The sequence below is a fragment of the Mycoplasmoides pirum ATCC 25960 genome, from assembly GCF_000685905.1.
Taxonomy (GTDB): Bacteria; Bacillota_I; Bacilli_A; order Mycoplasmatales; family Mycoplasmoidaceae; genus Mycoplasmoides; species Mycoplasmoides pirum.
Genome location: NZ_JMKZ01000001.1, coordinates 403,699 through 461,369 on the forward strand (window position 1 = coordinate 403,699; position 57,671 = coordinate 461,369).

At 23.3% G+C, this 57,671-nt stretch carries 49 protein-coding genes, 1 tRNA gene, 1 other RNA gene and 1 riboswitch (2 of these 52 only partly in view); of the genes, 34 read left to right on the plus strand and 17 right to left on the minus strand.

Annotation, left to right across the window (positions count from 1 at the left end):
- Together hemW and T397_RS0101765 are read left to right on the plus strand one after the other, a co-directional pair.
- On the plus strand, positions 1-138 hold the final stretch of the coding sequence (gene hemW, locus T397_RS0101760) for a radical SAM family heme chaperone HemW (RefSeq protein ID WP_027123966.1). The gene continues 903 nt to the left of window position 1, outside the view; only the last 138 of its 1,041 coding nucleotides appear in the window; the start codon falls outside the window, past its left edge; it ends in the stop codon at positions 136-138.
- A gap of 30 nt (positions 139-168) precedes the next feature.
- Positions 169-540 carry a desulfoferrodoxin family protein gene (locus tag T397_RS0101765; RefSeq protein WP_027123967.1) on the plus strand — a complete coding sequence of 124 codons (372 nt, stop codon included), beginning with the start codon at positions 169-171 and terminating at the stop codon, positions 538-540.
- Between the two features lie 2 nt (positions 541-542).
- On the opposite strand, the gene T397_RS0101770 is transcribed toward T397_RS0101765, so the two are convergent.
- From T397_RS0101770 to T397_RS03890, 7 genes are read right to left on the minus strand one after another with little or no spacing between them, the layout of a single operon-like run.
- A complete protein-coding gene (locus tag T397_RS0101770; RefSeq protein WP_027123968.1) occupies positions 543-1,742 on the minus strand; it encodes a peptidase U32 family protein in 1,200 nt (399 codons plus the stop codon).
- The gene (locus T397_RS0101775) at positions 1,729-2,655 is read right to left on the minus strand and encodes a U32 family peptidase (RefSeq protein ID WP_027123969.1); all 927 of its coding nucleotides are present in this window, start codon (positions 2,653-2,655) and stop codon (positions 1,729-1,731) included. Before T397_RS0101775 ends, T397_RS0101770 begins: the two co-directional genes overlap by 14 nt.
- An 18-nt stretch (positions 2,656-2,673) precedes the next feature.
- Positions 2,674-3,267, minus strand: a complete 594-nt coding sequence (locus tag T397_RS0101780) for an O-methyltransferase (RefSeq protein WP_027123970.1) — start codon at positions 3,265-3,267, stop codon at positions 2,674-2,676.
- Positions 3,254-3,679 (minus strand): Holliday junction resolvase RuvX, encoded by a 426-nt coding sequence (gene ruvX, locus T397_RS0101785; RefSeq protein WP_027123971.1) that lies wholly within the window; start codon positions 3,677-3,679, stop codon positions 3,254-3,256. The genes T397_RS0101780 and ruvX overlap by 14 nt, the downstream gene beginning before the upstream one ends.
- Before the next feature lie 2 nt (positions 3,680-3,681).
- Positions 3,682-6,405, minus strand: coding sequence for an alanine--tRNA ligase (gene alaS / locus T397_RS0101790; RefSeq protein WP_027123972.1), 2,724 nt, complete (start codon positions 6,403-6,405; stop codon positions 3,682-3,684).
- 24 nt (positions 6,406-6,429) lie between these two features.
- Positions 6,430-7,575: a tRNA 2-thiouridine(34) synthase MnmA gene (mnmA, locus tag T397_RS0101795; protein ID WP_036448610.1), complete on the minus strand. Its 1,146-nt coding sequence runs from the start codon at positions 7,573-7,575 to the stop codon at positions 6,430-6,432.
- A gap of 6 nt (positions 7,576-7,581) precedes the next feature.
- Positions 7,582-8,109: a hypothetical protein gene (locus tag T397_RS03890; RefSeq protein WP_036448613.1), complete on the minus strand. Its 528-nt coding sequence runs from the start codon at positions 8,107-8,109 to the stop codon at positions 7,582-7,584.
- A 253-nt stretch (positions 8,110-8,362) separates the two neighbouring features.
- Between T397_RS03890 and leuS the strand changes: the two genes are divergently transcribed.
- The 8 genes from leuS (at position 8,363) to pheT (ending at position 17,618) form a co-directional block, all read left to right on the plus strand.
- Positions 8,363-10,792, plus strand: a complete 2,430-nt coding sequence (gene leuS, locus T397_RS0101805; protein ID WP_027123974.1) for a leucine--tRNA ligase — start codon at positions 8,363-8,365, stop codon at positions 10,790-10,792.
- 24 nt (positions 10,793-10,816) lie between these two features.
- Positions 10,817-10,922, plus strand: a riboswitch (TPP riboswitch).
- Positions 10,923-10,965: 43 nt separating this feature from the next.
- Complete coding sequence (locus T397_RS0101810) at positions 10,966-12,069, plus strand: energy-coupled thiamine transporter ThiT (RefSeq protein WP_027123975.1); 1,104 nt, start codon at positions 10,966-10,968, stop codon at positions 12,067-12,069.
- 284 nt (positions 12,070-12,353) lie between these two features.
- Entirely contained in the window at positions 12,354-12,935 is a 582-nt protein-coding gene (infC, locus tag T397_RS0101815) for a translation initiation factor IF-3 (protein WP_027123976.1), read from the plus strand.
- Positions 12,936-12,965: 30 nt separating this feature from the next.
- Positions 12,966-13,157 carry a 50S ribosomal protein L35 gene (gene rpmI, locus T397_RS0101820; RefSeq protein ID WP_027123977.1) on the plus strand — a complete coding sequence of 64 codons (192 nt, stop codon included), beginning with the start codon at positions 12,966-12,968 and terminating at the stop codon, positions 13,155-13,157.
- A 22-nt stretch (positions 13,158-13,179) separates the two neighbouring features.
- Positions 13,180-13,527: a 50S ribosomal protein L20 gene (gene rplT, locus T397_RS0101825; protein WP_027123978.1), complete on the plus strand. Its 348-nt coding sequence runs from the start codon at positions 13,180-13,182 to the stop codon at positions 13,525-13,527.
- 2 nt (positions 13,528-13,529) lie between these two features.
- Positions 13,530-14,030: a dUTP diphosphatase gene (locus T397_RS0101830; protein WP_027123979.1), complete on the plus strand. Its 501-nt coding sequence runs from the start codon at positions 13,530-13,532 to the stop codon at positions 14,028-14,030.
- Between the two features lie 49 nt (positions 14,031-14,079).
- Positions 14,080-15,090: a phenylalanine--tRNA ligase subunit alpha gene (gene pheS / locus T397_RS0101835; RefSeq protein WP_027123980.1), complete on the plus strand. Its 1,011-nt coding sequence runs from the start codon at positions 14,080-14,082 to the stop codon at positions 15,088-15,090.
- 5 nt (positions 15,091-15,095) lie between these two features.
- Positions 15,096-17,618, plus strand: coding sequence for a phenylalanine--tRNA ligase subunit beta (gene pheT, locus T397_RS0101840; RefSeq protein WP_027123981.1), 2,523 nt, complete (start codon positions 15,096-15,098; stop codon positions 17,616-17,618).
- Positions 17,619-17,639: 21 nt separating this feature from the next.
- On the opposite strand, the gene rnhC is transcribed toward pheT, so the two are convergent.
- Positions 17,640-18,563 (minus strand): ribonuclease HIII, encoded by a 924-nt coding sequence (rnhC, locus tag T397_RS0101845; protein WP_027123982.1) that lies wholly within the window; start codon positions 18,561-18,563, stop codon positions 17,640-17,642.
- 120 nt (positions 18,564-18,683) lie between these two features.
- Here rnhC and T397_RS03895 point away from each other — a divergent pair, with 120 nt between their 5' ends.
- From T397_RS03895 to scpB, 6 genes are read left to right on the plus strand one after another with little or no spacing between them, the layout of a single operon-like run.
- Positions 18,684-19,094 carry a DivIVA domain-containing protein gene (locus T397_RS03895; protein ID WP_036448616.1) on the plus strand — a complete coding sequence of 137 codons (411 nt, stop codon included), beginning with the start codon at positions 18,684-18,686 and terminating at the stop codon, positions 19,092-19,094.
- Between the two features lie 20 nt (positions 19,095-19,114).
- A complete protein-coding gene (locus T397_RS0101855; protein WP_027123983.1) occupies positions 19,115-19,465 on the plus strand; it encodes a holo-ACP synthase in 351 nt (116 codons plus the stop codon).
- Entirely contained in the window at positions 19,465-20,259 is a 795-nt protein-coding gene (locus tag T397_RS0101860; RefSeq protein ID WP_036448621.1) for a lysophospholipid acyltransferase family protein, read from the plus strand. Before T397_RS0101855 ends, T397_RS0101860 begins: the two co-directional genes overlap by 1 nt.
- A 5-nt stretch (positions 20,260-20,264) precedes the next feature.
- Positions 20,265-21,134, plus strand: a complete 870-nt coding sequence (thyA, locus tag T397_RS0101865) for a thymidylate synthase (protein ID WP_027123985.1) — start codon at positions 20,265-20,267, stop codon at positions 21,132-21,134.
- A 5-nt stretch (positions 21,135-21,139) separates the two neighbouring features.
- Positions 21,140-22,675 carry a segregation/condensation protein A gene (scpA, locus tag T397_RS04220; RefSeq protein WP_052663072.1) on the plus strand — a complete coding sequence of 512 codons (1,536 nt, stop codon included), beginning with the start codon at positions 21,140-21,142 and terminating at the stop codon, positions 22,673-22,675.
- A gap of 5 nt (positions 22,676-22,680) precedes the next feature.
- Entirely contained in the window at positions 22,681-23,388 is a 708-nt protein-coding gene (gene scpB, locus T397_RS0101875; protein WP_081794307.1) for an SMC-Scp complex subunit ScpB, read from the plus strand.
- Between the two features lie 53 nt (positions 23,389-23,441).
- Here scpB and rnpB read toward each other — a convergent pair.
- Positions 23,442-23,801, minus strand: an RNA gene (gene rnpB, locus T397_RS04295) — RNase P RNA component class B.
- 148 nt (positions 23,802-23,949) lie between these two features.
- Between rnpB and T397_RS0101880 the strand changes: the two genes are divergently transcribed.
- The gene (locus T397_RS0101880) at positions 23,950-24,603 is read left to right on the plus strand and encodes a thiamine diphosphokinase (protein ID WP_027123987.1); all 654 of its coding nucleotides are present in this window, start codon (positions 23,950-23,952) and stop codon (positions 24,601-24,603) included.
- A gap of 119 nt (positions 24,604-24,722) precedes the next feature.
- Here T397_RS0101880 and T397_RS0101885 read toward each other — a convergent pair.
- The 4 genes from T397_RS0101885 to T397_RS0101900 form a co-directional block, all read right to left on the minus strand.
- Positions 24,723-24,798, minus strand: a tRNA-His gene (locus T397_RS0101885).
- A gap of 59 nt (positions 24,799-24,857) precedes the next feature.
- Positions 24,858-25,520, minus strand: a complete 663-nt coding sequence (gene trmB / locus T397_RS0101890) for a tRNA (guanosine(46)-N7)-methyltransferase TrmB (protein ID WP_027123988.1) — start codon at positions 25,518-25,520, stop codon at positions 24,858-24,860.
- Positions 25,504-26,016 (minus strand): tRNA (uridine(34)/cytosine(34)/5-carboxymethylaminomethyluridine(34)-2'-O)-methyltransferase TrmL, encoded by a 513-nt coding sequence (gene trmL / locus T397_RS0101895; protein ID WP_036448816.1) that lies wholly within the window; start codon positions 26,014-26,016, stop codon positions 25,504-25,506. The genes trmB and trmL overlap by 17 nt, the downstream gene beginning before the upstream one ends.
- 109 nt (positions 26,017-26,125) lie before the next feature.
- A complete protein-coding gene (locus T397_RS0101900) occupies positions 26,126-26,656 on the minus strand; it encodes an ADP-ribosyltransferase family protein (protein WP_027123990.1) in 531 nt (176 codons plus the stop codon).
- Between the two features lie 568 nt (positions 26,657-27,224).
- On the opposite strand from T397_RS0101900, the gene ispH reads away from it, so the two are divergent.
- The gene (ispH, locus tag T397_RS0101915) at positions 27,225-28,115 is read left to right on the plus strand and encodes a 4-hydroxy-3-methylbut-2-enyl diphosphate reductase (protein ID WP_027123991.1); all 891 of its coding nucleotides are present in this window, start codon (positions 27,225-27,227) and stop codon (positions 28,113-28,115) included.
- A gap of 17 nt (positions 28,116-28,132) precedes the next feature.
- The gene (ileS, locus tag T397_RS0101920) at positions 28,133-30,844 is read left to right on the plus strand and encodes an isoleucine--tRNA ligase (protein WP_155947924.1); all 2,712 of its coding nucleotides are present in this window, start codon (positions 28,133-28,135) and stop codon (positions 30,842-30,844) included.
- Here ileS and T397_RS0101925 read toward each other — a convergent pair.
- Entirely contained in the window at positions 30,833-31,246 is a 414-nt protein-coding gene (locus tag T397_RS0101925) for a hypothetical protein (protein ID WP_027123993.1), read from the minus strand. The genes ileS and T397_RS0101925 overlap by 12 nt on opposite strands.
- 204 nt (positions 31,247-31,450) lie before the next feature.
- Between T397_RS0101925 and T397_RS0101930 the strand changes: the two genes are divergently transcribed.
- The 4 genes from T397_RS0101930 (at position 31,451) to T397_RS0101945 (ending at position 42,378) form a co-directional block, all read left to right on the plus strand.
- The gene (locus T397_RS0101930; RefSeq protein WP_027123994.1) at positions 31,451-38,185 is read left to right on the plus strand and encodes a hypothetical protein; all 6,735 of its coding nucleotides are present in this window, start codon (positions 31,451-31,453) and stop codon (positions 38,183-38,185) included.
- Positions 38,186-38,217: 32 nt separating this feature from the next.
- Positions 38,218-40,155, plus strand: a complete 1,938-nt coding sequence (locus tag T397_RS0101935) for a hypothetical protein (protein ID WP_027123995.1) — start codon at positions 38,218-38,220, stop codon at positions 40,153-40,155.
- Between the two features lie 2 nt (positions 40,156-40,157).
- On the plus strand, positions 40,158-41,390 hold the full coding sequence (locus T397_RS0101940; RefSeq protein ID WP_027123996.1) for a hypothetical protein: 1,233 nt from the start codon (positions 40,158-40,160) through the stop codon (positions 41,388-41,390).
- 67 nt (positions 41,391-41,457) lie between these two features.
- Positions 41,458-42,378 carry a hypothetical protein gene (locus T397_RS0101945; protein WP_027123997.1) on the plus strand — a complete coding sequence of 307 codons (921 nt, stop codon included), beginning with the start codon at positions 41,458-41,460 and terminating at the stop codon, positions 42,376-42,378.
- 75 nt (positions 42,379-42,453) lie between these two features.
- Here T397_RS0101945 and T397_RS0101950 read toward each other — a convergent pair whose 3' ends face one another.
- Positions 42,454-42,714: an MPN313 family protein gene (locus tag T397_RS0101950; RefSeq protein WP_027124281.1), complete on the minus strand. Its 261-nt coding sequence runs from the start codon at positions 42,712-42,714 to the stop codon at positions 42,454-42,456.
- 134 nt (positions 42,715-42,848) lie between these two features.
- Here T397_RS0101950 and cdaM point away from each other — a divergent pair, with 134 nt between their 5' ends.
- The 3 genes from cdaM to T397_RS0101965 are packed head-to-tail and all read left to right on the plus strand — an operon-like array spanning position 42,849 to position 46,716.
- Positions 42,849-43,466 (plus strand): diadenylate cyclase CdaM, encoded by a 618-nt coding sequence (gene cdaM / locus T397_RS0101955; RefSeq protein WP_027123999.1) that lies wholly within the window; start codon positions 42,849-42,851, stop codon positions 43,464-43,466.
- Between the two features lie 5 nt (positions 43,467-43,471).
- Positions 43,472-45,274 (plus strand): translation elongation factor 4, encoded by a 1,803-nt coding sequence (gene lepA, locus T397_RS0101960; protein WP_027124000.1) that lies wholly within the window; start codon positions 43,472-43,474, stop codon positions 45,272-45,274.
- A gap of 2 nt (positions 45,275-45,276) precedes the next feature.
- On the plus strand, positions 45,277-46,716 hold the full coding sequence (locus T397_RS0101965; protein ID WP_027124001.1) for an MFS transporter: 1,440 nt from the start codon (positions 45,277-45,279) through the stop codon (positions 46,714-46,716).
- Here T397_RS0101965 and T397_RS0101970 read toward each other — a convergent pair.
- On the minus strand, positions 46,706-47,527 hold the full coding sequence (locus T397_RS0101970; protein WP_027124002.1) for a hypothetical protein: 822 nt from the start codon (positions 47,525-47,527) through the stop codon (positions 46,706-46,708). The genes T397_RS0101965 and T397_RS0101970 overlap by 11 nt on opposite strands.
- Before the next feature lie 177 nt (positions 47,528-47,704).
- Between T397_RS0101970 and T397_RS0101975 the strand changes: the two genes are divergently transcribed.
- The 5 genes from T397_RS0101975 (at position 47,705) to T397_RS0101995 (ending at position 54,443) form a co-directional block, all read left to right on the plus strand.
- Positions 47,705-48,025, plus strand: a complete 321-nt coding sequence (locus T397_RS0101975; protein WP_027124003.1) for an MPN207a family PTS transporter accessory protein — start codon at positions 47,705-47,707, stop codon at positions 48,023-48,025.
- Positions 48,026-48,095: 70 nt separating this feature from the next.
- A complete protein-coding gene (locus T397_RS0101980; RefSeq protein WP_027124004.1) occupies positions 48,096-50,753 on the plus strand; it encodes a PTS transporter subunit IIABC in 2,658 nt (885 codons plus the stop codon).
- Between the two features lie 522 nt (positions 50,754-51,275).
- The gene (locus tag T397_RS0101985) at positions 51,276-51,812 is read left to right on the plus strand and encodes a hypothetical protein (RefSeq protein ID WP_027124005.1); all 537 of its coding nucleotides are present in this window, start codon (positions 51,276-51,278) and stop codon (positions 51,810-51,812) included.
- Positions 51,813-51,916: 104 nt separating this feature from the next.
- Positions 51,917-54,097, plus strand: a complete 2,181-nt coding sequence (locus T397_RS03905; RefSeq protein WP_244874355.1) for a PTS fructose transporter subunit IIABC — start codon at positions 51,917-51,919, stop codon at positions 54,095-54,097.
- The gene (locus T397_RS0101995; protein WP_027124006.1) at positions 54,066-54,443 is read left to right on the plus strand and encodes a hypothetical protein; all 378 of its coding nucleotides are present in this window, start codon (positions 54,066-54,068) and stop codon (positions 54,441-54,443) included. Before T397_RS03905 ends, T397_RS0101995 begins: the two co-directional genes overlap by 32 nt.
- 1 nt (position 54,444) lies before the next feature.
- Here the strand turns inward: T397_RS0101995 and T397_RS0102000 are convergent, their stop codons facing one another.
- Positions 54,445-55,359, minus strand: coding sequence for a type I phosphomannose isomerase catalytic subunit (locus T397_RS0102000; RefSeq protein WP_036448634.1), 915 nt, complete (start codon positions 55,357-55,359; stop codon positions 54,445-54,447).
- Positions 55,360-55,450: 91 nt separating this feature from the next.
- Here T397_RS0102000 and T397_RS0102005 point away from each other — a divergent pair, with 91 nt between their 5' ends.
- The 3 genes in view from T397_RS0102005 to nadE are tightly spaced (at most 12 nt apart) and all read left to right on the plus strand, a layout consistent with a single transcriptional unit that may run on beyond the window.
- A complete protein-coding gene (locus tag T397_RS0102005) occupies positions 55,451-56,089 on the plus strand; it encodes a hypothetical protein (RefSeq protein WP_027124008.1) in 639 nt (212 codons plus the stop codon).
- An 8-nt stretch (positions 56,090-56,097) separates the two neighbouring features.
- Positions 56,098-57,396, plus strand: coding sequence for a GTPase ObgE (obgE, locus tag T397_RS0102010; protein WP_027124009.1), 1,299 nt, complete (start codon positions 56,098-56,100; stop codon positions 57,394-57,396).
- A 12-nt stretch (positions 57,397-57,408) separates the two neighbouring features.
- On the plus strand, positions 57,409-57,671 hold the beginning of the coding sequence (gene nadE / locus T397_RS0102015) for an NAD(+) synthase (RefSeq protein WP_027124010.1). It continues 478 nt past the right edge of the window; 263 of the gene's 741 nt are visible here — the first part of the coding sequence; it begins with the start codon at positions 57,409-57,411; its stop codon lies beyond the right edge, outside the window.

The following is a 57,671-nucleotide window of genomic DNA, read 5'->3' on the forward strand; positions in this document are numbered from 1 at the left end:
ATTAATATTGATATTGAACCATATAAATCTGCATTTAATTTTTACAAATCTAAATTAAAATTTTTTAAATTGAAAAATAATATTTTAAAATGTGAAAACATAAATTTATTAAACAATACTTTATTAGATATTATTTAATTTGTATAAATTAAATTGAAAGACAAAAAAATGAAATTTTTTAGAAAAGATTGAATTTTATATGATGAAATAGCAAAGGATGGCGGTCAACGACCCGACACATTAATTGAATTGCAAGTTAAAGATTCTGATACTCATAATATGAGTCATATTCCATTAATTGAAAAACAAAATGATGGTTATTTTGTTAGACATGATTATAATAATGTTCATCCAATGAATATTAAACATCATTTAGTTACAACTGTTCTAAAAATTGATGATCAATGAATTCATCGATATGATTTCAATTATAAAACTGATAATGAACCTAATGTAAAATTTAAAGTTTCGCATGGTAAAAAAGTAGAAGCATATACTTTTTGCAACTTACACGGTTTATATTATTCATCTATAAAATAAATTTATTGAATTCTTCCTATAAAACCTTTACTTATTTTTAAAAATCTTTTGTTATTAAACTTTAAAAAATATGTTTGCATAGGTTTATTTGCAAATTCAATTTTGTTTTTATTTTTGTCCAAAATTGAAATTAAAGTTAAATTTTTATATTTGTTTTTTGGTCCAAAAATTGTAAATTTTTGATTTAATTTAAAATAGTTTCTACTGTTAACTTGAATAAAATTTTTATCTATTTTATCAACTACAAAAGCAAATCTTTGTTTTAATTCTCGCTCTTCATCATGATAAAGCATTTCTTTTGTTGTTGGTTGTCCTTTGCTAAAAGCAATACTACTTGGTCTATTTTCTGCATATTTAAGATCATTTTTAATTTTAGAAAATGATTTATCATTATTGGTATCAATTAATTGACGATATGCTTTTGTTACAGTTGCAATATAATTTAAAGATTTCATTCTTCCTTCAATTTTTAATGATGCTACTTTTAACTCCATCAATGTCTTAATATATTTTAATAGCATCATATCTTTTGGCGACATGGTAAATAAATTTGTATGTTTTATTTCTTTTTCTTTATCGATTAAATCAAATTTTCATCTACATGATTGTGCGCACCCGCCAACATTTGCATCTCTTAATGATCAATTATTTGACATCATACATCTCCCGGAATAAGAAATGCACACAGCGCCATGAATAAAATACTCTATTTCTACTTCATTTTTTAAATTTTTCATTAATTCTTTTAACTCGTTAATACTAACTTCTCTTGCTAATACAACTCGAGAAATATTATTTTTTTTTCAGAATTTTGCGGCAGCAGAATTAGTTACTGATTGTTGGGTTGACAAATGCAATTCTCATTTAGGGTATTTTTTAGTTAAATAATCAATAATATAAGGATCAGCAACAATTAAAGCATCTACACCCGTTTTGTATAAATTTTGAATGAATTTAGGAAAACCTTTTATTAAACTATTGTGACAAATTACATTTAATGCAACATAAACTTTTTTATTTTTTTTGTGTGCATATGCACAAGTTTTTTTTATATCTTTCATAAAAAAATTTGATGCTTGGGAACGTAAAGAATACGCCTTTCCACCTAAAAATATTGCATCAGCACCATAATCTAATGCAATTGTGGCTTTTTCAAAATCACCTGCTGGAGATAGCAATTCAATTTTTTTATTTTTTTTCATTTTTAATTAAATGTAAGTTATCTTTTATTGAACCTAAAAAACCTAAAGATATTTCATTTGGTTTTGAAATATCTTTTGCTTTATTTCAAAATAAATTAATAGTCCTTTCATCTACTTTGTTTTCTTTTATTAATTTTAATAATTCATCATACAAATAAGTTATTTTAAAACATCATTCCTTGTTTTGCATAATGTTATCGATTCTTATAAAATCAATATTCATATTTTTTAATTCATTAATTATTTTAATAATGCATAATTCATAACCACTAAACATATGTGTTCCAAATTTATCTTCAAAAATAGCATTTGGATATTTTCTTAATGTTTCTTTTATTCAATAAAATTTTTTTGAATCAATTCTTAAATTTGCGTAATTATTGAAATTTGAAATCATCTTTCATCTAGAGTGCATAATAAACAAAAAACCATGAGCTTGAATTTCAAGTTTCATTTTTTTGGGTTTATTTTTACAAATTGTTAATAATTCAGATTTAAATAATTCTCTTGATAAAACTAAATGATTAATATTATTTTTCAAGAAAAATGGAAATTGTCCATAACTTGTTACCATTGTTTCTGGATGATATATTAAATTAAATTTAAGATTATTTTCTTTGCATAATTGCGGAATAGCATAATCTTGAAAATATATTCCATCAATTGGTAATTCATTTAGTTTTTTTAAATTGTTTAGTAATTTTTTTAAATCTGGTTCAAAGAAAAATTGATTAACTAAAATAAAAACTTTAGTTTTTAGTTTGTTAAGAGTAATTTTTTTTATTTCATTTCATGTAAAATAATTTGCACATCGCAAACTTATTTCTTTGTTTCCTATTAAAATACAATCTATTTTATTTTCAATAAAATTAATAGCTTGTTCATAATCAAAAGGCATTGTTATTAATTTCATAAATTTAACTTAAGATATTTATAGTAATTGAATTATGACTAAACCATCACCTGATTCATCAACAAAAATATTGTATCTTTTTTTATCTAATAAATTTATGTAATTTTGTAATTCATTGTTTTTAATAATTAATTTTTCATAACGCTTTTGAAATTTTTCATTTTGTTTTTTACGAATGTCTTTTAAAAATAAATTATCTACAACACATATTCCATTTTTGTTTAAAAAATTGAAACTTCTTTCGATATATCAAATTAATTTATTTTTTGGACCATCTAAAATGATGACATCATATTTATTAATATTTGTGCTATTAAAAAAAACATTCGCATCTTTATTCAAAATATTTATTTTTGATTCATTTTTTAATAATTTTTTCGCTATTTCATATCGTTTAATGTTTTTTTCAATAGTTGTTATTTTTTTTACTGAAGTAATTTCACTTAAACAATATGAACTATATCCGCAACCTGTTCCAATTTCTAAAATCGTGTTTAAATAATTGTTATTTTCTAAAAAATTTATCAAAAAATCTAAATTAGATTTTCGCATATTTGCGACATTATTTAATTGACTTTCTTTTAAAATAGATTCTTTTTTATCTTTGTTCATTTAAAAAAAATTCCAAAATTAAAACAGCACTAATTTTATCAATATTTTTTGATCTTAAAGATGCTTTTAATTCCATATCAAAAAGCATTTCATTTGCAATTTTAGTTGTATATCTTTCGTTTTGTAATTTATATTTGCAATTTGGAAATTGTTTAATTAATTCATTTACAAATTTTTCCACTCGTTCAGTAGCTTTATTTAAAGTTCCATTTTCATTAATTGGTCAACCAATAATAAATTCTTTAATTTCATAGTTAAAACTTTTAATCTTTGATTTTAATAAATTAACAGCTTGATTAAAATTATTTTCATTAAATCGTATAGTTGTTAATGGACTTGGAATTTGTGTGTCAACATGACATATAGCTACACCTAATGTTTTTGATCCAACATCTAAACCTAAAAAATACATCGTTAAATTTTTAATAACTCTTTTATATCGTTAATAGATAAAGTTTTTAGGCATCCGCCCTGAGCGTATTCTTTTTTGCCGCCACCTTTACCATCATATTTTTGATTTAATAATTTGATTATGTTGTTGGCAACTAAAATTTCATTAATTGGTTTTTTAATTGATGCAAAATACTGCGTTTTATTATTTGTTTTATTAAGAATTAAAAATAATATATTTTGATATTCGTTGCTAGCATTAGATAAAGCAATGCTTATTTTTTTGCTATCAATATCATTAGTTTCCAAAATACTTATGTTGTCATTTATATTTTGAATTAAGTTTAATTTAATTTCGTTAGCTTCATTTTCTTGATTTTGTTTATCGTACTCTATCTTTATTTTTCGATAATCATTTATCAATTCATTAAATTCATTGTTTTTTTTGCGAAGTTCTTCGATATTTTTTGGAAGAACAAAAGAATTTATTTTATTAATTAAATTTTGATTATTAATTTTTATAGATTCTATTTTTATGCTTTCAATTTCATTGTGCATTTTTTGTATTTGTTTTTTTAAATAATTTTCAATAGTTTGATGACTACTAATGATTTCAATACGTCAAGAACCAACACCATTAGATATTATATTTGTAATAAAACAATTCTCAATTTCATATGTGTTGTTAACATGTGTTCCGCCACAAAGTTCTACACTATAATCAGATATTTTTATAACCCTTAATTTGTCATGTTTTTTATATTCATCATCAAAATAAGCAATAGCATTTAATTTTTTAGAACCTTCTAGATCAGTATAAATGATTTCAACAGGTATTTTTGCAGCAATAACCTTACGAATTTCTTTTTCTATTAATTCTAGTTGATCATCTGTTAATTTTGAAGGGTGTGTGAAATCTAATGTAGCTTTTTGGGCATTTTTAAATGCGCCTTCTTGTTTAATAGATTCACTTATAACTTTTTTTAATGTTGAATGTAATATATGCTCTAGTGAATGATTTTTTCTTGATTGTTTTCTTCACAATTCATCATGTCACAATATTCATTTTTCATTTAATTTAAAAGAAGCATTTTTAAAATGATGTAAATGTTGTAAATTTGGTGCTTTTATAATATTATCAAAATGAACTTTTTTAAATGCTTTTTTGGCATAACCATCATCGTGTTGTTGACCACCTGAAGTTGCATAAATTACTGTTTTATCAAAAATTACATATCCATTGCCGTTTTTAATTTTATTTTGTGGTTTAAATTCATCATCAAATAATGCAACAACTTTTGCTTTTATGTAATTTAATTCATAATCAAATTTGGATAAAACATTGCATTTTAGTAAATTTTCATTTTGTTTTTCTATTGCGGCAACCTGATTATTATTTTTAGAAATTAATTGGTGATTTTTAAATAATTCATCAAATTTATCTCAATCCACATTAACATTATTTATTTTTAAATTTAACGAATTTTCAGCTTTAATTTTGGCATCATCTAAAAACTCTTTTGCAAATTCAATTGGTAATCCATATGTTTCTACCAATTTAAAAAAATTTTCAGTGTTTAAAGTATTTTCGCTAATTTGATTTTTAAACAAAACAAACGCTTTATCAATTGTTTTAGAATAACTATTTATTTCACTTAACAAAGTTGTTTTAATTTCATCTTGCTTATCATTTAGTTCTTTAAAAAAATCTTTGTATAAATCAATTACAGATTTAATAACCGGCTCAGCTCAATTATCTTTTATATTAAGTTTTTTTGTATACAACACAATTCTTCTTATTAATTTTCTAATTGTGTAATTTCTTCCTTTTGGTCCTGGAATAACTCCGTCTGACACTGCAAAAACAACAGCTTTTATGTGATCAGCTATTACACGAAAATATGTTTGCTTCTTTTTGCTATTCACATCATTTGAAAAATAATCTTCAACATTGTATTTTTCTGTAGTAAATTTTTCTATTTCTCTAATTATTGGTAAAAATAAATCTGTATCAAAATTTGTTGGAACATCTTGAATAATAGAAGCTAACCTTTCTAATCCTGAACCTGTATCAATATTTTTTCTTGCTAATTCTGAATAGTTATCATTGCCATCATTGTTAAATTGACTGAAAACTATATTTCATATTTCAATATATCGATCATTTTCTATATCTTCATCAAATAATTTTATTCCAATATTTTCTGGATCATATTTAATACCACGATCATAATAGATTTCAGTACAAGGACCGCAAGGACCTTGCTTTAAATCTCAAAAATTTCGATCACGATTACAACGAATTATATGAGTTGGATCAATTCCGACATTAACTCAATATTTATATGCATCATCATCGTTTTCATATATAGTTATATATAGTTTATTTTTATCTATTTCATATTCATTTATTAATAATTCATATGCAAATTTAATTGCATCTTCTTTGAAGTAATCACCAATAGAAAAATTACCCAGCATTTCAAATAAAGTTTGGTGTCTACTTGTGACGCCAACATTTTCAATATCATTTGTTCTTAAACAGCGTTGAGAATTAGTTAATCTTGGTGCTGGTGGATTGCTTTTACCTGAAAAATAATTTTTTAATGTTGCAATACCTGCATTAATTCATAATAAGGAATTATCATTTACAGGAACCAAAGATTTTGATTCAACAATATAGTGATTTTTACTTTTAAAAAAATCTAATCATTTTTGTCTAATTTCATTCCCTGATAGTTTTTTCATATTTGAAAGATATTCCTATATTTTTTAATGGTTTTTTGCTTCTAATATTTTACCACCACCTATGCAAATATTTTTTTGGGTATAAATTGCAGCATATTGGCCAGGAGTAACAGATTTAGATTTTTCTGGATAAAAAATCTTTACATTAGTTTTATCAATACTTTTTATAAAACATTTTATTAATTGTTGTCGATGTCTAAATCTCACATAAAAAAATTCATTTTCTCAATTTATTGATTTAGGTTCTATAATTCAATTAAATTCAATTAAATTAGCAATATTTGATTCTAAATATTGATCACTATTTGACTTTAGTGCCACATACAAAATATTTTTTTCTTTATCTTTTCCAACAACAAAAGTTTTTTCCTTCATCCCCCCAATATTTAAACCTTGTCTTTGACCTATCGTATAAAAAAGTGTTCCATCATGTTTTCCAATAATTTTATTGTCTGGCAATAAAATAATATCTCCTGAATTTTTATCAAAATAATTTTCAAGAAATAATTTGAAATTTCTTTCACCAATAAAACAAATTCCAGTTGAATCTTTTTTATTTGCCACTATTAAGTTATTGTCGTTGGCAATTTTTCTAACTTCAGATTTTAAATAATTAGCTAAAGGAAAAATAACATTATTTAATTGTTCTGATTTTAAATAACATAAAAAGTAAGTTTGATCTTTATTTAAATCTTTAGATATTTGCAAATAATTTTGGTTATTTTCATTGATTAATTTTGCATAATGACCTGTTGCTAAAAACGCATTTGGATAATTTTTATTTATGTATTCTTTTAATACACCAAATTTTATAAAATGATTACAAAGTATATCAGGATTAGGTGTTAGATTATTCTTATAATCATTCAACATTTTACTGAAAACTAAATCTCAATATTCTTTAACAAAATTAATTTTTATTAATTCAATTTTTAGTTGATCAGCAATTTTTTTTGCATCGTTAAAATCCGTTTCTGATGAACAACCTATTTCAAGATCTTTTAAATTGTTTCCTAAAAAATCTCCATTTAACTCCTTATCCCAGTTAACCATGTAAATTCCAATAACATGATAACCTTGTTCTTTTAGTAATAATGCACTAACTGAAGAGTCTACGCCGCCCGACAAACCAACAATTACTGTTTTTTTATTATTTTCTATGTTATTCATACTAATCTAAATATTTTGTTGTTTACTTTGTTTTTTTTCGTAATATGATATGTATGCTTTGTAATATTTATGTTGCAAAAACAATTGACATTTTTGCTGTAATGGTACCATAAATATTAAATATCCAAATATTGAACAAATAAAAGGTATAAAAATACCAATAATAGATAAAATCAGTCCAATTTTACTTTTCTTTTGTAACATTTCTATATTAAAAAAAAATTTAATTGGTTCATCTGTATATTGTTTTTGTTTAATTTCATTCGATTGATATCATATTTGAAAAATTGTAGTTAATATAAAAATAAGTTTAAAAATTATGTAAAGTGGCAAAGCTATATACAAATTTATAGTATTAATTTGAATAATAATTGTTGCCAATATTAATGCTGCTAAAATGTTAAATAAAATACCAATAACAAAACCAGTATGAAAAATTCAAATTTTAATTAAATTTTTTTTAATTTTATTTCAAAATTCAGTGTAACTAAAATTATATAAAGATTCTATTTTAATTGATTTAAATTTATTCATTGTTCTATTTACCTTAATTTTATTATGCTTTAAAAAATATTTTATTTCTTTAAAAAGATATCAAAATTTTGTAAAAAAATAAATTTCTTTTTTCAAAGAAAATACATTTATAAATTTTTAAAAAATAAAACATTTATTTTTTTAATTTAAAAAAATTAATAAAATTTATAATTTGGAAAGTAATTTGTTTTAAGATTTTTTTACTTCACTCAAATTTTAAGCAGATTGTAAGTATTTAATATAGGTCATGTAAATGCAATATAATCATAATTTAGTTGAAAAAAAATGAATTGATTTTTGGGATAAAAATCAAACATATAATTTTAAAGATGATTTAAACAAACCTAAATTTTATGTTTTAGATATGTTTCCATATCCATCAGGAAAAGGATTACATGTTGGTCACATCAAAGGATATACAGCAACAGATATAATTAGTCGTTACAAAAAAGCTTGTGGTTATAGTGTAATTCATCCTATAGGTTATGATGCGTTTGGATTACCTGCTGAACAATTTGCAATAAAAACAAATAAACATCCAGGAACTTTCACAGAAGAAAATATTAATAATTTTAGACGACAATTAAAAATGATGGGATTTAACTACAGTCCTAATTTAGAAATTAATACAACTGACCCAAAGTATTATAAATGAACTCAGTGAATATTTAATGAACTTTATAAAAATGGTTTGGCAGAAATATCAGATATCGAAGTAAATTGATGCGAAAAATTAGGAACTGTTTTAGCTAACGAAGAAATTTTAACTGATGAAAACGGTAACAAAATTAGTGAAAGAGGTTCTTATCCTGTAACTAAAAAAATTATGCGTCAGTGAATTTTAAAAATAACTAAATATGCTGACAAATTATTAGATGGATTAAATGTAATTAATTGAAATGAATCTATTAAAAAAATGCAACGGGATTGAATTGGTCGAAGTGATGGAGCTTTAATAGATTTTAATTTAGAAAATAATAACAAATTAACTGTTTTTACAACTAGACCAGATACCATTTTTGGAGTAACTTTTTTATTGATTTCTCCTGAAAATTCTTTTTTAGAAAAAATAATTAATCCGAGTTATAAAAATGATGTTGAAAAATATTTAATTGAAGTTAAAAACAAATCCGAAATTGAAAGAAAAGATAAAGCAAATAAATCTGGAGTTTTTACAGGTTCTTATGCTATCAATCCAGTAAACAAAAAGAAAATTCCTATTTGAATAGCTGATTATGTATTAAATAATTATGGTACAGGTGTAGTAATGGCTACTCCGGCACATGACAATAGAGATTATCAATTTGCAAAATTACATAATTTAGAAATTATTAAAGTGATAGACAATTCTTTGGAAAATGAACCTTATTTAGGTGATGGAATTCATATTAATTCTGATTTTTTAAATGGTTTAAATAATCAAGAAGCAATTCAAAAATCAATAGAATATGTTGAAAAAAATTTTATTGGAAAAAAGACAACCACATATAAATTAAGAGATTGAATATTTTCGCGTCAAAGATATTGAGGTGAACCATTTCCAATAATATTTAATGAAAAAAATGAAATTTTTTTAATAGAAGATTTGCCAGTAGTTTTACCACCTATGGAAACTTTTGAACCTAATCCAGACGGTTTACCACCACTTGCTAATGCTACAAAATGAATTAATGTATTTATTGAAAATAAATTGTATCGAAGAGAAACAAATACTATGCCTCAATGAGCAGGCTCTTGTTGATATTATTTGGCTTATTTGATGAAAATTCATAATGATGCATCTTTAGAATATTTGCCATTAAATAGTAATGAAGCAAAGAAAAATTTTGATCGTTTTTTGCCTGTAGATATTTATGTTGGTGGTCAAGAACATGCGGTTTTGCATTTATTGTATGCAAGATTTTGGCATCGATTTTTGTATGATATTGGAATTGTTTCAACTCCTGAACCATTCATGAATTTAATAAATCAAGGAATGATTTTAAATTCTGATGGGACTAAAATGTCTAAATCTAAAGGAAATATTATAAATCCTGATGATATTTGTAATTCACATGGTGCTGATGCTTTAAGATTATATGAAATGTTTATGGGTCCTATTACAGCATCCTTAGCATGAAATGATAGCGGTTTAGATGCGATGCGTAAATGATTAGATCGTGTTTGAAATTTATTCCATAAAATTAATATAGAAAATTTGGATGAAAGTTCAAACGAAGAATTATTGCATTCATATCATGAATTTTTAGAACAAGCTAATAAACATTTAGATAAAAATGAATTTAATTTGTTAATAAGTAAAATGATGGTATTTATAAATAGTTGTTATAAAGTTGATAAAATTCCTAAAAAATATTTACAAAATTTTGTTATTATTTTAAGTTTCGTTTGTCCATTTATAGGTGAAGAGTTGAATTTATTTTTAAATATGGATAAAAACACAAGTGTTTATGATTTGCCAATGCCGCAACATAATCCAAAATACATTGTTGTTAATGAAATAACTATTTCTTGTATGATTAATGGAAAATTTAGAGAAAGTTTAAAATTTAAAATAGATGCTTCAGAAGAAGAAGTAAAAAATGCTTTTATAAATAATAAAAAAATTAAACAATACATTGACAATAAAGAAATTAAAAAAATTATTTTCGTGCCAAACAAAACAATTAGTTTTGTTGTTTAATTTTTATAGTGCTAAAATCAAACTATTAAAAGGCAGAGGTACTATTTTCATTTCTTGTCGAAAATGGTTGAGAAATACTCTTGAACTTGATCTAGTTAATACTAGCGTAAGTAGCCTAATTTCTTTTTATCTAACCTTTTAATATTTAAATGATTTGGATTTTTTAAAAGGTTATGCAAGTAAATAATGTCAAAAAAGAATTAGGTACACAAGATTTTGAATTATTAAAAAAACAAGATATTGATTTTATTAATTTTCAAATCAAACAAAAAAATTATCAAATTAGTAAATTTTTGTTTTTTCAAAAACAACAAAAATTATTAATAAAAGAAATGTTTTGATTATTTACAAATGCATTGTTAAATATAGCAACAATAATTTTCATTTTCTTAGAATCATTTCAAATTCATTTAAAAATAGGTGTAAATTCTGCAACTAATGAAAATATTTTTATAAGTTCGTGAGTTTTTATAATAATTTTTTTCATATTTAATTTTTTAATATCATTGATATGATCATTAACTATAAAACTAAATTTCAACAAAAAGATAAGTTATTTTTTCATTAGTTTTTTTAGCATTTTTTTTATTTTTTTAAAATTTCCTAAATTAATTAATGAATTTACATTAAATAAAAAAGAAATTAAATTTTTTAAAAAAAATTTCATAAGTTTTTTTGAAAACTCTGAAACTTTTTATTTTGTTTTATTAGGTTTATTATTGTCAATTTTTTTGCTAGTCAAATTTTTATTCAGTTTTTGAAAAATTTTTGGCGGATGAAGCATAGAAGTTGATGTTATGTTTTATGTTTTAGTTTTAATCATTATTGATAAATTAAAATTTGTTCTTTTGTTTGCTTTTATTTCACCAATTTTAGCACTACCATTTTCATCAGGATTAATATATCCATTGCAAGTGTTTATAGAATATTTGCTGTCTTATTGAATATTATTACCTATTTGTTTTTTTGCTAATATAAATTTTTTTTTCATCAAAAAGATGCACATTAATTCCAAAAAAAATAAAAATCTTGCAACATTATTATTTTTTTCTTTTTTAACTTTTATTTTATTTTCAATAAAAATGTTTATTCACATTTTAGCAGGAGTTATTTGATGAACTAATAATGATTGATTTTTTTCTTTTGTTTTAAATGCTCAAATTATTTTGGGTTCATTTGCTATTTGTTTACCATTTGCATTAATGAGTATATTACCGATTTTAAAAATTAGAGAAATTCATCAAAATAAAAAAATTCATTTAATAAAAAACATTTAAAAATATATTTTTAAATCTTATTTATTTACATAAAAAATAAAATATGTATAATTAGATTAATTCAAATATAAATTATTTGAATAACAAAAGTAGTTTAAACTCGCCTATTTGACTTAATGTAGAATTAATGTTTCAAGGCTAATTAGTTTTTTTTAGTTTTAAATTTTATATTTAAATTTTAAAAATCATACTTTTGGAATTGACTTTGTTTATTCCATAATATTAGTTTTAATATTAGAGAGTGCAAAGTTTTAATTGTTAATTTATTGGAAAAAAATCATTTAATGAATAATAATCAAAATAGAAATAGTAATACTAATTTTCAAAAACAACAAAAATCAAATAATCCTTTAATGAATGAAACTATTCCTAAAAGAATTGTTTTAATAGATGAAAATTCAAACAATTTAGGAGAACTTTCAAAAGAAGAAGCATTGCAAATGGCTACCGATAAACAATTAGATGTTGTTGTGATATCGCCTAATGCAAAAGTTCCTATTGCTAAATTAATGGATTATGGACGTTTTTTGTATGAACAAAAACGTAAAAAACGCGAATCAAAAAAGAAACAAACAGTTATTAAAGTTAAAGAAATAAATGTTAAACCAACAATTGGTCAACATGATTTATCTTGACGTGCTAATAATGCTAAAGATTGATTAGATGATGGATTTCATGTCAAATTTAGTGTTAAAGCCTTTAATCGATTAATTACTCGTGAAGATATAATTAATAATTTATTTGATTCTTTCATCAAATTAGTAGGGGAACATGGAGAAATTGAAAAGAAATTTGTAAGAACTGCTGCAAATACATATGAAGCAACAATTGTTCCTAATAAAAACTATAAACCTAAAAAAGATTAATTATTTTTTAAAAAAGAAAGGAATAAATTTATGCCTAAAATGAAAACTAAAAGTGCTGCTGCTAAACGTTTTAAAGTTACTAAGTCTGGAAAAATTAAACACAAACATGCTTATACTTCTCATTTAGCACCAAACAAAACAACTAAACAAAAAAGACATTTGCGAAAAGCTTCTTTTGTTGATAAAAATCAATCAAAATCAATTAGAGAATTGTTAAATTAATATTTTTTAAGGAGATAAAATTATGCGTGTTAAAGGCGGACCAGCAACAAGACAAAGACGTAAAAAATGACTTAATGAAGCTGAAGGTACATTTGGTACTAGACATGCTTCATATAAAGTTGCAAAACAAACTGTTATTCAATCAGCAAAATATGCATATCGTGATCGAAGAAACAAGAAAAGAGAATTTCGTGCTTTATGAATTGGGAGATTAAATGCAGCATTGCGCGAAATGGATATTACATATTCTGTTTTTATCAATAAATTAAGAAAAAATAATATTTTAATTAATCGTAAAATGTTATCTGAAATGGCAATTCAACAACCAGAAGAATTTAAAAATTTTGTACAAAGTGTAATGAATAATTAATAATGATTTGGGATTTTAATAAATTAATTGTTATTCAAAAAGAGTTAGACAAAAAAATTTTTAAAAAATTTCATACCCAATATAAATCAACTTCATCTAAAAGAAAATTAGCTTTGATTGTTGAATTATGTGAATTAGCAAACGAAATTCGTTTTTTTAAATTTTGATCTACTAAATCTTCAAGTGAATTAAAAATAATTTTAGACGAATTAGCAGATGTATTTCATTTTGCTTTTACTTTTGCGATTCAATATAAATCATCAAATGTCTATAACATTCCAAACATTAAAAAAGACAAAAAAAACATAAATAGCAAATTAACTATTTATTTTAGTAGTTTAATTAAATTAGCTCAAAATATTAAAGATAAAAAAACTATTGATTTATTTATAAAGCAACTAATTAAACTATCAATAATATTAGGTTTTAACAAAAAACAAATTTTTGAAGCTTATTTATTAAAAAATGAAATAAATTTGCAACGAAATAAATCTAATTATTAAATAATTTAATGTATATTAAATTTATTTATAGAATAATGTGGTATTAATTATGATTAATCACGATGAATTAATTTCAATTTTAAAAAATAAAATTATAGGCATTAACAATACTAGAATTCTTTATGAAATTAAAAATATTTTCACAAAAGAATTTGTTAAACCACTTTATCAAAAATTAGGTAATTTACCAGCAGAACAAAAACCAGAATTTGGTGCAAATCTACAAAAATTAAAAGATGATATTGATTCTTTAATTGAAACTACTGTAAATGATATTGAAAATAAAAATGATCAAATTTTTAGTCCAAAATATGATTTAACATTACCAGCAAGCAATTTGTTTCCTGGCACAAATCATATTTTGAAAAAAACTATTGATGAAATAATTGTTTTTTTCAAAAGGTTTAATTTCAAAATTGTTAATAATAGTGAATTAACTTCAACAACATTTTGTTTTGATATTTTAAATATTCCTATGGATCATCCCGGCAGAAGCTCTAGAGATACATTTTATATTGACAATAAAAGATTATTAAGAACACAATGTACAGCCTCAACAATTCAAGCTGTGTCGCAATTGAATAAAAATAGTGATATTAGAGTAGTTAGTTTTGGAAATGTGTATCGTAATGATACGGATGACGCTACACATTCTCATCAATTTACTCAAATAGATTTTATTTGAATTAGAGAAAATATGTCATTAACTAATTTAAAATGATTTATTCAAGAATTTATTAATTTTATATTTTCAGATAATGTGAAAATACGTTTTCGACTTTCATATTTCCCATTCACAGAACCTTCATTTGAAGTTGATGTTAGGTGTTGAAATTGCCAAAACGGTTGTAATGTATGTAAATATTCTAAATGAATTGAAATTTTAGGAGCAGGTTTATTACATCCTGTTGTTATTAAATCTTCAGGTGTGAATCCTAAGTTTTCAGGTTTGGCAGCAGGTATTGGTGTCGAACGTTTAGCAATGATAAAAAATGAAATTAATGACATAAGAGAATTTTATGAAAATGATTTTCGTTTTAACGAACAATTTAGGGATTAGTTCATATGTTGTTATCTAAAAAAATAATTAAAAGTTTTATAGATGGAATAGAAGAAATTAGTGAAGAAAGTATTGTTAATACTCTTAACGCAATTGGCGCTGAAGTAGAAAACATTTATCATTTTCCAAAAACTGACTCATATGTTACTATTGGGCAAATCAATGAAGTAAGAGAACATCCGCATTCTGAAAAACTTTCAATTTGTAGAGTACGTATAAATACATCACAACTTGTTGATATAGTTTGTGGAGCAAAAAATGTTAAAAATCGCGAATCCGTGATAGGTAAATATGTTATTGTTGCTTTAACAGGTTCAGAACTACCAAATGGTAAAACTATTATGTCTAAAAACATTAATGGAATTATGTCAGAAGGTATGTTATGTTCTTATGAAGAATTAAATCCTGAATATAGAAAATATATTTCAGCTAATGATTTAGATGACATTATTATTTTGAATGATGCAAAATTGTTTGATAAAGATATTTCTAAATATATAAGTACTGATGATGTGATTTATGATATTAGTATTCCTACTAATCGTCCCGAATGACAAGGTGTTCGATTTATTTGTTATGAAATAGCAGCATCATTAAATTTACGTTTTAAAGACAAAATGCGTAATTTTTTTGTTAAAAATCGTCGCTTTAATAAAGCATTTAAAGTATTAAATTATGCTCCATCATTATGTAATTATTATGATGTTATTCATTTAAGAAGCAAAAGAGTAAAAAATTCAACTTGAGATCTTAAAGGTGTATTAATTAATCATATGATTAAACCTATTAATGACATTATTGATAATTGTACTTTAATATCATTAATTACAGGAAATCCAATTCATATTTATGATGCTAATAAAATTGAAGGTCAATTAATTTTAAGAATTTCTAGTAAAAGAGAAACCATAATTGGTTCAGATGATAAAAAATATGAAATTTTCCCTGGTGATTTAATTGTTTGTGATCGAGTAAAAATTGTTGCTTTGGCAGGAATTGTTATTTCCAAAGAAGTAATGGTTAATAATGAAACAACTTCATTTTTAATTGAAATTGCAAATTATAAAAAAACTAAAATTATTGAAACATTAGAACGTTTAAATACTAGTACTTTTTCTGGAAAAATGTTTTCTAAACAAGTGTCATTGTATGCTACAAAATTAACAATTCAACATATTTATCGTTATTTATTAAAAAATAATTTACCGCAACAATTATCAGAATTAAATTCAAAATGCAATGTTGATAGTTTTTGTAGAAAAATACCAATTAATTTTAATGATATTAGAAATTTAATTGGTTTGAGTCAAAATGAATTATCAAATGCACAAATTGAATATAGTTTAAAAAGTATTGGTTTTGATATTAATGGTTCCATGGTATTAGTTCCTTCATATCGTAGTGATATTTGAACATGACAAGATATAGCTGAAGAAGTTGTAAAAATGATTAACATTAATTTGTTAAAACAAGAACCAATAGTGGCTAATTATTCATTAGAGTTTGAAGAAAATAATAATTATGAAATGTTAAAAAAATTGCATGAAAAACTTTGCAATTTACAAATTTCAAATGTTCATACTTATAATTTAACCAATTACGAAGATGCAAAAATATTTGATTTTTTTAACCACAAAGAACCAATTAAAGTTTTGGATGCTAACTCAGTTGAACGCGAATATTTTAGAGTTAATATCATTAGTAATTTGTTAAAAGTTTTAGATTTAAATAAAAAAAGAAAAAATAAATTAATTCCTATTTTTGAACTACAAAATTTATTAACACAAAAGGGTTCAGAACACCATATTGGTATAGCTCTTCCATCAAAATTATTTGAAAATAATTACATTAATAGTGGAATTGAAAATAATTTGTTAACAATGAAAGGTTTAAGTAATATTATTGTTGATAATTTTGGTTTTAGATGTGCTTATAAAAAAATTGATCAATCTGATTATTTAATTACAAATGATTCATTGCAATTAGTTGTTTATAATCAAATTATTGGTTATATTGGTCAAGTTCGACCATCTATTCTTAAAAAATATGATTTAGCAGACACTCCTATTTATGTTTTAGATATAAATCTTGAAAAATTAATAACATCATTAAATAGAATTCAAAAAGAATATGTGACTTATAGTAAATTACAAAACATTGATCGTGATATTACTTTTACATTAGAACCTAATAATGCATTTGATGATTTTATTGAAGTTATTGATTCTATCCCCGAAATAATAAAATGAGAATTAATTTCCATTTATGAAAAAGAAACAAATGAAAAGAATAATTCAATTGTTCAAATTAATGAACTTGAAAATGATTTAGTAACTATTGATACAACTACAGGTATTACTTCAAAATTTGTTCAATCTAACCATATTAAAAATTCAAAAATTATTAATTACACTGTTCGCTATTTCATTGAACAAAATTTAAAAACTTTATCTACTCAGGAAATTAATGAAATTACAAAAAATTTAATTAAATTGTGTGAAATTAAAGGTATAAAAATTCAAAAATAGTTCATTTTAAGTTTTTAAAAATTATTTATTGATTATTTTGTTTGTAAAACTAAAATGTAATTTTACATAAGTTTTTAATTGATCTAAACCATATTTTTTATAAATAAATTCGGCTACATTTAAAATTTTAGAATTAGAAGATCCTAAATATATTTTTAAACCTAATTTTTTTTCTAAATTAGCTATAGAATTTAATCATGCATTTCTAGCTAAAATAGATGCTGTTGCAATAGAGATGTATTTACTTTCACCTTTTGTTTCAAAAATATCTATTTTTATTTTATTTTTTGGATTAATAACATTTATATAATTTTCATAATTTTTTCTGTTTGCAAATTGATCCATAATAATTGAACAATTTTTTAAATCAATTGTGTATTTCTGTATTAATTCAGAAATTGTTTTGTTATGTAAGTATGTTTTGATAATATGAGCGTTTTTATATTTTTCAAATAATTTGTTGTATTCCAATGGATTTAAAACATTAAAAACACTTTTAATTTTTATTTTTTCAATTTGTTTTGCTATTTTTTGAATTTCTAAATCATTAAGTTTTTTAGAATCTTTAATTTTAAGTGTTTTTAATTTTTGAATATCTTCTTTATTCACTAAAACAGCTGCAACACTTATTCCTCCAAAATAATCACCTACGCCTACTTCATCAGATCCAATTTGATTATCTAATAATTTTTTTTGAAAAATTCTTTCTGAAGTATCAATGTGTTTTTTATTATTAAACACAATATTAAAAACATCTTCAGAATCTATTCCTTGAAATAATATTTTATTTGATTTGTATATTGTTACTCTTGTATTATTTAATGTAAAAGCAAAAAAAACATTTTGATTTTTATCATTTATTTTTTTACTTTTATACTTTTTAACAATATTTTCAATTTCTTTGTTAGTAATTTTTTTTGTAATATTTTTATTTGAGTTGTGCATTTGTAAAATATAATTAATTACATAATAATTAATTAAAATATACAATATAATGTTATTTTATTAAAATAATTTTATAAAAATTATTTTGTGACAATAATGAAATGTTGACGGGAATCTAAAATGAATTTTAATGAAAATGACAAAGTAGTAAAAATTACATCAGAAGATGTTTACAATAAGAAATTTAGTCAAACTAATTCAAATGGATATGATCCAGATGAAGTTGATGAATTTTTAGATTTAATTGTTAAAAAACTATATCAATATGAAAAAAATTTAAATCGCTATTTAACAAGTATTAATAATTTTGCATCTATTAGCGAAAAAACAAGTCAACAAGATGCATTAATAAAGAAATTGCAAAAAGAATTGGATGATTTATATAACAATGGTTATGGTAATCAAGCAATGATGCGTAGAATGCAAAATATCGAACAAAATGTTCGAGAACGTAATACTGTGTTTAATGAAAAATTAGAAAGAATTGAACACATGTTAAGTAAAGTTTTAAAAAAATTAGAGATATATTAATTTAAAAGGGTAAAGAATATATGATTTTAGGTGTTGGAATAGATGTGGTAGATATAAAACGTATATCAAATAGAAAATCAAATGAATTTGTTAAAAAATTATTAACCCAAAACGAGCTTAATAAATATAATTCGTTAAAAGACGCTAATAAAGAAGATATGTTTTTAGCGGTTCGTTGAGCTTTGAAAGAAGCTATTTATAAATCACTAAAAATTAAACAATTGTTTACTGATTTAGATATTAAAAAAATTAACGGATTATATGAATGTTTTTTAGTTAATGATAATACAATTAATTTACATTTGTCAGTTTCATATGAAGCGGATATGATAACAGCAATTTGTGTAGCAGAAAGCAATTTAATAAAATAATGAAAACATTTACTCGCTGAATTATTAGAATACTTCAATATCTTTCTTTTCCGTTTGTAGGAATTGAATTTATTTTTAGATATTTGTCAGCATTATCAAAATCAAAACATTATGTAGAAAATCCTGAAAAATTTTTACCAGATGAAAGATTTAGAATTGTATATATTTTAGTGAGTAGAATTTTATATTTTAAAGGTATAAAAATTGTTGAAGAAAATTGAGATTTAGTTCCAAAAAAGCCGGTTTTATTTGTGATGAATCATAAATCAAATATTGATCCTTTGATAATGATTCAAATTTTAAATAACCATAAAGAACATCCGCTTATAACTTTTGTAGCAAAAAAAGAATTATTGAATAAAAATTTTGGGAAAATTCTTAGATTAATTGATGTTATTTTTATTGACCGTAATGATATAAGACAAATGGCATCCTCAATTGATGACCAGGAAAAGTTAATTCGTAATAATCTTTCACTTGCAATTTTTCCAGAAGGTACAAGAATTTCTGGTAATGAAATTGGTGAATTTAAACCAGGTGCGCTAAAAATTGCTTATCGTGCTTTTTGTCCAATAGTTCCTGTAGCAATTTGAAATACTCAAAATAGAATGGATCATAATAAACGTAAAGAATTATCATTAAAACCACAAGGTTATAAAGTATATGTACGTTTTTTAGAACCATTGTTACCAATTAATTTTATTAATATTCAATCGAATAATGTTGCAAGTAATATTCAAAATTTAATTAATGAAAATTATTTAAATCTAAAACAAAAGCATGAAAAAAAATAAAAAATATGAAACAATATTTAGATACATTAAAATATGTGCTTAAAAATGGAATAATGACTGATAATCGAACCAAGATTAGAACATTATCTACTTTTGGTTTAAGAATGGAATTTGATTTACTTAAGGGATTTCCTTTAATAACTACAAAAAAAGTTTTTTTTCCTGGTATTGTACATGAATTATTATGATTCATAAGTGGTAATACTAATATTCAATATTTAGTAAAAAATAATGTAAATATTTGGAATGAATGACCATATGAAAAATATAAACAATCAAAGCAATATAAAAAAGATCATGATTTGCTATGATTTAAAGAAAAAATTATTAAAGATGACGCATTTGCAAAAAAATGAGGAAATCTTGGACCAGTATACGGAAAGCAATGAAGAAATTTTTTAGGTGTTGATCAATTAAAAAAAATAATTTCAGAAATTAAAAACAACCCAACATCTAGACGTTTAATAATAAGTGCATGAAATCCAAAAGAAATTGAAAAAATGGCATTGCCACCATGCCATAGTTTATTTCAATTTAAGGTTTTAGATAATAAATTGCATTGTCAACTTTATCAAAGAAGTGCAGATTTATTTTTAGGTGTCCCTTTTAATATTGCTTCATATTCATTGTTAACAATGATGCTAGCTCATGTAACTAATTTAAAATGTGGAAAATTTATTCATATTTTAGGTGATGCTCATATATATGAAAATCACTTAGATCAAGTTAAATTGCAAATTACAAGAAAACCTAAAAAATTACCTAAAATTATTTTAAATAGCAAAGTTAAAGATTTATTTAAATTTAAATACGAAGATATTGAATTAGTTGATTATGAATCATGACCTAAAATTTCGGGTGTGGTAGCGGTATAAATTTTATGGTTAAAATGATTTGGTGTGAAGATATTAAACATGGAATAGGTAAAAATAATAGTTTACCTTGAAAAATTCCTGAAGAAATGGAACATTTTAAAAAAACAACTATGAATAAAGTAGTTGTTATGGGTTTTAATACATATAAAAGTATGGGCAAATTATTGCCAAATCGTATTAACATAATTATGACTAAAAATCATAAAAGTGATGTACCTAAAGATGCATTAATATATCAAACTGCAAAAAGTGTTTTAAAAGATTTTCAAGACGTTGACATTTATGTCATTGGTGGAAAACTAATATATGAATTATTTTTAGAATTTGCTGATGAATTGATTGTTAGTCGATTATCAAATGATTTTAAATGTGATACTAAATTTAATCCTAAATTGAATGAATTTAATTTAATTGAAAAAAAATCTTTTAAAAAATTTGATGTTTTTTATTATCGTAGAAAAAATGATTTAAATAATATTTCAAATTCCAATTTAGAACCAATTGATAATATTTTTAATTTGTCTTTTTTGCATTTTGTAGGGCCATTTGATTTATTGTTAGCTTTAATTCAAGATAAAAAAATGGATATTTTAAATTTGGATTTAGCTGAATTAACTGCACAATATTTAAAATTTATTAAAGAAAATATGAAAAATGTTGATATTGAACAAATTACTGATTATTTAGTAATGGCTACATATTTAATCGAATTAAAATCTAAACAAATTATTCCTTCAACTGATGATGAAAATGAGGAAGATTATGATCTATCAAACAACAAAGAAAGAGATCGTTTAGTAAAACATTTAATTGAATATAAACATTATCGAGAAGTTATACCAAAATTAGAAGAATTGCAATTAAATCGTTCACAAATGATTGGAAAAGAAGCTGATGAATGAAATGCTTTCCAAGTTTCTAATGATGATTTGCCAGAAGCGCCATTACCAAACTACATGAATCCTGATCGATTATTAGTTGCGATGCAACGAATTTTTAATAGATTAAAAAATAAAAGTATTAATTCTCCAAAAATTGTTGTTGAAGAATTATCAATTGAAGATGTTCAAAATGAAATATATGAAATTATTAAAAATAGTAAATCAAAGCAAATTACTTTGACTCAATTATTGAGCAAAGTTGATCAAAATAAACTTAATCAAATGTATTTTGTTACATGTTTTGTTGCTTTATTAGTTTTAACAAGATATCAAAAAATTGATATGTTTCAAAAAAAAGTTAATGATGAAATATATATAGAATTAAATACAAAACCTATAAGTAATGAACCTGAAGAAACCATTGAAGAAATGATTAAGAGACAAGAAGATTTTAAGCGCGAAACTGAAGAATACAGAAAACAAATTATGAAGCAGCGAGCTGAAGAATATCAAAAAAAACGTGAAATGTATTTGAAAGAAAAATACGGTGATGCTTATGTGTCGCGCGAAGAATATCGTAAAATGAGTGATGCTGAAAAATTGAAATTGCGAGAGAGACAAAAAGAAATTAATAAAAATAATAATGGTAATAAGGAATAATGACTATGGCAAAAAAAGAAAAAATATCTAAACAAATTAAAACAAAAAGTAACAATTTAAATTTAGATAAAATAAAAAATGTTTTTGCTAAAGAAAAATCACAATTATCGCCTCCAAAGAAAAAAAATATCAATAATCAAACATCACTAGATGTTAAAGCAATAATTCAAGGTGCTTTATTTGTTGCCGGAAAAGAAGGAATGACATTAGCTGAATTACATAAAATTTTGCCTAAATTAACAATGGAAGAAATTAAGCAAAATTTAGGTAAATTACAAAATAAATTTGATTTAGATAACGAATTAGGTATTACGATTAAAGATTACGGTAATAAATATAAATTTTTGACTAAACCTGAAATAAAAAATGAAATGCGACGATATGCCAATTTAAAATTTAAAAATCCTTTAAATTCAAAATTAATGGAAGTATTAGCTATTATTGCCTATAATCAACCTTGTACTAGACCAAGAATTTCAGAAATTCGAGGAGTTGATTCTGCAAATTTAGTAGATATTTTAATTGAGCACGGATTAGTTCAAGAATTAGGCAGATCTGATACTTGAGGAAGACCTTTCATTTATTCTGTTACTGATAAATTTTTTGATCTTTTTGGTATTAGTACTATAGAAGATTTACCAAAAGTTCAAAATTTTGATCCTGAATCATTTCTTGAAGCAAATTTCTTTGATAGCAATAGATTTGAAGAATAAATTTTTGCATTACGTTATTAAAAATAAAAAAGGGACCTTTCGGTCCCTATTTTGCTTATAAGCCATGTTCTGTATCCAAATAGATGGATGTTAACTATTTATCTACATAAATTTATAAATTTATGTCACAATTTTAATTCATTTCTTAATTTTGTGTTCCCTTACCAAAATTTAGGTTTCTCACTTATGGGGTTTACCAACGTTTCACTATTAATTTTCATTAATACTCGTCTCTGTGGCACTTTATGCAAAATCACCATGATATAAATTTTAGGTTATTTGCGCCGTCATTATAAATCTAATCATAATGCTAGGTTTTATTTATTAAACCTACATAAAAACTACAAACATCTCAGTTTGTGTGAGCATGGACTTTCCTCTAATTTATTAAAAATCAGCAGTTAACCAGCAAAACATAAATATTTTACATAAAAATTAATATAGTTAATAGATAATCTATTAAGTTAAAAATTATTCATAAAAAATTTTTTTTATAATATATCTTAAAAAGATTTAAAGATTTTTATGTATTTATCAAAAAATTGTGTGAAATAATTATTTATGAATTTTAATTTAATTCTTAACGGAAATATAAATAAGCAAGTTATTAAAATAATTAATCAATATAGTAAAAATTCTGCAAAATGAATAGGTGTTGATAAAGGTTCATTGTTCATTTTGAAAAATAATTTAAAACTTTATGCTGCTTTAGGTGATTTTGATTCTGTCAACAAGAATGAACTTGAATTAATTAAAGAAAATACTAAAAATTTTTTCATTTATCCCCCCGAAAAAGACCAAACAGATTTTGAAATAACTTTAGATTGATTAACAAAGCAGAAAAAAATTAATAAAATTAAGATTTTTGGTTGAAACGGTGGTAGATTAGATCAATTGTTATCTAATTTATCTGCATTAGCAAATTTTAAATATTACAAAATATTGAATAAGATTGAATTTATTGATTATTCTAATTGAGCTAAATTATATTTACCTGGCCAATGATCATTATCAAGATTTGGTAATATGAAGTATATATCTTTTTATTCATTACAAAACATAAAAAATTTTTCTATTGTAAATTCAAAATATCAATTAAAAAATAAAGATTTAATTTCTAGTACCACTTTATCAAGTAATGAATTTATTAAAAATAAAAAAATTAATTTTTCATTTGATTCTGGAATAATTTTAGTAATACAAAGTAAAGATTAATTTAATATTTTTAATAACACAAATTAACTAATTAATTTTAATAAAAAAAATATGGAACTTTAAGATTCCATATTTTTTCTTTGCGTGTAATTAAATAGCAAAGCATTTAATTTTATAAATGGGGCGATTAATGGGGATCGAACCCACGTATGCCTGAGTCACAGTCAGGTGCGTTAACCACTTCGCCATAATCGCCATGTATTATTACATTGATATATTTTATATATTAATTAGCAAAAGTTATAAAAAATTATTTATTTAAAGCAAAAAATTATTTTTTTAATTTTAATATTGTTAGCTACAAATTTTTTTTCATATTCAGTTTCAATATTATTTATTTTCAAATAATCATCATTTGGCAAGTTATGTAAATCAATTGTTTTAGCAATTATTTCAATATTATGTTTTAACTCAATTTGTTCTAAACAATATTCAAATAAATTGTCATTATCAGTTTTAAATTCAATTAATCCATCTTTTTTTAAAATTATTTCATACTTATTTAAAAAATTAATATCGATTAATCTTCTTTTGCAATGTCTTTTTTTGGGTCAGGGATCACTAAAATTTAAAAAAATTTTATCAACGCTTTTTTCAGAAATAAATGATGTTATTTCATTTGCGTCTAAACATGTTAATAAAATGTTGTTTAATTTTTTTTCATTTGTTTCATATTTTTTAATAGATTTAGCAATAACTGTTAAAAATTTTTCTATGCCTAAATAATTAATATTTGAATTTTTATAAGCATTTTCTCATAAAAACCCACCTTTTCCACTGCCGATTTCTATGTAATTTTTTTTATTATTGTTTTTGTATAAATCACTTATTTTTTTATTTACTAAGTTGTTAACTTTTAAAAAATATGACGAATTTTCACAAATATTGAGCGCATTAGGATTATTTCGCAATCTCATAATTTATTCCTAAATCTTTAAAATTATTTTGTCGATAAATTTCATATAATAAACAAGCCACACTATTACTTAAATTTAAACATCTTGATTCATTACTAATTGGTATTCTGATTGTTTGATTTTTATATTTGTTTAATATTTCTTCAGGTAAACCATTTGTTTCTTGACCAAAAACTAAATATATTTTTTTATTTTGATTAAAATTAAAATTGATTTCATCAGGTCTTGATTCACCTTTTTTAGTTAAAAAATATATTAAATCATTTTCATCAATTGAATTAAGTAATGATTGAAAATCATCATGTTCAAACAAATTAATTTGATTTAAATAATCAGTACTAGCTCGAATCATTCGTTTATCATTTATAAAAAATCCATATGGTCTAATTAAGTGTAGATTAGAAGTAAATGTTGCACAAGAACGAATTATATTACCAGTATTGTATGGAATTTCGGGTTTATATAAAACTATATTTATTAAAGATTGCTTTGACATTTTATTAGATTGATAAATAGTAATAATATTATTTCATTTTTTAATCAATGATAAATTTAAAATTGTTTTTTGTATAAAATTAATCTTATCAATTATCTATTAAATTTCTTTATTGTAAAAATGTCATTTCAAAAACATTAATATTTTTTTCTTTGTAAACATTATCAATTTTGAATTTTGATCCTATGTTAAAAATGATTTGTCATTCATTGTTAACTTTTAAAAAATTTTCTTGATGAGCTAATTGAAATCCTGAAACATAAGCTAAATTTTTAGAATCTTTTGAAACTTTGATTTTAAAGACAGTAGATTCTTTTAGTGGCGATTCTAATTTATCATGCTCAGTTAAATTCATTCCTATTGAAAAATCTTCTGCATGTTCTTTATTTAATGATGATGAAATAAAATCATATGAATAAATTTCTTTGCCTATACATTTGCTATAGTCATGTTTTCCATCTTTGTTAGTAGTTACAAATGGTTTTAATTGATCTCAAAATTCATTTTCCATGAATTCAACACCATGATAAGAAGTAAAAGATATTGGAGAAATTGAATTAAATATTGCATTTTCCGTATATTTGTAATCATTACCTCTAATTTTTATATTGTCTGGATCAGCAAAATTTGTTCACGGCATTGGAGCAAATTTTTTATCAACAATAGTTTCAACTACATCTTTTGATTATGCAAATAACATTTCAAAAATGATCTCAAAAAATTGAATATAAATTAATGACTTGTAAATTTGAATCACAATATAAATTAACTACTTTATTATTTGAGTTCACTTCAAAATCTTTTTCAGATAAAGTATTAAATCATTTTTAAAAATACGATTCAAAAATTTGATTTGCTCCATTGTTTATATTGTTATTAAAAAAGAAATCTAGTGAATTAGTTTTTTTAGAAAATTCATACAAATCAAAATAATCATTTTTGGTTAATTCATCATTTATTTCAGCTATATATATATATATATATTTAATTGTTGATTACTATTTTGTGAACAAGAAGTTAACATAAATATAATTTGATATTGAAATTATTACTAGATATAAAAGCAGAATTGAGATTATTAAATGTTTTTTAAGCATATTTTTAAATATTTTTCTATGTTTAACATATATAATAAATGCATAACATATAACTAAAAACTTTTAATAAAATTTTTTGTAAAATGAATTTTGTTTTTTCAATAAGCTAAAATGCAGTTAATTAAAATTTCTCCACGTGGTTTTTGTACAGGCGTAATAAATGCTTTTGCTATAACAAAAAATGTTGCTTTAAATAATCCAAACAAAAAAATTTATATGTTAGGATGATTGGTTCATAATGAGCATGTCGTTAAAGAAATGTTGGATTTAGGGGTAATTGTTTTAGATGATAAAATTAAAGATCGAAAATCATTGATTTTAGAGATAGATAATACTGATGAACCAATTGTAATTTTTTCTGCACACGGAACCGATCAAAAAGTTATTGATTTAGCAAAAAAAAGAAATTTACGAGTTATTGATCTTACTTGTGTGTATGTTACACAAACACATGATTTAATTAAAGAAAAACTGAACGAAGGTTACAATGTTTTTTATATTGGCGTTTCTAATCATCCAGAAACTATTTCAGCATTATCTATTGATGAAAAAATTATTTTATTAGAATCCGCAGAAGATGTAAATAAATTAAAATGTCCTGATAAAAAAATTTTTGTAACTAATCAAACAACAATTTCTATTTATGAATTTTATGATGTAATTAAAGCATTAAGATTGAAATATAAAAATATTGAATTTAAAAATGATATATGTAATGCTACTAATGAACGGCAAGATGCATTAATTAATGTTGTAAAAACTTTAGATTTAGTTATTGTTGTTGGCGATAGACGTTCTAATAATTCACTAAAATTAGTTGAAATAGGTAAAACGCATAATGTTGAATCACATTTAGTATCAAATATTAATGATTTATGTGATAATTGATTTATTGATAAACAAAAAGTTGGGATAACATCAGGTGCATCAACACCTGATAAAATAACCCAGAAAATTATTGATACAATAATACAAAGATATAATCCTGAAATTATTGAATAGTGTTATAGGTAAGAAATTTATTTATGGATTACAAGAAAACTTTAAATATACCTGAAACAGCTTTTGAAATGAAAGCTAATCTTAATCAAAAAGAGTTAGTTTTTCAAGAAAAATGATTAAAAACTAAGCTTTATGAGAATGTATTAGAATCATTTAAAAGTCGTGAAATGAAAATTTTGCATGATGGCCCACCGTATGCAAACGGCAATTTGCATGTTGGACATGCTTTAAATAAGATTTTAAAAGATTTTGTAATTAGATCTTGAATTCTATATGGCTATAATAGTCTATATATTCCAGGTTGAGATACTCATGGTTTGCCTATTGAACATGCTGTTAGTCAAAAAACAAAAAATTATAATTCCTTATCAACAATTGAAAAACGCAATCTGTGTTTAGAATATGCCAAAACTCAAATAAAAAATCAAAAAGAACAGTTTGCAAGATTTGGATTGTTAACTGATTTTGATAAATGTTATTACACATATGAACAAACATATGAAATAGATCAACTTAATGCATTTTTAACCATGGTTGAAAAAGATTTAATTTATCAAGATTTGAAACCTATATATTGATCATGATCTTCTAGAAGCGCATTAGCAGATGCAGAAGTAGAATATGCTGATGTAAAAGCCTCTAGCATTTATGTAAGTTTTAATGTTGTTGAATCAAATTCTCAAAAAATTCAAAATCAAACTAAATTGTTAATATGAACAACAACACCTTGAACTATTCCTGCTAATCAAGCTATTTGTGTAAATCCAAATTTTCAATATGTTTTAGTGCGAACAAATGAATTTGATTTTGTTATTGTTAAAGATCGATTAGATGATATTGCAAAAACATTGTCTTGAAATGATTATAAGATTTTAGATACAATCAATGGAACAGAGTTAAATGGCATTAAATATGTTCATCCTATGTATCCAAATCAATTTGGAATTGTTATATTGGGTGAGCATGTTAAAAATAACGATGGAACAGGATTAGTGCATTGTGCCCCAGGATTTGGTGCTGATGATTATAATGTTTGTAAAAAAAATAATATTAATGAAATGATTGTTCATCTAGATGATTCAGGAAAAATTAATAGTGATTTTCATGATGAAAAATTAAGAGAAATATTTTATCTCGATGCAAATAAAACGATATGTGATGTTTTAAAATCAACTAATAATTTACATTTTTACAATGAATTTGTTCATAGCGAACCTCATGATTGAAGAACCAAAAAACCAGTTATATATCGTGCAACAAAACAATGATTTATTAATATATCTAAAATTAAAAATAATTTAGAAAATAATATAAATACTATTAAATTTCAAAATGATCAAGACTATCAGAAATTATTAAATATGGTTACAAAGAGAACGGATTGATGTATTTCACGTCAACGTGTTTGAGGTGTTCCAATTCCAATTATTTTTGATGAAAATAAAAATCCTATTATGGATTTGGATTTAATTAAAAACATTATCAAAAAGATTGAAGAACATGGTAGCAACTCTTGATTTGAAAAACCTGTAGAATTTTTTTTAACAGAAAAATATTTAAATAACAAAACGTATTTTAAAGAACAAGATATTATGGATGTTTGAATTGATTCTGGTGTTTCATATAATGTTTTAAATCACTATAATTTAAAACCTCAAGCAGATATTTATTTAGAAGGAATTGATCAATACCGCGGATGATTTAATTCATCATTAATTTGTTCAACAATTCAAAATAATATTGCACCTTATAAAGAATTGTTTTCTCATGGCATTACTTTAGATGAAAAAGGTCACAAAATGTCAAAATCAATTGGTAATGTTGTAGATCCAATTAAAATTTGTAATCAATATGGTGCTGATATTTTAAGACTTTGAGTTTGTTTTGTTGATTATTCAGAAGATAATAGAATAGGAGATAAAATTTTATTGCAAGTATCTGAACAATATCGCAAAATTAGAAACACATTATTTAGATATATATTATCGAATATTAATGATTTTGATTTTCAAGATTTTAATAAATACGATTATTCATTAGCAGATAAAATTATTTTAGCTAAAGTTAATTCTAATTTACAAGAAATAGATTCCTTATTTAAAAATCATAAATTCTATTTAGCATTAAAAATTATTAATAAGCAAATTATCGATTTGTCAACATGATATTTCGACTTAATTAAAGATAGTTTATATTGTGATGAAAAAAATAATCCAAAAAGAAAAGCTATTCAATCTGTTTTAAATTATATTTTTTGTCATTATTTAATGCGTTTATCGATTATTTTACCTCACACTTGCGAAGAAGCGTATCAATATTACAATTTACCTAATAAATCATCTAGTGTTTTCTTAGATAGCTTAAAAAATATTGAAATTATTGAAAATTCTGAAATATATTTAAAAGATTATGAAGATTTTTTGAAATTTAAAAATTTGATTTATGCTGAAATTGAAGTTTTAAGAGATAAAAAAATTATTAATAAAAATAATGAAGTTTCTATTACTTTGCCAAAAAATTTAGTAGATGTTAATAAAGTTTGATTCAAACATTTGAAAGAATGATTAAATGTTGCTGAAATTAAAATAAATGAAAAAATAACTGAAATTCAATTATCAAAAACAAATTTTTATCGTTGCGAACGTTGCTGGACTCATTATGAAGATAGTTATTTTCCAACCAAAGAATTATGCTTGCGTTGTCATAAAGTACTTAATTTAAGTTCTTAAAAAATATCCAATTTTAATATCTAAATACTTAATCATATTTGGTGGCATTATAAATACATATTCAATTTCTTTGTTTTGTTTAATTTTTGAATTAGGCTCAACAATTTCAATATCTAAAACTTTCCAATTTATAGAGCAGAATATCATTGCATAAGTTAATTTAAAATTGTAAGTATTATCTAATTTATTTGAAAGAATTACAAAACATTGATTTTCTTTATATTCATTTGCTAAACCACAATGTTCTAATAATTCATTAAAATTTTTAATTTTTCCAACATTTATTTTAGAAATTTGAAAATTAATAATTAATTTTCTATTTTTATATGCGCCTTTTCTAATTATTGAATTAGCAATAATTTTTTTTAAAAATTTTTTATCCTTTTTATTTGTGAATTCCATAATTTAAATTCTTTTTATTTAAAAATCATTTGTTTAATTCATAATTTAGCAAAAATATTTAAATAATATATATAAATATATATTAAAATTATAAAGTATATTTTTATTTTAAAATTCTTTGAATTTTTAATAAGAATGATGTATAAATTTTTAGTTTTCTATAAAAAATAAAAAATTTTATTTTTTGGATAGATTATTAATAATATGGCTCAATCTAATAACACTAACTTTAATGAAAGAAAGCAAAAATCATTTAATCCCAATATTAATGATTATCAACAAAATATTCAAGAAAAAATTGGTAACAGTTTCAATAATTTTGAGCATAACAAAAATTTGTATAACAAAATAACTAATGATTTTAATAAATTAAATTTTTACAACAATGCAAAAAAAGAATTTAAATTAAATTTAAATCAGTATTCAAATTCTTTAGATTCAGTTTTAAAAAAAATTTATTATTTGTTTGACCGCAGATCAAACTATATTAATAATTTATTGCAAAAAGATTTAGAAGATTATCGTAAAGAATTTTTAATTGATGAATTAGAAAGAATTGAATTCGAAAATGATCAACTTCATCATTGTCAAAATGCTGCATTTGATATTATTAGAAAAAATGAAGAAAAATTTAATTATATTTCTTCTGAATTAAAACATGCTCAATATAAATTTGATGAAACAATAAAATCTGAAATTTCTAAAAATGAAATTTCTAATCTAGAACTTGATAAAAATTATCGACAATTATTTAATTTTTTAACAACGATATCTCAAAATTTATCAACAATTGATGTTCAAATTATTAATAAACAATTCAAAATTGATGAATTATTGCTAGATCAAAAAAATTCTATAAATTTCAGTCCAGATAAAAATAATTCTACAAATTTGCATAATTTGCAAAATGAGTTGAATACATTATTTAATCAAAAAAATGTTTTAATTTTTCAACTAGAAGAAATTAAAAAAAGTTTATTTGAAAATTCTTTTAAAATTAATGATCAAATAAATTATCTTGAGCAATTAATTTGTGAACATGAAGATAAATTAAAATTTTATTCAAATGAATTGTTGCATTCATATGATGATCTTATTGAATATAAAAGCAATATCATAAACAATAAAATTGATATTCATATTTTTGATTCATTTCATGCAATTTATAGATATATAGATGTACGAAATATAGAAATTGATAATATCATTGATAACATCCGTGTAACAATGGATGAAAATAGTGATCCACTATATAGTACATATTTTGTTAATGATGAAGCGAGTTCCAATTTATACGATGAAAAAGAATCTTTGGAATTGCAATTATATGCATTAGATTTAATTAAAGATGAATTAGTATTTAAAATCGATAATTTAACAAATTCTATACAAAATAAAATTGATGATATTCAAGATTTATTAAAAAATTCAAATGGCAAAATTTGAATGAAAAATTTTATTTCAAAAGTTAATAATATAAGAAACCTTGCTCAAAATTTTGATCAAAACTTTGAATCCAATAGTTTTGATGTTAAAAAATTTTTAAATGATAAAAAACAAGAAATTGATAGCTTGTTAATAAATGTTAATTCAAATTTAATCAATTTTAAAAATGATAATTTTAATGAAAATAAACTTAAAAATATTTTAATTGAATTAGAAGACTTAAAAAAAATAATTGATAATTTATTTAAAGTTTATTTTCAAACAAACAATGTTAATGTTTCAGATTTAATTAATCTTCAATCTGCAATTTCTAAAATTAGCATCATTTTAGAAAATTTAAATATTGTAAGTGATAATAATTTAAATAATTTTGATGAAAAATTAGATATTTTAGAAGAAAATTTCAAGAATCAAAAAATTTTATTTGAGAATTATGCTGAAGAAAAAATAAATAATCTTTATTATAAATTTTCAATATTGAAAGATGACTTATTAAAGTTAAAAAATTCTACTAATCAATTATTAAATAAACTTGATGATTCTTCTAACAAAATAGATTTTTCTAATGGTACAAATTCTACAATAAAAGAAGTATCCCATGATTTAGACTATATAAGAAAAGAATCTGAAAGCATTAATAAGAAAAATAAAGAATTCATGAAAGATTATGAAAATATAAATAAGGCTATAAATATTCTTGAAAACAAAATTAATGATAAACACAAAGAGTTGCATGATATTAAATCAATTGAAAAATATATTAATCAATCGTCATATGGTGGTAATTTAACTAATAATAATGCTAACTCAGATTCAATCAATTGAGCTTTAAAATTACAAAATCTTTCATCAAAAGCTGAAGTTTTAAGAAATTTAATGGATGAAAATAATTTAGTTAATTCACCGAAAAATGTAAATTTTGATAATAAAATTAAAATTTTTGATAAGCATCGGAAAAGCATAGATAATCTTTACAATGATTTTGAAAATAAAATAAATGGTTATAAAAATAGTTTAAATGCTTTGAAGAATCAAATAAAAGATTTAATAGATGCTAAGGACAATAATATAAGTGATTATTCACAAAAAACAAACAAACTTTTTGATTATGTTAACGATGAAATAAATAGAATAAATTTTGATAAGGAAATATTTTTTAATAAAATGAATAGCACATCAAAAGATATAAATGATAAGTTTGATACATTGGATAATAAAATTAATAATTTGATGCAAGAATTTAATTCTTTAAAGCAAACAAATAATTTAACACCAAATTTTACTTATGAAAATCAATTACAAAACATTTATAATAAACAACAAGATTTAATTTCTGAGAGAGATAAATTGCACTATGAGAAAAATTTGCTACTCAATAAATTGCGGCAATATGAAAATGAATTAAGAAATAGTGAAAAAAGAAGTAAAGAAATTCAAATGAACAAGCAACAAATTCTAAATGAAGAAATTCAACGTGATTACAATTTAAAAATGCATGAAATTCAAAATCTTATGAATAATCTTTCAAATGAAAGAAATAATTTTGAACGTTTCAAAAAAGATGAATTAGATAATTTGAAAAAACGATATGATGAACTTCAATATTCTCAACAACAAAATGATTTAATTCGTTTTAATTTAAATAATGATATAAGTGAATTTAATTCAAACATTGAAAATTATAAAAACAATAATCACTATGAATTAAATAAACAATTGTCTATTTTGCGAGAACGTCAAAAAGATTTAGAAACAAAAGAACATAATTTTGAATTGAAATATACTAATTTATTCAATGATTTAAAACAAATGCAAAATGAATTAGATAATCGTTCATTTGTATTGGCGTCCCAAGAACAATCTAATTATGAAAATTATGTTGCCCAACGTCAACGCGATTCTGAAATTAAAGAAATTTTAAGACGCATTGATAAAGAAAAAGAAAAATTATCTGCTGAAAAAAATAATTTCTTAAAAGATATGCATTATCAACAAATTAATTTAGATTTGCAACAACGAGAAATTGAAAAACAATCTGAAGATATTAAAAAACAATTTGATAGATTGCATAATTTGCAAAAAAATACTTCATTTCATAATTTGAAATTAAACCAAAAATTTGCTGATTTAGATAATAGACGTAAAGAAATCGAAAAAGCTAATTTAGATATTAACTATAAACGTGAACTTACATTAAGCAAATTACGTGAATTTGAAAAAGAATTATTAGAACGTTCTAAAAATGTTGATCAACGTCATGAAATTTTAAATAGAGAAATTTCTAAAAATGAAGAAATAAAAAAATTTAACATTCAAGAATCAGAAAAACTTCAACAAGCTTATTTTGATTTAATAAATGAACGTCATTTGTTTGATAGTGAACGTCAAAAAGCAATAGAAAAAATTGAAAATCAATATAATTCATTAAAGAATTTTGAATATGAAAATAATCGAATTCGTAATGATTTAAATCAAGATTATCAAAATTTAACCTATCTAAAGCAAACCACTGAATCTGAAAAATTGGATTTAGAAAAAAAGAGTAAAGAATTATTAGACAAACAAGAAAAATTAAATGTTAAAGAAAAAGAATTAGCAAATCAACGTTCTTATTTATTTAATTTGATTAAAAACACAAAAATCGAATTATCAAAACAAAACAATGATTTAATTCAAAAAGAAAATTTAATTTCAAGCAAAATGGAAGAGCAAAAAAATAAAGATAAAGAAATTGAAGAAATATTAAAAAGATTAGAACAAGAACAAATTCGATTTGATAAGGAACGTAATGAAGAAATAAACTGAATTCGTTCAGAACAAACAGAATTAAACAATCGTCAATTATTATTAGATGAACAATCAAGAGAAATTCAAAATCAATTTGCTAAATTAAATGAATTAAAACAAAAAACATTGATAACTAAACAAAAATACGATCAAGATGTTCGTGCTTTAGAACAACAACAAAATGAAGTTAAGAAAGAAATTCATAAACTAGAAAATTACCGTCAAAATGTTTTAAATCAATTAAAAAATTTAGAACACAAATTAGCTTATAAAGAACAATTAATTCAAATTGAAAAAGAACGTTTGCAAAAAGTTGATGTAGATCAAACGGCAAAATCTAAAGAACTAGAACAAGCATTGCAATCATTAAATGTAGAACGTAGTGAATTTGATGCTAAACGCAATGAAGAATTAAATAGAATTAATGCTGAATATTGAAAAATTGAACAACGAGAATTTCAATTAGATAAAAAGAACAAGCAATTAAGTGAAAAAGAAGAAAAATTATCTTCTAAACATTCACAATTTTTCAATTTAGTTAATGCAACTAAAAATGAATTAGCAAACCAAAAAGAAAAATTATTTGAAAAAGAACAATTACTTTTACTTAAAAACAAAGAACAAATTCAGAAAGATAATGAAATTAAAGATATTTTAAAACGTTTAGAAAGTCAAAAAAATGAATTTGATAAAGAACGTAACGAAGAAATAAACTGAATTCGTTCAGAACAAATAGAATTAGACAATCGCCAATTATTCTTAGATGAACAATCAAAGAAAATTAAAAATCAATTTGCTAAATTAAATGAATTAAAACAAAAAACACTGATAACTAAACAAAAATATGATCAAAATGTTCTTGTTTTAGAACGACAACAAAATGAAATTAATAATCAAGTTCATAAATTGGAAGTTTATCGCCAAAATGTTTTAAATCAATTAAAAAATTTAGAACACAAATTAGCTTACAAAAAGAAAGCAATTCAAATTGAAAAAGAACGTTTACAAAAAATTGATGCAGACCAAGCTATTAAATCTAAAGAACTAGAACAAGCGTTGCAATCACTAAATGCACAACGTGGTGAATTTGATGCTAAACGCAATGAAGAATTAGATAAAATTAACGCTGAATATCGCAAAATTGAAAAACGTGAATTAGAATTAAATGAAAAAAATAAACAATTAGAAGAAAAAACTTCTAAATTGGATGATCGTAAAAATTCTATTTTCACAAATGAATTACGTTTAAAACACCAATATGAACAGTGTTTGATTTTGAAACAAAATATTGTTTTAGAACAAAACAAGTTAAATGAAGCTAAAAAAAGAGCTATAAAAAATTTACAAAAATTTAATAAAGAACTTAAAGATAAAAAGAATAAATTAAATTCTTTATACAAAAAAGTTAGAGAAGTTGATTATCAGCAAAAACTTAAGCAACAAGAAATTGAATCAACATTGAAACAACATAATAACGATGTTAATAATTTAAATAAAATTCAAGAAACTTTAAAAGAAAAAGAAGAAAAATTTGAAAAACAAAAACAACAAAAAATTAAATATTTAAATAAAATTTATAGAGCATTAGCACAGCGTGAGTCAGATTTAGAATTAGTTAGAAATGAATTGATTGAACATAAAAATAATTTGGATTTAAAATTTAAAGAATTTGAAGAAGAAAAGAAAAAAAATATTGAATTAAATAATACAAATCACATTCACCATCACCACAACATTAAAGGAGATCATTCAATGCATAATAACTCAGAATTCAATAATAATTGTCAATTGTGTTGTCAACATCAATTACAAAATCATCAAGATTCAAATAATAATTTTATGAACCCAGTGGTTCAAATGCAACGTTTAATTCAACAACAGCAAATTCAAATGTTAAAGCAACAACATCGTTTTGAAATAGCTGAAGCAAATAAACGTCGCGAAGAAACTGAAAATAAATTAAAAGAACTTGTTGAAATGCAAAAAATGAAGTTGCAAAAAGAAGAATCAAATAAAATAATTCGTGAAAAAGAAAATGCTTTAAATAAGTTATTACGTGCTTTAGCTTATGACACTCGTTCTAAATTTAAAGAAATGAATCGTGTTTTATTGGAATTAAAAGAAAACAAAAATTTTCAAAAAAATGAAATCGATTTAGAAACATTAGAACACAAAAAAGTAAATGAAAAAAATGATAAATTATTAGAAGAAATTAAAAATATTCTTGCTTCACAAATGAACAAAATTAATGAAGAACGTGAAGCATTAATAAAAGAATACAATTTAAAAGATCAAGAACGTGTTCGTGAACTTGAAAATAAAGAACGAGATTTAAAAGAAATGATTGTTGAAATGAGAAATAATTTTAATAATCAATTACTTATGATGAATAATGATAAAAATCGTTTAACTGAAAAAATGTTGCAATATAAAACTTTACTTAATCAACAAAGATTGCAACAAAATAATAATGTAAATAATAATAATAATGTAGATGAAGCTAAAAATATTTTAGAAGAAACAAAAAAAATTTTAGCTAAAGAAAGACAAAGATATACTCAAGAACGTGAACAAATTATTCACAATAATTATTTAAACGATTTGGCAAAAAAAAATAAAGCAAAAAATATTCAAACCGAAAAACAAATGCAAATACAAAAACTAACAGACGAAATTAAAAGTATTAAAGATTTGTTAGATAATTAATAACTTTTAAAATTTATTAAATAGGAAAGACTATGAATTCGAATCAAAATTTTAATGTAGATTTAAATGATAAAGATCAAATTTTATCCACAATTGCTAAAGAAATAAGTGCTATTCAAAAAGAGCATAGTCTTTCACTTGATGCGTTGCGCAAAAATTTAGTAAGTTATGATTATGAAGGATTAACATTAAATCACTATAATCCAAAAATTTTAAAATTGAAAAATGAATTGTCACTATTAAAAGCTAAATTAAATGAAAAAGAAAATAATCAAGCTAAAAAAATTAGTTATTTAATTGATGAATTTAATATTAATTTTGAAGAAATATCATTGCAAATTAATTTGACAATGAATTCAATTAAATTGAAATATGAAATTTTAAAAGAAAATCATTTTCAATCTATTGATGAAATTGAAAAAATTTTAGAAGAAGTTAATAATTTAAAAAATCAATTTAAAAATTCATGATTTAAAAATTTAAATAAAATTTCTGATAACTTATCATTAGTTATTTCTCGTGCTAATCACCGAGTTTTAAAAAAGATAACACCTTATGTTGAAGCTATATTTTCAGATAGCATTATGTCTGATATTTTATCTAATGATATTATTATTAAAAAATATATCGCAAATTGTAATGAAAAATTAATAACACAATATAAAGAGTTAGAAAATTTATCGATTTATTTAAATGAAATGAAAGCTACTAATATTGTTTATGAACAAGAATTAGCAACTACAACTAAAAATGAAACTTTAGATAATATTGATAATCCACCCTTTGTTACAACAATAGCGGCAAATGAAGAAATTAATAATAAATTGTCTAACGAGATTCAAGATATAAAAAATATTATTGAAAATGAATTAACAGAAATTCAAAGAGCAAATTTAGAACGCGAAAATAAGTGACAAATTTTTTTAGAAAATGAACGTGCTAAGCATAAAGAATTATTAGAACAAATTAGATTAGATTATCACAATTCTTTATTAAATGAACAACGCAATATGATTAATCAAATTAATAATGCAATTGATGAACAATCACAACAAATAATTAATAAGGAATTATCAGTTGACCACACTGATTTAGATGAAATATATGACAAAATTTCTAAAGAACATCAAGAAATATTTAATGAAAATATAAAAAACAAGCAAAATTTATTAGAAAAAGAAATTGCTAATTTAAACTATAATGTTGAATCAAGAATTAATAACAAATTAGAAGAATTAAATGCAGAACAAGAATCATTATTAAATAAAAAGAATTCTTATTTAGAAGAATTAAAAAATAAAATAAACTTAATTCGTAAAGCAACAATCAAAAATAATATAGAAAATTCTGTTTTTGATAATAATTTGGTTAACAAAATCAATTTAATTCAAAAAGAAATTAAAGAAAATCCATATACTAGCGCAATAAATTTTAAAAATTATTCTAGTCCTTTCTTAAGCGAAAAAGAAAAATTAGAAATTAAGGATCAAATAAAAAATTCACCTAATCAAGATTTAATAAATTCATTAACAAATGAAATAACTGATCGAATTTTAAGTAAATTTAATAGTGAAGTTGAAAAAATTCGCTTACAAAATAAATTTATAAATAATAATTTTGATTCATTAAATTCTGAATTATATGCAAATGCTACATTGCCACAAACACCTATGATGATGCCACCATTATTTGATCCTCAATATTTAAATAATCAATTTTTATGACAAGATCCACAAATTCCATTAAATGATGAAATGATTAATAATTTAAATAATTTTTCAAATTTAGATTCGCAAAATCACGAGCAAGATAAAGTAGAAAATCCTTCTGAAGTTAAAATGGTTAGAAAAGTAAAATTTGTTGGTTCTGATGATAAGCATCACGGAAGATTATCAAGTGAAGACATTAGAAAATATGCTAATTCAATAATTAGTATAAATAGAAAAAAAATTTTAAAGAGCAATAGTTAATTATGATTTTATCTGAAGAGAAATTGATATCATATTTAAATTCCAATCATAGAGGAACAAAAAATTTTAATCAAAGTTTATTAGTTGATAAACTATATGCAAGTGGTAAAAAAAATAAAGTAATTTCAATTCACAATCTTTCTACGTTAAAAGATGCTTCTATTACTTGCTTACATTTATTAAAAAAATATTTAAGTTCAAATCAAAAAAATTTATATTTATCCTTTTATGATGTAAACAAAACAGAAAAATATGATGTTGAAGAATATCAAAAATTAATTGAACATATTAAATTGGCACCATCTAATAAAAAACATGTTTTAGTTATTAATCAATTTAATACATTTAGCAATATTTCTTGATGAATTAAAGAATTCAACAAATTATCTAAAAAATATAATTTAGTTATTTTTTTAATGTTAAATGAATTAGGTTTTTTATTTAAAAATACATACAAACGTTTAAATATTCCAATATTTGTTCTTTATTCCGAAACATTTAATAATTATCTTCAAAATCATTCAAGAAACAACATTAATTTTGACACTTATTTAAAATTTTTAAATAGTAAAATCCTCAATTTAGAATTAGAAGAAAATACAAATTTAGCTAATCAAATTATTAAAAAAATAATTAGCATTTTATGATTTGATTTAGAAAAAAATCAAAAAAAGCGTTCAGATATTCATTCATGCTTAGAATTATTAAGATATGTTGCATTTGCTAATGAATCATTATTTGATTTAGATAAATTGTCAATTTTATTAAAAATTAATATTCAAGAAATTAAAAATCTTTTAAAAATTTTAGAAGAAACAAAAATTATTCATACATTATCAGTAATCAATAAAGATTTAATTAAAACATTGCCAAATCACATTTATATTGTTTTTTATGATCCAATTTATTATTTTGCATTCAATAATGCATTAAAGACTGATGTAATTGAATTAAAATTATGAATTAGTGCTTTCTTAAATGCGCTTGATTCTAGAAATAAATTATGTCTAGTTCAAGATTTTTATGTTCCACTTCATGAACAAGTTTCTTTATATAATTCAATAGATAATTCTTTTTATCAAATAGGTATAAGCAATAATCCATTAGGACCATTAATGACTTATATGAAAAATATAAAAGAAATTTCTAAAAATTTTCATTTTGAATTAAATAATTTACCTAATGTAATTTGTAATTATGAAAATCAAAAATGCAAAAATGTTCAAATAAATTAATATTTTGTTATCTTATTTAAGATATTATAATTTATGTGTAAAAGAAACTGCCAGGAATGATTTAATAATGAGTGCTACAAAAACTAAAAAAACAAATTCTAAAAATAAATCAAAATCATCATCTTCGTCATCAACAACAATAAAAAATAATAAAAAGTTATCTAAGAATAATAAGATGGCTAATATTTTAAATGTTTCTTTTGAAAAAATAATTGATGACACAATCACTCCTGAAGAAATTCAAAATATAAAAAGTTTTAAAGAAAAAAGAAAAATTATTGAAAATAATGAATTTAATGATTATGACAAAATAATAAAAGTTGATAACAAACAATTTAAAATCAAAAAAAACAAAGCTAAAACTACTGTGATTTCAGGATTTAAAATTAATATTGATCCTTTAAATAAAAATGTTTGTGATGATAATTTTTCTAAAAAAAAAATAAACGAAAACATAAATAATTTTAGTGAAGAAATTCATAATAATTTTCTTAATGAAGAAGTTGTTTCACCCGTTGAAGATTATAGTCAAAATTTAGATAAAGAATTTTTAAAAAATAATTTGGTTATTAATTCTATTTCTGATGATACAGCTGAAATATTAGATGCCGCACCAAATCAAAATATTTTTGTTCCATCCTACACTGTTCAAATTAATGATTCAAATGAAACTAATAATTTTACTAATTACGGAAATGAATTATTACAACAAAACCAAATGGCTTTAAACAATAATCCTATTTTAGAAAATATTTCTTCGAAAATTGATGCATTAATATCCACAACTCAAGAAATTAAAGATAATATGAATGATGATATTGATGATGAACATTTATTAGAATATTCTGAAAAATTTGATATAAATGAACCAGTTCCACCAACATTTATAAATGTCCCTATTCCACTTGAATTTCAAAACAATGCTTTGACACAAAAAAATGTTAAAGTAAATTTTGGTTTTAAAAGAAAAGAATTTTATAAAAAATAATCTTTTTATAAAAACAAAAAGTGCAACTTTTATTTTTTTAAAAAGTTACACTTAATTGTTTAATCTAAATTTATTTTATCCAAAAAACATAGCAGATTGTTTCGGCGTAAAACCGAATTTTAGAGCAATTTGCGAACTACTTGGATTATATTGATTATAATTTTTAGATCATGAATTATTATTTATTTGCTTTTCGTTGCTAGAAGTACAAGCGTTAATAATAGACATTATTGTACTAGTAAGTGTTTGAACTATTAAAGCCGCACCCATTGCAAAACTTCAAAATGATAAACCACCAATAATTTTTTTCTTATTGATTAAACTAATTTTTTTCATTTTTTCACCCCCCATATAATAAAGTGAGTAAAAACATATAAAATGATAAAAAAATTAATTTTTTTATTTCTTATTTAATTTATAATTAAATAAATTTTTTAGGTTTATTGATAAAAACTAAGGTTTCAATGTAAATGAGCGGTGCTGAAATTTTTTCATTGATAAGTGTTATATTATTATCAATTGCATTTTTGATATGAATTATCACAATATTTGCAAATCGAAATTTGCGTAATGGAATTATTGTAAGATTTAAAAAAATATTTCGTAAGCATCGCGATGTAACAAGTGACAAAGTATTTATTGATAATTTATCAAGTTCATTATTAAAATTGTCAAATGATAAAATTGGAGCTATTATTGCAATTGAATGTAATGATTCTTTAGATTTTTATATTAATCTTGGTTATAAAATCAAAGGAGATTTTTCACCAGAATTTATTATATCTGTTTTTTATAATAAAAATTCTGCATTACATGATGGTGCAATAATTGTTAGAAACAAAAATATTGTTTCTATTTCAAGTTATTTTCCTATGACACGTCAATTGTTAGATGTTTCATATGGAGCAAGACATCGTTCTGCTGTGGGTTTAAGTGAAAGAACTGATTCAATCATTTTTGTAGTTAGTGAAACTACAGGTCGAATTAGTGGTGTTAAAAATGGTATTATTCATAAATTATCGCAGAATTCTGATCGTTTAGTAGATGAAATAATTAAATTATTATCATTTCAAAAAAATGAAAAATAATTTTTATGGATAAAAAATATTTTAGAAATTTTAGTATTATTGCTCATATTGATCATGGAAAATCAACAGTTTCAGATCGTTTAATTGAATTTACTAATACGGTTGAATCTAGAGAAATGCAAAATCAATTATTAGATTCCATGGATATCGAAAGAGAAAGAGGCATTACAATAAAATTGAACGCTGTTCAATTGGCATATGTTTCTCCAAAAGATAATCAAAAATATTTATTTAATTTAATTGATACACCAGGTCATATTGATTTTACGTATGAAGTTTCTAGAAGTCTTGCAGCATGCGAGGGAGCATTATTGGTTGTTGATGCTTCACAAGGAGTAGAGGCACAAACATTATCAAATGTTTATTTAGCATTAGAAAATAATTTAGAAATTATTCCAGTTATTAACAAAATTGATTTGCCATCAGCTGATGTTGATAAAGTTAAAAAACAAATTGAAGAACAAATTGGAATAGATTGTTCAAATGCACCATTAATTTCAGCTAAAACAGGTTTAAATATTGAACAAGTTGTTGAAGCAATAGTTCGTGATATCCCGCCCCCTAAAGATGGCGATGATAATGCACCATTACAAGCATTAATTTTTGATTCATATTATGACTCTTATAAAGGTGCAGTTTGTTTCATTAGAATCAAAAATGGAACATTAAAAGCGGGTGACAAAATTTTAATGATGTCTAATAAATCTGTTTATGAAGTAACTGAGGTAGGAGTAAAAACTCCATATTTATCTAAACGTGATATTTTAGTTTCTGGTGAAGTTGGTTGATTTGCAGCAGCAATCAAAACAGTTCGCGATGTTAATGTAGGTGATACTATAACATATGCTAATAATCCAACAAAAGAAGCATTACCAGGTTATCGTAAAGTTATACCAATGGTTTTTGCTGGATTATATCCTGTTGACACTTCTGATTATCAATCATTAAAAACAGCAATGAATAAAATTGCTTTATCAGATGCAGCTTTAGAATATGAATATGAAACTTCACAAGCATTAGGTTTTGGAATAAGATGTGGATTTTTAGGTTTGTTGCATATGGATGTAATTCGCGAACGAATTGTTCGTGAATATAATATTCCTTTAATTGTTACAGCACCTTCAGTAAAATATCAAGTTTTATTAACCAATAATGAGACAGAATTAGTTGATAATCCAGCTAATTTTCCTGATCGTACAAGAATTAAAAAAATTCTTGAACCATATGTTAAAGTTATTATTTCAACTCCAGATGAATATTTAGGTAGCATTATGGAATTGTGTCAAAATTTCCGTGGTAATTATTTAGAATTACAAGAAGTAGATTCGGTTCGAAAAAAAATTATTTATGAAATGCCACTGGCTGAAATTATTTATAGTTTTTTTGATAAACTAAAATCTATTTCAAAAGGATATGCGAGTTTAGATTATGAATTGACAGGATATCAAGAATCTAAATTAGTTAAAGTTGATATTTTATTAAATAATCAAAAAGTAGATGCATTATCATTTATTAGTCATCAAGATTTTGCATATGAAAAAGGTAAAAAGATTTGTGAAAAATTAAAGGATTTAGTTCCAAAGCATTTATTTGAAATACCTATTCAAGCAGCAATAGGATCTAAAATTATTAGTCGCGAAACAATTAAAGCTTTAAGAAAAAATGTTTTAGCTAAATGTTATGGTGGCGATGTTAGTAGAAAGAAAAAATTATTAGAACAACAAAAAGAAGGTAAGAAAAAAATGAAAGCTATTGGGAGTGTAGAAGTTCCTCAAGAAACTTTTGGAAAACTTTTACAAGATGATTAATTATGAATTTAGTTTTCAATAATATTATTTATGAAACAACAAAAGAAATAAATTATATTTCATTAGCTATAAATTTATCAATTTTTTTATTGATTTTAATTGCATCTATTGTTTTGTTAACCAAAATAAAACTTGATGCACCAGGATATAAATTATTATTTGTTTTTTATACATTTTTTTGATTTCCTTTAATGTTAGTTCGTTCATATCGAGGAACATTAAATAATGATTTGGAAATTGATAAATCTTTATTGTGAGTTCCATTAACTGTTTATGGATTAGTTGGTATTTTTATTAGACCATTATTTGATTTTTTAGGTGTTCATTTTAGATCACGAAAAATAATAGTTTACATTTCGCTTGGTTTGCAAATTTTAACCTTCATTCCTTTAATCATAATTCCAAGTTTTGCAACAAATATTATCCAAGCTATAGGTGTTGGTATTGGAGCTAGTTGTATTGGAACATTTAGTTTATGATTTAATGAACAACATGCTAAAACTAAACCGTTTTTAACTATTTCTATTTTATCTTTACCACCCTTATTGGCCGATTTTTTAGCATCGCCAATTCAATCAATAATTAGAAGTGTAGCACCATATGGTTCAAATCCTGGTGCAAGCATTCATGCTGATCCAAATTTTATGAAATATTTATGAGTAATTGCTTTAGTTGTTATTTTCATTAATTGTTTTATTGGATATTTTTTAAAAGAAAACCGCAATAATGTAGGTTTAAGTATTGAAGTTTCAAAAAAGAAATTAATAACAACCAATAGAGATTGAATAGTTTTGGTTGGAATAATTTTAGTAGGTGCAAGCATTGATTTCACAAAATTTGCAACAGGAGATTCTATTGCAACTTTAACTATTCAAGATATTGGTGGCGCAGAAAATACTGCACCTTTTGAAGGATATGTTTCAGCCATTTTTAGTGGGTTTCAATTAATGGGTGGAATTTTGATGGGATTAGTTTTAACTAAATATGTAAGTAAAAACCTTATTTATATTTTTGGAGCAATGTTTTTTATTTTTTATAACATGTCAACTATATTAATTACTCAACAAAATTACCCTAATCAAATTTCAGGTGCAATAGCTTTTTTAGGTATTCAATTCTTAAATGGATTTGGTTTTGGGATTTTATACAACTTATTAATAGCGCATGTATTATCTTTAAGTTTTAAAACCAAAAAATTTAGTCCGTTAGGTTTATATCAATCTTTTGCATCATTAAGTATTGCTTGCGGAACTTTTTTTACTTCGTTTATTAAAGGTTTTTTTCAACAATTAGATTACGCATATGTAGTTTTAGTAATTAGTTCCATTTTAATTGGTATTACTATATTAATGGGAATAGTTTATTATTTTGTTAATTATTTGGAAGTTAACTGTAATCACAAAGAATTATGAAAAATTAATTTTAAAAAAATTATTCAATAATTTTTAATCGAAGGTATGTTCGATCATCAAATGATTTAAAATTTTTGTTTTTACCTTTGGCAGCCAAAAAATCTTTATAACATTCAGGATCAATAAACAAATAATCTTTTAAATATTTTTCACTTGCTTTAAGAGTATTTTTAAGTTTGATGTATCCATCTGAAGCTAGTACAATTTCATCTGCTTTTTTAACTTTATGAACAATTGTTAATTTATGATTTAGTTTTAATCCATTAATTACAGGAAAACCAAATGGTCTTTCTAAATTCGCAAAAAAAGATTGTTTTGTTAAAAAATCTAAAATAACTTGTCGCCCAAACTCATTTCTTTTTTCTTTTGAAATTTTAATCGCTTTTAAATCTACTAATCTTAAATAAAAACTTCTTAATCCTGTTGAAATCAAATCAATGAATTTACCATGATCATATAATTTGTTGTTAATCAAAATAGGACAATCACCATAACTTACTACTTCTTTTGAAACATCATTGTAATAAACAACTCCGGCTTGCAATTGTTCTTCAGGGTGTTCATAAAAAAATTTTTCTTTATTTTTGTATTCTAAATTTAGTGCATGATTAATATGTTCAATAATTTTTTTATTAGATCAATTTGGGTCAACTGTTTTAAAAGCTTTTAGTATTAATTCTTTTGCAAATCAACCACTAGTTTTATTGTTTTTTCATTTGATTTTGCCCTTAGGTGTTCCTCCATCAACTACAGCAACTAATTTATCAGAAATAAAATAACCATCCTCACAATCAATTTGATTCTTTTTTCCAATCATTGATTTTTCAATTAATTTGATCATAATTTACCTAATTGTTAAATATTTTTTAATTTAGTTTTTTTTCTATTTGTTTTCTTATTAGAAAAATAATACTATTTCAGTATTAGATATATGTGTTAATTTGTTAAAATAAGTTTGTAGTTGGATTACTTTTTTGAAAAAATAAGTTCTAATAACTACATTTAAAAAATAATTAATATGAATTTAATCAAATCAACATTGCTTATTGCAATTAAAAATGCAACTGGTCATATATCCAGTTCAACTTCAATTATTCTTTGAATAGTTACAGCTATTTTTATTGCAATTGCACTTGTTAGTTATGTATTAAGTTATATATTTTATAGAAAAAGATCAATAGAAAGTAAAACCGATATTACCGCATCAGAATTATTTGAATTTTCTCATTCAAAATCTAAAAATTGATGAATCAAATATAGAACTAGTGGATTTTTCTGCTTAGGAATATTATTTACAATGCTTGCTATTGGAGGAATTATCTTTATTACATCATATTAATAATTATTTAATTACATTTTGTTTAGAAGCATCAAATTTAAAAATAATTTAATAATAAGGAGAATCGTTTGTGAGCAGATCAACTCAAGTTGGAATCAATATAAAAAAACGATTTAAATTTAAAAAACCTAAAAAAGGCGCTGGTAAAGAATTCATTGGTAAATTATCGCAAGGATTAATGATGCCAATTGCTGTTTTACCAATTGCTGGTTTATTGCTAGGTATTGGAGCAGCTATTGCTACTAATGCTGGAACTAACGAAGCATTAAAAGTATTTGGTTTATTTATGAAAAATGCAGGAGATTTTGTTTTTGGAAATCTTTCTGTATTATTTGCTGTAGCGATTGCGATTGCGTTCACTAAAGATGCTGGTGTAGCTGCATTATCAGCATTAATTGCCTGAATATCATTTAACGGGATGCAAAGTGCTTTAATTATTCCTGAAGCAAATGGAACTTTTTCAATGTTATATTGAACAGGTTTGCCTGCTGCTGTTTTTGGAACAAATGTTGGTATTAATTCTTTACAAACTTCTGTATTTGGTGGTGCAATAGTTGGATCTATAGTTGCTGCATTATATAACCGTTTTTATCAAATTCAAATGCCTAAAATTTTAGGATTTTTTTCTGGTACAAGATTTGTTCCAATTATTTCATTAATTGCAATGATTCCATTGGCACTTATATTTGCAATGATATGACCTGGAATTGGATTAGGACTTAATTATATAGGTATTGGTTTAGGTACTCTTGGTGCGAATGGTGGTATTAATGCATTTATTTTTGGTTATATTGAAAGAGCTTTAGTTCCAACAGGATTACATCACGCTTTCTATTCTCCACTATGATATACATCAGCTGGTGGTAGTATGAATAATGTTAATGACATTTCTCCATTCATTCATGTTGGTGGACAAGTATATGCTGTAACTGGTGTTATGATTAATGGAGAACGATTTATGTTTGCTGATCATAATATAACTGATCCAAGATGAATTGATATTATTAAGCAATTAAATAATGGTACATTCAACACCGATGAATGAGGTGGCGACCAAAGATTATGATTTGCTTTAAATAGTAATTTAATTAATAAGCAATTAATTTTAGGTGGATACACAGGTGGCGGTGGCTCTCAAGGTGATTTATATACAATGACATTTACCACTTTTGCAGAAAACACTTGAAATATAGGATTTAGCAATATTGGTGCAGTTGTTCCAACTAATAGTGCTTTAACTTATGAAGCAATTAAAGGTGCTCCTGTAGCATTCAGTCATGAAAATTTCAAAGTTGCATTTCCTGGTGTAAACCCTGGACAATATGAACAAGGTAAATTTCCATTCATGATCTTTGGTTTACCAGCTGCTGCTGGTGCTATGGTTATGGCTGCTCCTAAAACTAACCGAAAATATGCAATGTCAATTATTGGTTCAGCTGCATTAACTTCATTCTTAACAGGAATAACTGAACCATTAGAATTTACATTCTTATTCTTAGCGCCTTGATTATATTGAGGTGTTCATGCTGTTTTATGTGCATTTAGTTTCTGATTCATGTCATTATTTGGTGCAAATTTAGGTATGACATTTAGTGGTGGTTTCATCGACTTTACAATTTATGGAATTGTTCCTGATGCATTAGGAAGCAATGTTCATAGTTGAGCTGCAGTTATTATTGGTATAGTTTATATTCCTATTTATTTCATGTTGTTCTATTTCTTGGTTAAACGCTTTGATTTGAAAACACCTGGACGTGGTGGTGAATTAATAACTAAAAAACAATATTTTGCATCTAAAGATAAAAATGCAAATCAACAAGTAGATGAATCAATTACAAACAATAAAACAGATTTCACACACACTCAATATACTGCATATAAATTAATTGATGCATTTGGTGGTTTTGAAAATATAGGTGCTGTTAATGCATGTATTACCAAATTACGTGTTAACTTCAAAGAGAAAAACAAAATTAATGAAGCACTAATTAAAGAATTAGGTGCACAAGGTATTATTTATCCAAGCGAAGTTTTAGCACATGCTATTTTTGGTACTGATAGTGAACCAATTAAAACTCAAATGAATATTATTATTAAACGAGAAATAAATATCGAAGCATTAAAGAAATTTGTTGAAATGGTTGATAATCATGAAGAACCTAAAGAAAATAATGTTTCAAATAATGTAAATAATCTAACTGAATCTGAAAATAAACAATTATTAGATGAAATGATTATTTATGCTCCAATGTCTGGAACACTTGTTAAGTCTTCAGAGATTAATGATAAAACTTTTGCTGATGAATTAATTGGCCAAGGTGCAGCAATCAAACCTAATGATTCACACATTGTTTCACCATGAAAACAAGATGCCACTGTTAGTCTTGCATTTAATACAGGACATGCTTATGTTGTTGAAGCTAATGGTATTAAAATTATGATCCATATTGGGATTGATACTGTTAGTTTAAATAGTAACAATAATAACTTAAATGATTTAGTTGGCTTTAAACCATATGTTAAAACAGAAGATAAAATTAATTCATTTGCAAAATTAGTTGATGCTGATTTTGATTTAATCAAGAATAAGAATTTAGATACAATTACTCCAATTATCTTATTATCTGAAAGTGAAAATTTATCTAAATATAATTTAACAGTAATTCCACAATATGGAAGTGAAATCAAAGTTAATGATCCATTGTTTAAATTAACTTTAAAGTATTAATTTAATTAGATATAAATTAAACAAAAATAATGGTTGTTTCTAAACGACCATTATTTTTTATGTTATATGTGTTATTTTTTAAGTTATTTTTAATAAATATTATTATTTAATAAAATCAAATATTTTTTAATTATTAACTAAACAAAAAAATAAAAGTTATTTCATGTCAAAAAATGACTATTTTTAAATTACCATTTTAGATTGTTTTACAAAAATTATTCTTTTAATTTTTTAACTAAATTGTTAAATTTATTTTTAATATTTAGTATTCTTGTTCAAAACATGATTATTTAATTTTTTTTAAATCAAATTGCCATTTAGATTTTTAATTTTTCTCTAAAACTAAAAACATGTTTTTTATATTCTTTAACAATTTTAGTTAATTTTTATTTGATAATTTTTTAGATATATATAAGTTTTTTTAAAGTATAACTATAACTACTTTAAAAAATTTAATTGTTATTAATTAAATAAATAAAATGAATAATTAATTAAAAGTGTCAAAATTGTGTAAATAAAATTATGAAAAATAAAAAAACAAGGCAATATAAATCAACAGATGCTTGCGCTTACCCATATTTATATGAAACAAGTATGAAAGTTGATTATGAATTAATTACTGATGAAATTGCTTGTTATATTGGTTATTTAACAAGTTTTGTAAAAGAAAAAAAATTACATCGTGATTTAATTTGATTAACTGAATTGGCATGACATATAAACGGTTCAATACGAGGAAAAAACATAATTGATAAAAAAATTTATGAAAAAATTCTAAATTTGTATAAATTTTATAAAACAAAAATAAAATCAAATTTAAAACAATTTGTGTTGCCTATTGGGAATTCTAGTTCATGTATTGCTGAAATTATTAGATGCTTATTTAAAAAAGCAGTTAGAACAACACATAAATTAAGTATTAATGAATCTAATTTAAAAATATCTGATTTGATTTTTGATAGTTTAAATTTACTATCTAATCTTTTTAATTATATTGCAATTTATCTTAGAGAAAAAAATCAAGATCAAGTTGTAACTTTTAAATCAAAATCTTATTAATTTAAATTTTAAAAATTTTTGTGTTTTTCATTATTTTGATAATAAATTAATATTCAACTTTAATTGATATAATAAAAATTGTTGTATTACTTAAAAAATATAACATGTTTACAATATGAGGTTGTAGAATGATTAATTTCACAAACCGGTGTATTGAATTTAATATTGATGCCGGTTCTAAAAATGATGCGTTAAAAAAAATAGCTTCAATTGCTCATCAATTAGAAATAACAAATAATTTAGATGAATTATATGAAGCTTTCATTAGAAGAGAAAAAGAATCATCAACTGGATTTGAAAAAGGATTTGCAGTTCCACACGCAAGAGATAATTGTGTAAAAAAATCAAGTTTAATGTATGTAAGATTTAAAAATCCAATTGATTGAGAAGCATTAGATGGTCAAAAGACTCAACATTGTTTTGTTATTATGATTCCAAAAGATGAACAAAATAATGAACATATTGACATGCTTAGCAAAATTTCAGTTGCTTTAATGAATGAAAAATTTATTAATGAAATATCAACAACAAACTCAACTGAAGAAGCATATAAGATTATTAGTGATTATATGAATATTAATTCTAATAATCAAAATAATAATGAAACTATTGTTCAATCTAAAGAACATAATAATACAAGAAATATTTTAGCTATAACTGCTTGTCCTGTTGGAGTTGCGCACACTTATTTGGCTGCTGAAAAATTAATGGCCGCAGCAAAAGAAAATGGTTGAAATATTAAAGTTGAAACTCATGGATCAAGTGGAATAAAAAATCATTTCACTGATGATGAAATTAAAAATGCAGATTTAATTATAATTGCTGCTGATATTGGAATTGATACTGATCGATTTTATAACAAAAAAGTTTATAAATCAGCAATTAAACCAGCAATTCATAAACCTGTTGAATTAATTAATGAAGCATATGAAAATGCAACATTAATAACAAATAGTACATCAAATAATCAAAATCAAACAAAATCTTTTGGATCTAAAAAACAAAAAGAAAATTTGATGAAACATATTTTAAGTGGAATAAGTTATATGATTCCATTTGTAATGTTGGGTGGAGTTTGTATTGCATTATCAATTGGTATCGGAAAACTAATTTATGGTCAAAATGCAGACATTTCACAAATTCAAGGTGATTTCTTATATTATTTAAATCACGTTGGATCAATAGCATTTACATTAATGATTGGTGTTTTAGGTGCATATATTGCAAATAGTATTGCAGGAAGATCAGCAATTGCTCCGGCATTTATTGTAAGTGTACTAGGTAATACTGCTAGTGCAATATTTAGTTTTGGTGGTATTCAAGTTCAAACTGCTATGGGATTCATTGGATCATTATTATTTGGTATATCAATAGGTTATACAGTCAAATGAATGAACACTTGAAATGTTCCTAAATCAATTAGTCCAATTATGCCAATTTTTGTTATTCCATTAGGTGTTGGTATTTTCTATTCATTAATTGCTATTTTTGTAATTGGAGCTCCAATTGCTTGAATTATGGGTCAATTTATTAATGCCTTAGAAAGTGTATTTAAACAACAAGATGGTGCTGTTAATGCAGTTTCATTAGGTGTAAGTATTGGAATTGGTTTTGTAATTGGTGCAATGGCGGGATTTGATATGGGTGGTCCAATTAATAAAGTTGCATTCTTAACATGTACAACTTTAATTACTTCGCAAATTTATGAACCAATGGGGATGATTGCTGCAGCAATCCCTGTAGCTCCTTTGGGTATGGGATTATGTACATTAATCTTTAGACATAAATTTGATGAACAAGAAAAATCACTTGGCGTAAGCGCGATTATTATGGGATTCATAGGTATTAGCGAAGGAGCAATTCCGTTTGCTGTATCAGATCCTAAAAAAGCAATACCATGTAATGTTATAGGTAGCGCTATTGCTGGTGCTATTGCTGCAGCATTTAGCGTTACTTGTGCAGCGGGTCATGGTGGTCCAATTGTAGCAATCTTAGGTGCAATTGGAAGTGGTAATGATGTTTATGGCATTGCTGGCGGAATAGGTTTCTTCTTTTTAGCTATTGTTATTGGTACAGCTATAACTTGTACTTTATATGGTTTAATTAGAAACCGTGAAATTAGTTCTTTATTCAAAAAAAGTAAAGATAAAAATCAACAAACAAATGAAAATTTTAACAATCAAGTATCAATGAATAATATTGTTTATCCTGAAACTAATTTAGTTAAAAATCAATACTTCAAGAGACATCACTATGAAAAAATCAAAACAATCAAAAACTTCTAGAACTAATTATTTTTCAAATGAAAGATTAGCGAAGACCAGATTTATTCAAATGCATAAGCATTACGATAAACCATGAAATGTAATTATTTTTTATGTTATTGTTTTTTTAACTTTGGCTTTTGCAATAATTGGAATTACATTAACTGTTTTGGGGAATAATACTTATTTAGAATTTGTTAGAATTCAAAAAGAAATTATTGGACCTAATCCACCTAGTCCAACACCCCAATTACCTGATATTACAATGTTTAATTTTGGTTTATTTAGTATTGTATTTTCAATCTTATTAATTATTGCATCAGTTTTATTTGGAAATTCAACATTTAACAAAAAAATTCAAAATTAAATTAATTAATTGAAACATAACTAATTAAAATTTGCATGTTTCCATTTAAACAAAACTTATGGTTATGTTTAACAATAAAATTACTACCTTTTTTGATTTCAATATCATCGATTAGTCCATTGCCTTCAATTACTGTTCCTTGAATTCAATGTGCATTATCATAAAGGTAGTAATTTCTATTTATATTGTTTATTTTTTCTAATTTAAATTTTTCATTATTAATTAATGATGCATTATTTAAACCAGATTGAATTTTAAGATTATCTTGTGGATAATAAATTGTATTAATTGAATCTTCAATATGTAAAGTTCTTGGTTGATTGTTATCTAATCGATCATAATCAAATAAACGATATGTAATATCTGAACTTTGTTGTAATTCATAAATTAAACTTGAGCTTTTAATTGCGTGAACAGTTCCGGGTGGTACATCAATCACATCTCCAATTTTAATTGGTTTATTAACTAGTAATTTATTTCATTCTTTTTGATTTATTAAATTAGTTAATTCTTCTTTATTTTTAGCGTTATGTCCATAAACTACATTTGCATTATTATTACAATCTAAAACATATCAACATTCCCATTTTCCATATTGATTATGTTTTTTAAATGCATATTCATCATTTGGGTGTACTTGAACACTTAAATCATCATTAGCATCAATGATTTTTACCAATAATGGATATGGTTTGTTGTAATTATTAAAAAAATCTTGATGATTGTTGTAATATTCAAGTAAACTAACGTCATTAGCATTGACAACAATACTTGATTTATTTTCAATTGCACTTATTAATCAAGCTTCACCATTTCGATTATCATATAAACATTCATACCCATAATCTTTAAGACGATTTCCGCCTCAAACTTTTTCTTGAATGTATGGTTTTAAAATTAAAATATTTGGTTGCATAATATTGATCTTAATTTTCTTTTTATCACTTTAATTGTTAATAATATTTTAAATAAATATAACTTTAAAGTTATTAATATATAATTTCAATATGAAAACAACATTAAAAATTTCTGATTTTTTTATATCTCAAAAAACTAATCCTATTATTAAAACATTATTAGTTTTATTTTTTGTATTTATTTATTTCTTAATAATTTGATTATTGTTTGGTGAATTTAATTTACTTAAATTATATTTTATTGTTTATCCTGGAATGATTAATCCAAATGATTCAACTCAAGTAGCAACTTTTGCTCAAATTGATTCTCGTTTATATTATTTTTTATTTATTCCTGGAATTGTTTATACTTTAATTATTTTTTTATTAAAACTATTTAAACAAAATGCATGAGATATGGTATCAATTTTTCTTGCTACATGAATGGGATGAGTTGCTTTAATATTATCAGCAGCATTGCCATCACCATATTCAATTTTAATGTTAACAGTTAGATTGTTAATTGTTGCTTTAACTTTTTTTGGATTATTTTTTATTACAAATTTCATTATTATCAAGATAGTAGCATCACCAAATTATAGTAAAAGTGTTGATACTTTTATAGATTATGTAAATCAAGAAACAAAAATAAATAAAATAAATCAAAGTTTTAAGAAAATTCTTCAAGATAACCAAAATTTAATTTTTGATGTGGATTCAAAAAACATTTTTTGTCATAAAAAGAAATAAAATTAATTATGCAGTTTATTGATTATTGTGAAATAAAATTATGTGCAGGTAATGGTGGGAATGGCGTTGTAGCTTGAAGACGTGAAGCACATTATGATAAAGGTGGGCCAGCGGGTGGCAATGGCGGTGATGGTGGGGACATTATCTTTGTCGCTGATCACAACACATCATCTTTAATGAATTTAAAATTTGTTAAAAGAATTAAAGCTGAAGATGGCGAAAACGGTAAAACTGATATGGGTTTTGGTCGTAATGGCGAACCAAAATATGTTAAGGTGCCAATTGGTACAACTATAACAAATGCAGATACTAATGAGTTAATTGCTGATTTAATTTATAAAGATCAAGAATATGTTATATGTCATGGCGGCAAAGGTGGTCGTGGCAATGCTGCATTTAAATCACCTACATTAAGAGCACCTGCTATGTACGAAAATGGTGATTTAGGTGAAGAATTAAATGTTAAATTAGAATTAAAATATTTAGCTAATGTTGGTATTGTTGGTTTCCCAAATGCCGGAAAATCAACATTAATATCTAAATTATCTAATGCTAAACCTAAAATTGCTAATTATCAATTTACTACTTTAACTCCAGTTTTAGGTGTTGTTGAATATGAAAATCAAAAATTAGTTTTTGCTGATGTTCCAGGTTTAATTGAAAACGCATCAGAAGGTTATGGTTTAGGACATTATTTTTTAAGACATGTTGAACGTTGTGAAATATTAATTCATTTAATTTCATTAGATCCAAATGATCATGAAGATATTTGTTTAGCACATGATCAAATTATTAAAGAATTAAAAAAATATTCACAATTATTAATTAATAAAAAAATGATTGTAGTAGCTAATAAAAATGATGTTGAAGGTGCAGATAAAAGATTAAATGAATTAAAAAAACATTTAAATAATATTTCAATTATTAGTATTAGTGCAATTAATAATGATTTAAGTGATTTGGTACCTAAAGTATTTAAACTTTATAATGATTTATCTAAAGTATCTGGAGTAAATCGTTTTAATAATCCAATGAATTTAAATCGTTTATACACTTATGATAGTTATGCTAAAGATGAAAATAATGATCCTTTAAATGTTTCGCGCGATGAATTAGGACGTTGATTAGTACAATCCAAGAAATTAGATTATTGATTTCATAAAATTCCCCAAAATACAATGGATAACATTTCAAGATTAGGACAAATTATTAAAGCTATTGGTGTTGAAGATAGTTTAAAAAATATGGGTGCTAAACCAAATGATACAATTGTTATTTGCGGTTATGAATTTTTAATTGATGCATAAGGTTAATAGATTATGAAAATTAGTAAATATGCAAAATATCTTGAAAATTGAGTTTTTAATCAAGTAAAAAAAGCAAATGCTAAAGGTATTGTTTTTGGTTTATCTGGTGGAGTTGATTCTGCTGTAATTGCTGGAATTGCTAAAACAGTTTTTTTAAATAATCATTTAGCAATTGTAATGCATATTAATAATTCTGAATTAGATGTAAAATGCACTAATAAAATTATTAAAGATTTTAATTTAATTAATGAAAATTTAGATTTAAATTCATCTTT